Origin of the sequence: Janthinobacterium sp. LPB2021202312-11-4 (assembly GCF_037049705.1) — a bacterium.
Taxonomy (GTDB): domain Bacteria; phylum Pseudomonadota; class Gammaproteobacteria; order Pseudomonadales; family Pseudomonadaceae; genus Aquipseudomonas.
This window is the reverse complement of sequence record NZ_JBAGKV010000004.1, coordinates 57,672-112,928: the sequence shown is the minus strand read 5'-3', so window position 1 is coordinate 112,928 and position 55,257 is coordinate 57,672. Positions and strand designations below refer to the sequence as shown.

The following is a 55,257-nucleotide window of genomic DNA, read 5'->3' as shown; positions in this document are numbered from 1 at the left end:
CAGCAGAATCACGGGCAGACGGCGGGACATGAAGCACTCCAATAAACGAAAACGGCGGCCAGCTTAATCTCCCGACAGCCGTGTGCAAGCGTTAACAACAGTTAACTGGGCAGCCAATCATCGCAAAGTGTATCGTCCAGCTACTATTACTCCGAAATTAGGCCTGATTGGTGCCGATCCATGGCACTTTGGCGCAACCCCCGTGGTCATAGCCTGCGAACTTCATTCGGCACCTTTCTCTAAGGGATCTAGTCATGCTCCGTTCCTTGCGCTTCGCCGCCCTGTTTGGCGGCCTTATTTTGAGTGCGTCCGCACTGGCGGTCGACATCGACGCCGCCAGCTATGGCTACCCCTTGACCAACCCGTTCGAGGCGACGATTGCCACCACGCCACCGGAGCTGCGCCCGGAGCTGCCGGCCAACGAAGACATCAATCAGCAGGACCGCAGTGTCCGCTTGCGCCCGGAGCGGGAATTCAGCCTGCCGGACAACTTCTGGCCGGTGAAGAAACTCACCTACCGCATCGCCACCCAGGACCACGCCGCGCCGCTGATCTTCCTGATCGCCGGCACAGGCGCGCGCTATGACAGCAGCCTCAACGAATACCTGAAAAAGCTCTATTACAAGGCCGGCTATCACGTCGTGCAGTTGTCGTCGCCGACCAGCTTCGACTTCATCAGTGCCGCCTCACGCTTTGCCACGCCCGGTATCACCAAGGAAGACGCCGAAGACATGTACCGGGTGATGCAGGCCGTACGGGCGCAAAACCCGAAAACGCCGGTCACCGAGTACTACCTGACCGGTTACAGCCTCGGCGCACTGGATGCGGCGTTCGTCGCGCACCTGGACGAAACCCGCCGCAGCTTCAACTTCAAGAAAGTTTTGCTGCTCAACCCGCCGGTCAACCTCTACACCTCGATCACCAACCTGGACAAACTCGTCCAGACCGAGGTCAAAGGCATCAACAACAGCACCACGTTCTATGAACTGGTGCTGAACAAACTGACCCGCTACTTCCAGCAAAAAGGCTACATCGACCTCAACGATGCCCTGCTCTATGACTTCCAGCAGTCCAAGCAGCACCTGACCAACGAACAGATGGCCATGCTGATCGGCACCTCGTTCCGTTTCTCGGCGGCCGACATTGCCTTTACCTCGGACCTGATCAACCGTCGCGGCCTGATCACCCCGCCGAAATACCCGATCACCGAGGGCACCAGCCTCACGCCGTTCCTCAAGCGTGCGCTGCAATGTGACTTCGATTGCTACATCACCGAACAAGTCATCCCGATGTGGCGCGCCCGCACCGACGGCGGCAGCCTGCTGCAACTGATCGATCAGGTCAGCCTGTATGCGTTGAAGGATTACCTGCACGACAGCCCGAAAATCTCGGTCATGCACAACGCCGACGACCTGATCCTCGGCCCTGGCGACCTGGGTTTCCTGCGCAAGACCTTCGGTGATCGCCTGACCGTTTACCCACTGGGCGGCCATTGCGGCAACCTTAACTACCGCGTCAACAGCGACGCCATGCTGGAGTTCTTCCGTGGCTAAATATCTCCTGCTTATCGCAGCGTTACTCTGTGCAGGCGTCGCCAATGCCGACAACAGCAAAGCCAACGCACCGGTCGTGATCGACAGTGACGGCTTCAAGGAACCGCTGAGCAAACTCAAGTTCAACCCGGGGCTGGACCAGCGCGAGTTCGAACGTTCGACGCTTAATGCGCTGGCCGTCTACGACCCGCTGGAAGAGTGGAACCGCCGGGTCTACCACTTCAACTACCGCTTTGACCAATGGGTGTTCCTGCCCGTAGTGGACGGTTATCGCTACATCACCCCGAGCTTCCTGCGTACCGGCGTGAGCAATTTCTTCAATAACCTGGGTGACGTGCCGAACCTGTTTAACAGCCTGTTGCAGCTCAAGGGGCATCGTTCCCTGGAGACCACCGGGCGCCTGTTGCTCAACACCACCATCGGCATCGCCGGCCTGTGGGACCCGGCCACCGCCATGGGCCTGCCACGCCAGAGCGAAGACTTTGGCCAGACGCTGGGCTTCTATGGCGTACCGGGCGGCGCCTACTTCGTGCTGCCGATCCTCGGCCCATCCAACCTGCGTGACACCGCAGGCCTGGTGGTCGACTACACCGGCGAATCGGCGGTCAACTTCCTGAACGTTGCCCAAGTCAGCGAAAACCATCCGGAAATCTGGGTTCTGCGCGGCGTCGACAAGCGCTACCAGACCAGCTTCCGCTACGGTCAGTTGAACTCGCCGTTCGAGTACGAGAAGGTCCGGTACGTCTACACCGAGTCCCGCAAGTTGCAGATCGCCGAGTAAATCGGCGGCCACAGAAAAGGCCATTCGATGCGAGTCGAATGGCCTTTTTCATTTCCAGCCCTACCACACATCCAATATGGGGCTTGCTCGCGAAAGCGGCTTCGCATTCAACACATAGGTTGACTGACACACCGTTTTCGCGAGCAAGCCCGCTCCCACAAGGGGTTGTGGTGGGCTTCAGCCTTTGACTGAGCGCCAGATTTTGCTTGCGGTCATCACGCCTACCAACACCACCGCACCCGCGACAATCCCCGCCACCGCGTTCAGCAACGTCGGTACGATAAATCCGGCACCACCCGCACCCGCGCTGACGCTTTCAATCCAGTGATGAATCACCGGCACGCCATGGGTCAGAATCCCGCCGCCGACCAAAAACATCGCTGCCGTACCGATCACCGACAGGCTTTTCATCATGTACGGTGCCGCACGCAGGATCACCCCGCCGATGCTTTTGGCCATTTGCCCGGGTTTCCGGCTCAGCCACAGGCCGAGGTCGTCGAGTTTGACGATGCCGGCCACCAGGCCATAGACGCCGATGGTCATGACAATCGCGATGCCCGACAACACGATCACTTGCTGGGTCAACGACGCATCGGCCACGGTGCCGAGGGTAATGGCGATGATTTCTGCCGAGAGAATGAAGTCGGTGCGAATCGCACCTTTGATCTTATCCTGCTCGTACGCCACCAGATCAGTAGCCGGATCAGCCACGGCCTCGACCAGTTGTGCATGCTCGGCGTCATCTTCAGCCTTGCTGTGCAGAAACGTGTGGGCCAGTTTTTCGAACCCTTCGAAACACAGGTAGGCACCGCCGACCATCAACAATGGCGTGACCAACCACGGAATGAAGGCGCTGATGGCCAACGCCGACGGCACCAGAATCAGTTTGTTGCGAAACGAGCCCTTGGCCACGGCCCAGACCACCGGAATTTCCCGTTCGGCACGCACACCGCTGACTTGCTGGGCGTTAAGCGCCAAGTCGTCGCCAAGTACGCCGGCGGTCTTCTTCGCGGCCATTTTGGTCATCAGCGCAACGTCATCGAGTACCGCAGCGATGTCATCGATCAGCACCAGCAAACTGCTTCCTGCCATGAATCAGGTTTCCTTCGAATAATGAATGCCGCGCAGCATAGCGTGGCCGGGCGCAGCACGGTGCATTCTTGAGCGCCGCGCGAGCCCGGTGCTACCATGCGCAACCGCCAGAACAGGCAAGGAACCCCCTGGTTTATGAGCACTATCCGCGAGCGCAACAAAGAACTGATCCTGCGTGCCGCCAGTGAAGAATTTGCCGACAAGGGCTTCGCGGCGACCAAAACCAGCGATATCGCGGCCAAGGCGGGATTACCCAAGCCCAACGTCTACTATTACTTCAAATCCAAGGAAAACCTCTACCGCGAGGTCCTGGAAAGCATCATCGAGCCGATCTTGCAGGCATCGACGCCGTTCAACGCCGACGGTGTGCCGAGTGAAGTGCTGAGCGGCTACATCCGTTCCAAGATCCGCATCTCCCGCGACTTGCCCTTTGCCTCCAAGGTGTTCGCCAGCGAAATCATGCACGGCGCCCCGCACCTGAACGCCGACCTGGTGGAACGCCTCAACGGCCAGGCCAAGCACAACATCGACTGCATCCAGACCTGGATCGACCGCGGCCAGATCGCCGCCATCGACCCCAACCACCTGATGTTCAGCATCTGGGCCGCGACCCAGACCTATGCCGACTTCGACTGGCAGATTTCGGCGGTGACCGGCAAGGCGAAGCTGGATGAGGCGGATTACGAGGCGGCGGCGCAGACGATTATCCGGTTGGTGCTCAAGGGGTGTGAGCCGGACCTTTAATCTGCGGCGCGGCCATTCGCGAGCAAGCCCGCTCCCACACTGGATCTCAGGCGTTCAAAAATCCCCTGTGGGAGCGGGCTTGCTCGCGAATGGGGCAACTCGGTCCAGAGACTAAAGCCAAATGGCATCCCACAACGGATAATCGCCAAGCTTCTCAACCAGCCCCGCCCGCAATGGGTTGGCGACAACATACCGAGCAAGCTTCACCAAATCCTCCTCTCGCCGCAAAGCATGATCATGAAAACTCTGCTGCCAAAGACTGCCCGCTCTACCAGTGGCGGCATTGATTGATCGAGCACTTAACGATTGGGTCTGGCACATCAATTGACCCAGCGAGCCTTTTTGCAAGTGGATCAGCCAATGAAAATGGTCGGGCATGACGACAAAGGCCAGGGAGTCGGCAAATCCCTGATCCTGTGCTTGTTTGAATTGATGTACGACCTTCCTGCCCAAGCTGTAATCCCTGAAAACAGGCTCCCGCTTGAGGGTGTTGGCCGTCAGAAGGTAGATGCGATTTTGTTCGGCATGGCGGCCGATTCTAAGACGGTGTGAAGCTGACAGCTCGGGCATTCCTTTGCCTCTATCGTGGATGAACACATGAGAAGGCTAGGTCAGCGAACTGGAGACTGAGGGGCAAACTTTTAGCTGGATGTGTCTGGGGGATCGCCTTCGCGAGCAAGCCCGCTCCCACAGTGGACTGGCGGTACTCACACATTTTGTGTCCACCACAGGCCCTATGTGGGAGCGGGCTTGCTCGCGAAGGCGGCAGTTCAATCAACAAAAATCTTAAGCAGTCACCCCCGCATCCGCCCGCAACCCCTGCGCCTCAATCGCGCTGATCGCACACTGTTCATCCACATCCGACAGGTCACCGCTGATCCCCACCGCACCCAGCACGTTGCCGGCCTGATCCCGAATCAACACACCACCCGGTGCCGGCACGACGCTGCCCTGCCCCAGGCTGTTCAGCGCGGCGATAAACGCCGGCCGTTGTTGCGCATCCAGCGCCAGCAAACGCGAGCCTTTGCCCAGCGCTATCGCGCCCCAGGCTTTGCCGATGGCGATTTGCGGGCGTAGCAGGCTGGCGCCGTCTTCGCGTTGTAAAGAAATCAAATGGCCACCGGCATCCAGTACCGCAATGGTCAGTGGTGCTGCGGATATTGCACGCCCTGCTGCGATGGCCTGACTGGCCAGGTTGTTTGCGACTTTCAAGGTTAAAGCGCTCATGGTGCCGTCCTCATTTTGTTATAGGGAAAGCCATTGGACTGCTTCGTGGTGCCGCAGTCCGATGCAACAAATAGAACACAATAGATTATTTATTTGTATACAATAATTCTCGAAAAGCGCCACATGCGACGAAAAGCCACAGCAGAACGGGCTTCCGACGAATGAAACAGACGCTTGAGAAAATGGATTGACCTGCGCCGTCCGCCGTGAATACACTCTGCGCAAAGCCACTTGTATACAATTACAAAACGTAAGAGGCACCAAAACCATGAGCAAAATGAGAGCAATCGAAGCCGCCGTTCTGGTGATGCGCCGCGAAGGGGTTGATACCGCTTTTGGCATCCCGGGCGCCGCGATCAACCCGCTGTACTCCGCCCTGCAGAAGGTCGGTGGCATCGATCACGTCCTCGCTCGCCACGTGGAAGGCGCTTCGCACATGGCCGAGGGTTACACCCGCACCAAGGCTGGCAATATCGGCGTGTGCATCGGCACTTCCGGCCCGGCGGGCACCGACATGGTCACCGGGCTTTACAGTGCCTCGGCCGACTCGATCCCGATTCTGTGCATCACCGGCCAGGCACCACGGGCCCGTATGCATAAGGAAGACTTCCAGGCTGTCGACATCACCGCCATCGTCAAGCCAGTGACCAAGTGGTCGACCACCGTCATGGAACCGGGCCAAGTGCCGTACGCGTTCCAGAAAGCCTTCTACGAAATGCGCTCCGGCCGCCCAGGCCCGGTGCTGATCGACCTGCCGTTCGACGTGCAGATGGCGGAAATCGAATTCGACATCGACGCCTACGAACCACTGCCACTGGCCAAGCCCACCGCCAACCGCGTGCAAATCGAGAAGGCCTTGGCCATGCTCGACCAGGCTGAGCGTCCTTTGCTGGTCGCCGGTGGCGGCATCATCAACGCCGACGCCAGCGAATTGCTGGTGGAGTTCGCCGAGCTGACTGGTATTCCAGTGATTCCGACCCTGATGGGCTGGGGCACGATCCCGGACGATCACCCGTTGATGGTCGGCATGGTCGGCCTGCAAACCTCGCACCGCTACGGCAACGCGACGATGCTGAAGTCGGACGTGGTGCTGGGCGTCGGTAACCGTTGGGCCAACCGCCACACCGGTTCGATTGACGTCTACACCGAAGGCCGCAAGTTTATCCACGTTGACATCGAACCGACCCAGATCGGCCGCGTGTTCACCCCGGACCTGGGCATCGTGTCCGACGCCGCTGCCGCGCTGACCGTGTTCATCGAAGTCGCTCGCGAATGGCAAGCCGCCGGCAAGCTGAAAAACCGCAGCGCCTGGCTGCAAGACTGCCAGCAGCGCAAAGCCAGCCTGCAACGCAAGACTCACTTCGACAACGTGCCGGTCAAGCCGCAGCGCGTCTACGAAGAGATGAACCAGGTGTTCGGCAAAGACACTTGCTATGTCAGCACCATCGGGCTGTCGCAGATTGCCGGCGCGCAGTTCCTGCACGTGTACAAGCCGCGTCACTGGATCAACTGCGGCCAGGCCGGCCCGTTGGGCTGGACCATTCCGGCGGCGCTGGGCGTGGTCAAGGCTGATCCGACCCGCAAGGTTGTGGCGCTGTCGGGCGACTATGACTTCCAGTTCATGATCGAAGAGTTGGCGGTGGGCGCGCAGTTCAAACTGCCGTACATCCACGTTGTGGTGAACAACTCGTACCTGGGGCTGATCCGTCAGGCCCAGCGCGGTTTCGACATGGACTACTGCGTGCAGCTGTCCTTCGATAACCTCAACGCTCCGGAACTCAACGGTTACGGTGTTGACCACGTGGCAGTCGCCGAAGGCCTCGGTTGCAAGGCCCTGCGCGTGTTCGAACCGGGTCAGATCCAGCCGGCCCTGCGCAAGGCCCAGGAACTGATGGAAGAGTTCAAGGTGCCGGTGATCGTCGAGATTATCCTGGAGCGCGTGACCAACATTTCCATGGGCACCGAGATCAACGCCGTCAACGAATTCGAAGACCTGGCGCTGGTCGGCAACGACGCGCCGACCGCGATTTCGATGCTCGATTAACCGATTAACGCTCCCCCCCTGTAGGAGCGAGGCTTGCCCGCGAAGACGTCGTACCCTTCAACATTGATGTCGACTGATACACCGCTTTCGCGGGCAAGCCTCGCTCCTCCAGGGGGGAGCCCAAACACACACGGGAGACCACCATGCCGCGTTTCGCAGCCAACCTGTCCATGCTGTTCACCGAACAGGATTTTCTTGCCCGTTTTGAAGCGGCCGCCAAGGCCGGCTTCAGTGGTGTCGAATACCTGTTCCCTTACGACTTCAGCTCCGCCGAGATCAAGGCCAAGCTCGATGCCAACGGTCTGACCCAGGTGTTGTTCAACCTGCCGGCCGGTGACTGGGCCAAGGGCGAACGCGGTATCGCGTGCCTGCCGGATCGGGTTGAAGAGTTCCGCGCCGGGGTTGATCTGGCGATTGCCTACGCGCAAGTACTGGGCAACACCCAGGTCAACTGCCTGGCCGGGATTCGTCCACAAGGCATCGACGATGCCACCGTGGAAAAAACCTTCGTCAGCAACCTCAAGTACGCCGCCGACAAGCTGCAAGCGGTGGGCATCAAACTGGTGATGGAAGCGATCAACACCCGCGACATTCCGGGTTTTTACCTGAACAACACAGCGCAGGCCCTGTCGATTCGCGAGCAGGTCGGCAGTGCCAATCTGTTCCTGCAATACGACATCTACCACATGCAAATCATGGAAGGCGACCTGGCCCGCACCCTGCAATCGCACCTGGGCGAAATCAACCACGTGCAACTGGCGGACAACCCTGGGCGCAACGAACCGGGCACCGGCGAGATCAACTACCGCTTCCTGTTCGAACACCTGGACCGCATTGGTTATCAGGGCTGGGTCGGCTGTGAATACAAGCCGCTGACCACCACCGAAGCGGGCCTCGGCTGGCTGAAAACCCATAACGCGATCTAAACGTATATCCCCGTAGGAGCTGCCGAAGGCTGCGATCTTTTGACTTTGCCTTTAAAGATCAAGATCAAAAGATCGCAGCCTTCGGCAGCTCCTACGGGGGAACACATAAATACAAGAGAGGAATTTCTCATGGCTAAAATCGGATTTATCGGCACCGGCATCATGGGCCACCCAATGGCGTTGAACCTGCAGAAAGCCGGTCACAGCCTGTTCCTGTCGGCGCACCACGACGCCGCCCCGGCTGATCTGATTGCCGGTGGCGCTGTCGCCTTGGCGAACCCGAAAGAAGTCGCTCAGGAAGCCGAATTCATCATCATCATGGTGCCGGATACGCCGCAGGTCGAAGACGTGCTGTTCCGGGCCGACGGTATCGCTGCCGGCGTGGGCAAAGGCAAAGTCGTGATCGACATGAGCTCGATCTCGCCGACCGCCACCAAAGCCTTCGCCGCCAAGGTCAACGAAAAAGGCGCCCAGTACCTCGACGCGCCAGTGTCCGGCGGTGAAGTCGGCGCCAAAGCCGCAACCCTGAGCATCATGATCGGCGGCGATGCCGATGCCTTCGAACGCGCCCTGCCGCTGTTCCAGGCCATGGGCAAGAACATCACCCTGGTCGGCGGCAACGGCGACGGTCAAACCGCGAAAGTGGCGAACCAGATCATCGTCGCGCTGAACATCCAGGCTGTCGCCGAAGCCCTGCTGTTCGCCTCGAAAAACGGAGCTGATCCGGCCAAGGTCCGTGAAGCTCTGATGGGTGGTTTCGCTTCGTCGAAGATCCTCGAAGTGCACGGCGAGCGCATGATCAAAGGCACCTTCGACCCGGGCTTCCGCATCAGCCTGCACCAGAAGGACCTGAACCTGGCCCTGCAAGGCGCCAAGGAACTGAACATCAACCTGCCGAACACCGCCAACACCCAGCAAGTGTTCAGCACCTGCGCGGCCATCGGTGGCAGCAACTGGGACCACTCGGCGCTGATCAAGGGCCTGGAACACATGGCGAATTTCTCGATTCGCCAGTAGGAGCTGCCGAAGGCTGCGATCTTTTTATCTTTACGCCCGACCGCTCACCGCGTTATCCGCAAAAAGATCGCAGCCTGCGGCAGCTCCTACAGGAGAGGGTTCACACCGGTTAAAGGGTGAGCCTTCCCAGAGCTGGCGCAGGCTGCCTTCCTCCAATAACAAGAAATTCCGGGAGCCCGCCATGTCGGTCGATCCGCAACACCTGCTGCGCGAGCTGTTTGCCACAGCCATTGACGCGGCCCATCCGCAGCAAGTCCTCGAAGCCCACCTGCCCAACGATCGCAGCGGTCGCGTGATCGTCATCGGCGCCGGCAAAGCCGCAGCCGCCATGGCCCAAGTGGTCGAGCGCTGCTGGCAGGGTGAAGTCTCAGGTCTGGTGGTGACCCGCTACGGTCACGGCGCCCCCTGCGAAAAAATCGAAGTGGTCGAGGCCGCGCATCCAGTGCCGGATGCAGCAGGCCTGGCCGTGGCCAAACGTGTGCTGGAACTGGTCAGTAACCTGACCGAAGACGACCGTGTGATCTTCCTGCTGTCCGGTGGCGGCTCTGCCTTGCTCGCCCTGCCTGCGGCCGGCATCACCCTGGCCGACAAACAGTCGATCAATAAAGCCCTGCTCAAATCCGGCGCGACCATCGGCGAGATGAACTGCGTGCGCAAGCACCTCTCGGCGATCAAGGGCGGGCGTCTCGGCAAAGCCTGCTGGCCGGCCACTGTGTATACCTACGCGATTTCCGATGTGCCCGGCGACCTCGCGACCGTCATCGCGTCCGGCCCGACCGTGGCCGACCCGAGCACGTCCGCTGAAGCGCTGGCGATCCTCAAACGCTACAGCATCGACGTTCCGGCCTCGGTGCGTGCCTGGCTGCAAAGTCCCGAATCGGAAACCGTCAAACCCGGCGACCCGAGCCTGGCCCGCAGCCATTTCCAATTGATCGCCCGTCCGCAGCAATCCCTGGAAGCGGCGGCGGTGAAATGCCGTCAGGCCGGTTTCAGTCCGCTGATCCTCGGCGACCTGGAAGGCGAGTCCCGGGAAGTGGCCAAAGTCCATGCCGGTATCGCCCGGCAAATCGTCCTGCATGGCCAGCCATTGGCAGCGCCCTGCGTCATTCTGTCCGGCGGCGAAACTACGGTCACCGTGCGCGGCAATGGGCGCGGCGGGCGTAACGCCGAGTTCCTGCTGAGCCTGACCGACAGCCTCAAAGGCCTGCCCGGCGTCTACGCCCTGGCCGGCGACACCGATGGCATCGACGGTTCCGAAGACAACGCTGGCGCGATCATGACCCCGGACAGCTACGCCCGCGCCGCCGCCCTTGGTCTGAGCGCCAGCGACGAGTTGGATAACAACAATGGCTACGGCTATTTCGAGGCGCTGGACGCCCTGATCGTCACCGAGCCGACCCGCACCAACGTCAACGACTTCCGCGCCATCCTGATCCTCGAGAGCACAAAACATGACGCCTGATAAAAAGGTCAAAATCCTCGCCACCCTCGGCCCGGCCACCGACGGCATCGATGACATCCGCGAATTGGTGCAGGCCGGGGTCAATATCTTCCGCCTGAATTTCAGCCACGGTGATCACGCCGACCATGCCCAGCGCTATCAGTGGATTCGTGAAGTCGAGCGCCAATTGAATTACCCGCTCGGGATTCTGATGGACCTGCAAGGCCCGAAACTTCGGGTCGGCAAGTTCGCCGAAGGCAAGGTGCAACTGCATCGCGGCCAGGCCCTGCGCCTGGACCTCGACTCGACACCGGGCGACGAGCGCCGGGTCAACCTGCCCCATCCGGAAATCATCGCCGCCCTGGAGCCGGGCATGGATTTGCTGCTGGACGACAGCAAGCTGCGTCTGCGCGTAGTCACCAAATATTCCGATGCGATCGACACCACTGTGCTCAATGGCGGCGAACTGTCGGACCGCAAAGGCGTGAACGTGCCGCAAGCGGTGCTCGACCTGAGCCCGCTGACCGCCAAGGATCGCCGCGATTTGAGCTTCGGCCTGGAACTGGGCGTGGACTGGGTCGCACTGTCGTTTGTGCAGCGTCCGGAAGACATTCAAGAAGCCCGCGCACTGATCGGCGACAAAGCGTTTTTGATGGCGAAAATCGAGAAACCGTCGGCGGTCACGCAACTGCGGGAAATCGCCGAATTGAGCGACGCGATCATGGTCGCTCGCGGCGATTTGGGCGTGGAAGTCCCGGCCGAAAGCGTGCCGCAAATCCAGAAAAACATCATCACCGTGTGCCGCGAACTCGGTAAGCCGGTGGTGGTGGCGACGCAGATGCTGGAGTCGATGCGCTTCTCCCCGGCCCCGACCCGCGCCGAGGTGACGGACGTCGCCAACGCGGTGGCTGAAGGCGCGGATGCGGTGATGCTGTCGGCGGAAACCGCGTCCGGTGAGTACCCGCTGGAAGCGGTGCAGATGATGAGCAAGATTATTCGCCAGGTGGAAAACGGTCCGGACTATCAGACCCAAATCGACGTGAGCCGGCCCAAGGCCGAGGCGACGGTTTCCGATGCGATCAGTTGCGCGATCCGGCGCATCAGCAACGTGCTGCCGGTGGCGGTGCTGGTGAACTACAGCGAGTCCGGCACGTCGAGTTTGCGCGCCGCGCGGGAACGGCCGACGGTGCCGATCCTGAACCTGACGCCGAACCTGCAAACCGCTCGCCGCTTGACCGTAGCGTGGGGCGTGCACTCAGTGGTCAATGATCGGCTGCGCCAGGTGGACGAGGTGTGTTCGACGGCGCTGGAGATTGCCCAGGCCCAGGGCATGGCCAAGCGTGGCGATACGTTGTTGATTACGGCGGGCGTGCCGTTCGGGCAGCCGGGGTCGACTAACTCATTGCGCATCGAGACGTTGATTTAGCGCTTGTACCGGCCTCTTCGCGGGCAAGCCTCGCGCCTACAGGGACAGCGTATTTCTGTAGGAGCGAGGCTTGCCCGCGAAGAACGATGACGCGGTCCCTCTGACACACAGATAAAAAATGCCTGCCAACCACTTCAACACCCACTGCCCCGACTGGGCCACGGCCCTGCTCAACGGCTTCAGTCAGATCTTCCTCCAGCGCCATCCGCTGTGCGGCCTGCTGTGCCTGTTGGCGATTCTTTTTACTGCCCCGGCCCTGCTCGGTGGTGCGCTGCTGGGCGGGGTCGCCGGGTTGCTGACCGCGCAACGTCGCGGCTATACCAAGGCTGACCGTCAGGCCGGGCTATTCAGTTACAACGGCGTTTTGCTCGGGTTGCTGCTGAGCCTGTATTTCCCCTGGTCCGCGTTGTTGCCGCCGCTGATCATCGCGTGTGGCGGCCTGAGTGCGATGCTGACTCAACAATGGCTCAAACGCGCGCGGGTCAGCCACTATCTGCCCGCCTACACCACCCCCTTCGTGGGGATGAGCTGGTTGCTGCTGTGCTTCGCCACACCGTCGACCACGGCACATTTGATCGAAATCAACACGCTAAACCTGCTCGCGGCTCCCCTCAAAGGCCTCGGGCAAGTGATGTTCCTGGGACATCCAATGGCCGGCTCGATGATTGCCGCCGGTTTGCTCATCGCTGATCGCCGCGCATTCTGCTGGGCATTGTTGGCGTCCGTCGCGGGCATGGGCTGGAGCCTGTTGCACCACGATTTCTACAGCGCATTGCTGGGGCTCGGCAGTTATAACGCCGTACTCGCCGCCCTCGCCTTCAGCTCGCAGCGCCAGCCGTCGTGGCTGCCTTTGGCCGGCATTGTGGCGGCGCTGTTGCTGACCCCTGTGTTTGCCGCCATCGGTCTGCCTACCCTGACCGCGCCGTTCATCCTGGCTTGTTGGGTGATCCGGGCCGGCATTCGCGTCGTGCGCAAAGCCGCCAAAGACAGTGCGCCTTGCGCTACCGGGGAGAATCACCCTAGGCTGCGCTGATTTTCACGCTCAGGGCGATTTGAATGAACGGCAACGACACGTGGCGCAATCGCCTGTACGTGATGATTTTCCAGACCGACACGGTGGCTGGCCGACGCTTTGACAGCACGTTGCTGCTGATCATCCTCGCCAGCCTGGTGATCGTGGTCCTCGACAGCATTGACGCGGTTCATCAGAACTACGCCGATGTGCTGGCGTATATCGAGTGGGGCTTCACCGTTATTTTTCTGGGCGAGTACATCCTGCGCCTGTACTGCTCACCCAAGCCGCTTCGCTATGCGTTCAGCTTTTATGGGCTGGTGGATTTGCTGGCAATCGTGCCTGGCATCCTCGCGCTGTACTACAGCGACGCGCAGTACCTGTTGATCATCCGCATCATTCGGATGTTGCGAATCTTCCGGGTGCTCAAGCTCAGCCCCTACCTGAAACAGGCCCATTACCTGCTCGATGCCTTGCGGGGCAGCAAGCAGAAAATCCTCGTGTTCCTGCTCGGCGTCTGCACCTTGGTGACCGTATTCGGCACCCTGATGTATGTGGTCGAAGGCCCGGAACATGGTTTCACCAGCATCCCGAAAGGCATCTACTGGGCTATCGTGACATTGACCACCGTCGGCTACGGCGACATCGTGCCGAAGACGGTGCTGGGGCAAATCATCTCGTCGATGGTGATGATCACCGGTTACTCGATCATCGCCGTGCCGACCGGGATTTTCACCGCTGAACTGGCCAGTGCGATGCGCGGTGAACAACAGCAACACGACTGCCCGGTGTGCAAGAAGAGCAGCCACGAACCGAGCGCGGCGTTTTGCTCCCGGTGTGGCAATGCTCTGTTCAAGAAAATGGAATAAGCACAGTACTTTTTAATCTTTAAAGGACTATGCGCGCGCCGTTATAGTCGCTGGCAAAACGGTGGCAACGCCTCTTCAATGACTGACAAATAACCCGTAGGAGCTGCCGCAGGCTGCGATCTTTTGATCTTCGTCTTGTTCAGGCTCGCGGAAGATCAAGATCAAAAGATCGCAGCCTCCGGCAGCGCCTACCCAAAAACAAGGAATGCGCAGTGAAAAAACTCTTTGGCGCCTCACTTCTGGCCGCAGGCCTGGCACTGACCAGCGTGGCTCAGGCCGCACCGACCCTGCTGAACGTTTCCTACGACGTGATGCGCGACTTCTACAAGGACTACAACGCTGCGTTCCAGAAACACTGGCAAGCCGAGCACAACGAAAACATCACCTTGCAGATGTCGTTCGGCGGCTCCAGCAAACAGGCGCGTTCTGTGATCGACGGTCTGCCGGCTGATGTCATCACCATGAACATGGCGACCGACATCAACGCCCTGGCAGACAACGGCAAACTGGTCCCGGACAACTGGGTCACCCGTCTGCCGAACAACAGCGCACCGTTCACCTCCGCCACCGTGTTCATCGTGCGCAAAGGCAACCCGAAAGCCCTGAAAGACTGGCCCGACCTGCTCAAGGACGGCGTGCAGGTGATCGTGCCCAACCCGAAAACCTCGGGTAATGGCCGCTACACCTACCTCTCGGCCTGGGGCTATGTGCTGAAAAACGGCGGCGACGAAAACAAGGCCAAAGCCTTCGTCGGCAAGCTGTTCAAACAAGCGCCGGTGCTGGATACCGGTGGCCGTGCAGCGACCACCACCTTCATGACCAACCAGATCGGCGACGTGCTGGTGACCTTCGAAAACGAAGCGGAAATGATTGCCCGCGAGTTTGGTCGCGACCAGTTTGAAGTGATCTACCCAAGCGTTTCCGCTGAAGCCGAACCGCCAGTGTCGGTGGTCGATAAAGTCGTCGACAAGAAAGGCACCCGCGCCGCCGCTGATGAATACCTGAAATACCTGTGGTCGCCGGAAGGTCAGGAGATTGCTGCGGCAAACTACCTGCGTCCACGGGACCCGGCGGTGCTGGCCAAGTACACCGATCGTTTCCCGAAAGTGGATTTCCTCTCGGTGGAGAAGACCTTTGGCGACTGGCGCACCGTGCAGAAGACCCACTTCAACGATGGCGGGATTTTCGATCAGATTTATGCGCAGTAAGGGCTAAGGCTCAATGAAAAGGCGACCTGTAAAGGTCGCCTTTTTTGTGGGCGCTCGGCGATCTACCGTAGGAGCTGCCGAAGGCTGCGATCTTTTGATCCTGATCTTCAGCGATCCCGGGAAAGATCAGGATCAAAAGATCGCAGCCTTCGGCAGCTCCTACAGGGGGATTGGGTGCAACCGCACAATCGGTTTACATCGGCGGTGTAACGCCATCCTTGCCGGCCGAGATGGATTGCGCGGTGAGCGTGCCGTCGGCACCTTGGGTCACGAACGTTACGATCTTCACCCCGACCTTGAGCAAGCTGCGATCCCCGGGCATCAGATTGACGATCGGCACGTCCTCCGGCACCAGGATCTTCTGCTGGCCGCCCTTGTAGTTAACGGTCAAGGTGCGGCCATTGCTGACCACCAGATCACCGACGCTGCCGTTGGTCATGCTGCTGCCCTTGGCCAGGTCGAAGGGCCGATGGCCGTCGCCGCTGCCGGCCAGTTCCGGTGGGAAGACGTGGACTTCCAGGGCCTTGAGGGTGCCGTCCTCCTGGGGGATCGCGGCCGAGCCGATGTAGCTGCCGGGTTTGATGTCTTCGATATTGGCCAGGGTGACAGCGCGGACTTTGGTGTCCTTGGTCAGGGTGATGACCACGTTTTCGCCGGTCTTGCTGTGGACTTTCAAGGTGTCGTCGCTGACGCCGGTGATTTCACCGCGCACGCCGATGCGCAGGCCCGGTGCGTCTTGCGCTTGCGCCAGTCCTGCCGAGAATAAGGTGACCAGGGTAATGGCTGAAGCGCCGCGAATCAGGTGACGGAACATCGCATTCATGGAAGTGCCTTCCGGTTATGAAACGTGAAGAGAGAACATAAGCACGCTATCGAACAAGATGTAAGTGAATGTATCATCGGATCTCAATGTTTTGACGCAAGGTTCACCGACGGACATCACACCTGTCCGTCAATCATTCCGCAAAGGAATGATTACTATCACTCCAATCCCTCTTCCGCCGTTTTGGTCAGCGCCTTAGCCTTCGCGCATTCCTCCGTTTAGCGAGACACGTTATGAAACCAGCGACTCAGGCGTCCCACAGCGCCGTGACAATGACCAAGGGCATGGTGATGCTGTTCGCCTTCTGCTGCGGCGCCATCGTTGCCAACATCTATTACGCCCAACCGATCATTGGTTTGATCGCGCCGGACATCGGCCTGACCAGCACCATGGCCAGCTTCATCGTGTCGCTGACCCAGATTGGCTATGCGCTGGGTCTGTTTTTCCTGGTGCCGCTGGGCGATCTGCTGGAAAACCGCAAGCTGATGATCATCACCACGCTGGTGGCGATTGCCAGCCTGTTGGGCGCGGCGTTTACCGATCAGCCGAATGTGTTTCTGTTGATCTCGTTGCTGGTGGGCTTCAGTTCGGTGTCGGTGCAAATCCTGATTCCGCTGGCCGCGCACCTGGCGCCGGAAGAATCTCGCGGCCGCGTGGTCGGCGGGATCATGGGCGGTTTGCTGCTGGGTATTTTGCTGGCGCGGCCCGTGTCCAGCGTGGTGGCGGACCACTTTGGCTGGCGGGCGATGTTCATGATTGCGGCGGCGTTGATGGCGGCGATCAGCATTGTGCTGGCCCTGACCATTCCCAAGCGCCAGCCGGATCACAGCGCGTCTTATGGTCAGTTGCTCGGCTCGCTGTGGACCTTGCTGCGGCAGCAACCGGTCTTGCGCCAACGGGCGTTTTACCAGGGTTGCATGTTCGCCACGTTCAGCCTGTTCTGGACCGCCGTACCGCTGGAACTGGCGCGTAACCATGGCCTGAGCCAGACCCAGATCGCGATCTTCGCCCTGGTCGGCGCCATCGGTGCCATCGCCGCGCCGATTGCCGGTCGCCTCGCCGATGCCGGGCACACCCGCAAAGCGTCGCTGCTGGCCCTGGTGTTCGCCAGCCTGAGCTTCCTGCCGGCGTTTATTCATCCGCTCTACAGCGTCATCGGCCTGGCCGTGACCGGCGTGGTGCTCGACTTCTGCGTACAGATGAACATGGTCCTCGGCCAACGCGCGGTCTACGCCCTCGACGCCAAAAGCCGCAGCCGTTTGAACGCGCTATACATGACCAGCATCTTCATCGGCGGCGCGTTCGGCTCGTCCGTGGCCAGCGTGGTGTACGAGCATGGCGGCTGGTTGTGGATCGTGATTGTCGGCAGTGCGTTCCCGTTGGTGGCGCTGTTGCGGTTTTTGAGTGTTTCAAAAGCGCCTTCCCTGGCAACGGCATAAATTGCTAAACGCTTCGCGGGCAAGCCTTGCTCCTACAGGAGTCAGGCTTGCCCGGGAATGCGTTGCAAAATCACTTTTTCAGTGCCGAACCAGCTTCTCCATCGCCGCATCCGCCAGAAAGGAGGAGCGGCTTTTTACGTTGTGCTCGCGTACGTAACGATCAATACGTTGAATCACGTAGCCCGGCAACGTCACGTTAACTTTCTCGGTCTTTCCCATGTACGGAGAGATGTCCAGCTCCAGCATTCCCCAACCCATGTCGGCAAATTCTGGATTTCCACGATGTGTGGCGGCTGAGCTCGGCATCGGAATCGGCTCCCCATCAGCCGCAATCTCCTGCAGCATGATGTGAGCAACCTCGATCGCCGCGTTATAGGCGTCTTCAAATGTATCCCCGGCAGTGACTGCGCCGGGGATATCGGGGATCTGAATACCGATGGCGGTGTTCTCGTCGCCCCACTCGATACAGATGGGATATTGCATTATGGGTCTCCTGTGTAACTGGCTGGCGGGCAATACAACCCGGCGCGCCTCCTGATGCTTTTAACCGTCCCTATCGGTAAATCCTTTTTCGGATGCGGAACGGGAATCGTGTACGGGTTGTAACGATGAGTGAAGATGTGATGACTGTCGGTGACCCGGTCCAGTGTCCAGCCCGCCTCCTCAAGTTCCTTGATCAATAACCTGCTCTGCACCACCAGCCTCCTTGCTCCGGCCCAAACAAAAGTAACTCTAGAGTTATCTTTACTCAAGCACAAAAATCGAAAGTATGACGTTCGGTTGTTTTGCAGAGTGTGATCGGGGACGGGACATTCCCCCCAAGAATGAATCCTATGCCCCCCACCCACGTTCCGCTCTGCGCCCCCCCAAGGTCACCATCGATCCCAGCCAACCGGCTTCTTCCCCAAGGATTACGATCATGACCCTGCAAGCACAACTCGATGCCTTTAAAGCCGATTTCAAGGCCGGTAAGCCGCCCTACAACGCTCCAGCCGAAATCCACCCGGTCATGGAGCGCGCCACCGCAGAATTGATCGCGTCCGACGCGGCGAGCAAAGCCCTGAAGGTCGGTGACAAGGCCCCGCTGTTCACCCTCAAGGACCCCGACGGCAACCCCGTATCCTCCGCCGACTTGTTAGCCAAGGGTCCATTAGTGCTGACCTTTTACCGTGGCGTCTGGTGCCCATACTGCAACATGGAGTTACAAGCCCTTCAGGCGTTCCTGCCGACGTTGCAGGAAGCCGGGGCGAACCTTGTAGCGATCTCGCCACAAATCGCCGCCAACAGCCGTAAATCGGTGCGCACCAATGGCTTGGCGTTTGCGATCCTGAGTGACACCCACAACGATGTGGCGGGCGCTTTCGGCCTGCGCTTCGCGTTGCCGGACTACCTGATCGAACTGTACAAAAACCTGCGCAACGACCTGCCGACGTTTAACGATGATCCATCCTGGACCCTGCCGATGCCGGCGCGTTATGTGATCGGTCAGGATGGCGTGATCCGTTACGCCGAGGTCAACCCGGATTACACTCAGCGACCTGAGCCTGAAGCGATGCTGGCTGCGATTCGCGGCTGATCTGCCCCACAGAAAAAGGACACCCGATGGACCGTCTGGCCGCAATGGAAACCTTCGTCTACGTCGTGGAAACCGGTTCGTTTTCCGCGGCGGCCAGGCGCCTGAATATCGGCCAGCCCGCCGTGTCGAAAACTATCGCGCAACTGGAGGCCCGACTCGCCGTGCGCCTGCTGTTGCGCTCGACCCGCGGGCTGACCCCCACCGAGGCTGGGCTGGCCTTTTTCGACCGGGCCAAGCGCGCCATCGAAGAAGCCAACGAAGCCGACAACGCTGCCCGTGGCGCCGCCAGTGGCCTTACGGGCAACCTGCGAATCTGCGCCGCTGTGACCTTTGGTCGACAGCACATCGTGCCGTACCTGGGGCCGTTTCTCGATCAGAACCCGGATCTGAACATCGACCTGATGCTCGACGACCGCAACATCAACCTGGTCGAAGAAGGCGTCGATATCGCCCTGCGCATGGGCGTCCTGAGCGACTCGGGCCTTACCGCCCGCAAGATCGCCGAATGCCGGCGCGTGGTGCTGGGCACACCGCAGTACTTCGAAAAACACGGTGAGCCGGCCTGCCCCGCCGACCTGACCAAACACCAGGCCGTCGTTTACACCCTCGGCGGTGGCGCCCATTGGCCATTCAAGAAAGCCGACGACGAACAACCGGTCATCATCAGCGGACGCATCCGCGCCAATGCCGCCGAAGGGTTGCGTGAAGCCGTGCTGGCCCATCTGGGGCTGACCATGGCGTCTGAATGGATGTTTTCCCAGGAGCTGGCCAGTGGGGTGGTCAAGGAAGTCATGAGCGACTGGGCGCTGCCAAATCAGGACCTGTGGGCGGTGTTTCCAACGGGCAGAATGGCGAGTGCGAAGGCGCGGGCGTTTGTCGATTATGTTCAGGGGTTGATGGCTGCGCAGAGGTGACTAATCACTCAATCAAGATCAAAAGATCGCAGCCTTCGGCAGCTCCTACGGGACCGAGTGCGACGATGATCAGCCGGTGTACTCGGCCTTTGTAGGAGCTGCCGAAGGCTGCGATCTTTTCGAATGCCACACAGCAAAACGGCGATCCGAAGATCGCCGTTTCCAGTTACTGCCCGAACTGCCTGCCCAACCCGCCCGGCACACCATGGATGTCGGTGTCTTCCCACGGTCCGTTCGGGCTGATGGAGCGGCTCCAGCCGTTGTTCCAGCGGTAGTAGGTGCGCTGGCGGTAGAACGTGTTGGGTTGGTCGTCGAGGACGTAGACGCCCATCTTCGCATCCCAATGGCTGTTGCCCCCCGGTGGCGGAGCGAAACTGGCGGAGGTGCGCGGCAGCGGCTTCGCGGGTTTGGCCGGGATGCCCGGTTTGCCTGGTGCCGGCGTCGGTGATGGCGTCGGGCTGGGTTGCGACGGCGGGATCGGTGGCAGTGTCGTTTCAGGAGGCCGATGGACCGCACAAGCGCTTAACCCCAGGACGAGACTGAGCAGGGTAATTCGAGCGATGGCGGTCATGTGGGCGCTTCCTGTTATTTATCCGGGCTGTCGATGGTCAGTTGTTGCTGCGCCGTGGTGCTGCTGGCCAGAGGCTGGCTGCGACCGACCCATTCGCCGGCAGTCGGTTGGCCGGCGCGAGAGATGCGCGCAACCAGTTGGACTTCAGGGAAGTTCGACAGTTTCAACTGCGGCATCATCGCGTCGGCATCGCCCAGTTCGACGGTGGCTGGCAGGTCCGCCACGGTCAGGCGCTTGGCCGCCAGCGGGGCCGGAGGGCCGGAGGTGGCGCGAGCAAAGATGAACACGCTGTCGCCCGGCTGGACCTTGGCTTTCAGGTCGGCCGCGAGATCGACACGCACCTTGAGCAACGCGCCTTTGGTGACCGGAGCCTCGGCAACTTTACCGCCACCAGCCTCAAGCTTCTCGGTCGCGCGGGCGATCCCGCCTTGCAGGGCGGCACGGGAATTGTCGTCCGGTGGCAGTTGCGCCAACAGGCGATTCCAGTAGTCGATGGCGTCCTGATAACGCTCGCCTTCAAACGCGGCGATACCGAGCAAACCGAGGCTGGTGACTTCTTTCGGATCGGCTTTCAGGGCTTCGTCGGTCAGGGCCTGGATCTTGTCCGACCACTTTTTGCCGTCGGCGAAGTACTGGGCCTGGGCCCATTGGCCGAGCAGTTCCGGCTGACGCCCGGCCAGGCTTACGGTGCGTTCGAAAATTTTCGCCGCATCGCCCGGACGATCCTGAGCCATGTAGGTACGGCCGAGGAAGTACAAGCCTTCCGCCGAATCCGGCTGAGCCGCCACCGCACGCTCCAGGCGACGGGTCATTTCTTCCATCGACTGCGGTGCCTGGGCGAATTCCCGGGTCAGTTCGACCTTGTCGCTGGCGCCGAAATGCAGATACAGGCCAAGGCCCAGCACCGGGACGAGAATCGCCGCCAGCAAGGGCAGCAACTTGCCCAGGCTCGAGACCCGTGGCGCCGCAACGCCTTCGGTGTCGGCCAGCAACTCGCGAGCCGCTTCGGCGCGACCGCTGTCCATTTGCGCGGCATCGAGTACACCTTCTTGCTGCTGAGTCTGCAACTCAGCCACGCGCTCTTGGTACAACGCGACGTTCAGGGCAGTACGATCCTCTTCGAGCTGAGCGCGACGGACACGCAAAACCGGGATCAACAGAAAACTCAGGGCAACCAGAAGTAGCAGACCTGCAGCGAGCCAGAAATCAATCATTCTTGGTTTTTATCCAACAGGTGGTCGAGGCGCTCACGCTCATCAAGAGAAAGCGCGTCCGGGGTTTCAGCGCGTTGCACGCGACGACGGCGGACGATCACGGCGATGATCACCAAGCCGCCCAGCAACAGGCCGGCGGGGCCGAACCAGAGCAAGGCAGTCTTGGCGTTCAGGGCGGGTTTGTAGCGGACGAAATCACCGTAGCGATCGACCATGAAATCGATGATCTGCTGGTTGTCCTTGCCTTCGCCCAGCATGCGGAAAATCTCTTTGCGCAGGTCGGCGGCAATCGGTGCGTTGGAATCGGCAATGTCCTGATTCTGGCACTTGGGGCAACGCAGTTCTTTGGTCAACTCACGGAAACGCTCACGGTCGCCTTCTTTGGCGAACTCGTAGGTGTCGATGGCCGCGTGCGCCACGCCCGCCATGCTCAAACCCAATACAACGGCGGCTATCCAGCGCTTCATGGCTTGGCCTCATCGACCAGCGCCTGATACTTGGCCGCCAGTTTTTCGCGCCAGACCTGCTCGTCGATCACCCCGACGTACTTGTCGCGGATGATGCCCTTGGCGTCGATGAAGAAGGTTTCCGGAGCGCCATACACACCGAGGTTCAGGCCCAGGGTGCCTTCGTCGTCGCGGATGTTCAGTTGATACGGGTTATGGAATTCCACCAGCCACTTCAAAGCGTCGGCGTTGACGTCCTTGTAGTTGATGCCATAAATCAGCACGCCCTTCTCGGCCAGTTTATTCAACACCGGGTGCTCGACCCGGCACGAAATGCACCAGGTGCCCCAGACGTTGACCAGTGCCGGTTTACCGAGGATGTCAGCCTTGGTCAGGGTCTTGCCGTCCTGCACCGCTGGCAGGGAAAACTCCGGGAACGGCTTGTCGATCATCGCCGAAGGTAACTCGGCCGGGTCCAGGTACAGACCGCGATAAAGGAAAACAGCCACCACCAAAAAAATCGCCAGTGGCAACAGCATCAACCAACGTCTCATGCAGTGGCTCCCGTCATGCCCAGTGCTTCGCGCACACGGCTTTTCACCTTAACCCGATAACGGCGATCCAGCGCCGCCAGCAACCCGCCGAACCCCGTCAGCAAGCCGCCAAACCAGATCCAGCGCACGAACGGTTTGACGTGCACGCGCACGGCCCAAGCGCCATCGCCCAGCGGTTCGCCGAGGGCGACGTAGAGGTCACGGGTGAAACCGGCGTCGATCCCGGCTTCGGTCATCATCGAGTTCTGCACGGTGTACAGGCGTTTTTCCGGATGCAACACGCTGACTTCCTTGCCATCGCGGATCACGCGGATGGTGCCCTTGTCGGAGGTGAAGTTCGGCCCTTCGAAGTGCTTGGCGCCTTCGAAGATGAAGTGATAACCGGCCAGGTCCATGGACTCGCCCGGCGCCAGGCGCAAATCGCGCTCGGCACTGTTCTGGCTCGACAACACCACGCCGAGGGCGCACACGGCGATGCCCAAATGCGCGATCTGCATGCCCCAATAACTGCGGGTCAGGGTTGGCAGGCCTTTGATCAGGCCTTTGTGGCGAGTCTTGTCGAAGATGTCCCGCACACCGGCCAGCAACACCCATGCCGCGAGCATGAAAGTGGCAATCACCGCCCAGTTGAAATCGCCGTAAGCGACGCCCGCCACCACGGCCAGTGCCGCGCTGCCGAGCAATACCGGGGTCAACATGCCCACCAGCCATTTGACCGGGGTGTCTTTCCAGCGCACCAGCATGCCGACCGCCATCACCACCATCAGCAACGCCATCAAGGGAATGAACAACGCGTTGAAGTACGGCGGGCCAACGGACAACTTGGCGCCGGTCATCGCATCGAGGATCAGCGGATACAACGTCCCCAGCAGAATCATCGACGCGGCGACCACCAGCACCAGGTTGTTACCCAGCAGCAGGGTTTCCCGGGACCAGAGGTTGAAGCCCACATGGCTCTTGACCACCGGCGCACGCAAGGCAAACAACGTCAGCGAACCACCAACCACAAACAACAGGAAGATCAGGATGAACACGCCGCGCTCAGGGTCGGACGCAAAGGCGTGAACCGAAGTCAGGACGCCGGAACGCACCAGGAAGGTCCCGAGCAGGCTCAACGAGAATGCGGCGATGGCCAGCAACACGGTCCAGCTCTTGAACACGCCACGTTTTTCCGTGACCGCCAACGAGTGAATCAGCGCCGTACCGACCAGCCAAGGCATGAACGAGGCGTTTTCCACCGGGTCCCAGAACCACCAGCCGCCCCAGCCAAGTTCGTAGTACGCCCACCACGAACCGAGGGTGATGCCGATCCCGAGGAAAGCCCACGCGACGATGGTCCACGGACGGGACCAGCGCGCCCACGCGGCATCAAGACGACCGCCGAGCAGCGCGGCGATGGCAAACGCGAAGGCCACGGAGAAACCGACATAACCCATGTACAGCATCGGCGGGTGAACGATCAGGCCGATGTCTTGCAGCAACGGGTTGAGGTCGCGACCGTCCGCCGGAATCTGCGGCAGAATCCGCGCGAACGGGTTGGACGTGAGGATCAGGAACATCAGGAAACCGGTGCTGATCATGCCCATCACCGCCAGTACGCGGGCGAGCATGACTTGCGGCAACTGCCGGGAGAACACCGATACGGCGAAGGTCCAGCCGCCGAGGATCAAGGCCCACAACAACAACGACCCTTCGTGGGCGCCCCACACCGCGCTGAATTTGTAGTACCACGGCAACGCGCTGTTGGAATTGCTCGCCACATAGGCGACGGAGAAGTCATCGGTCATGAACGCGTAGGTCAGGCTGCCGAAGGCGAACACCAGAAACGCGAACTGCCCCCAGGCGGCGGGTTGCGCCAGGCTCATCCACAAGCGGTCGCCACGCCAGGCGCCGAGCAACGGCACGACGGCCTGAACCAGCGCGAAGCACAGCGCCAGGATCATCGCCAACTGGCCCAACTCCGGGATAAAGATTGCAGACGTCATCAAATCAACCCTCTTTGGCTTGGGTAGGCGCCGATTGGCCGCTGTCTTTCAGGGCCTTGGTCACTTCGGGCGGCATGTACTTCTCGTCGTGCTTGGCCAGCACTTCGTCGGCCACCACCACGCCATCAGCGTTGAGTTTGCCCAGGGCGACGATACCCTGCCCTTCGCGGAACAGGTCCGGGAGGATGCCGCGATAAGTGATGGTCACGGATTTGTTGAAGTCGGTGACGATGAATTTCACGTCCAGGGAATCGCCGGAACGTTGCAGCGAACCTTTTTCGACCATGCCACCGGCGCGGATGCGCGTGTCTTGCGGGGCTTCGCCGTTGGCGATCTGGGTCGGGGTGTAAAACAGATTGATGTTCTCTTTCAGCGCGCTCAGTGCCAGGCCGACGGCAGCGCCGACCCCGACCAGGATCGCGAGAATGATGATAAGACGCTTTTTGCGCAGCGGATTCACTTGCCGTTCTCCCGGCGCAAACGACGCGCCTCTTGTTGCAGATACCGCTTGCGGGCCAGGATCGGCACCGCCACGTTGAGGATCAGCACCGCCAGGCAGATGCCGTAGGCCGACCAGACATACAGGGCATGATGGCCCATGGCGAGGAAGTCGCCGAATGAAGCAAAACTCATCAAGCAGCCTCCAGACTGTTCTGTATTTCGGCCTTGACCCAACTCGCCCGGGCTTCGCGCTTGAGCACTTCAAGGCGCATGCGCAGCAACAGCACCGCGCCGAAGAAACAGTAGAAACCCAGCACCGTCAGCAGCAGTGGCAGCCACATTTCGGCGGGCATCGCCGGTTTTTCGGTGAGGGTGAACGTCGAGCCTTGGTGCAGGGTGTTCCACCACTCCACCGAGTACTTGATGATCGGGATGTTGATCACACCGACAATCGCCAGCACCGCGCAGGCCTTGGCCGCGCTGTCACGATTACTGATGGCGTTGCCCAGCGCAATGAGACCGAAGTACAGGAACAGCAGAATAAGCATGGACGTCAGTCGCGCATCCCAGACCCACCACGAGCCCCAGGTCGGTTTGCCCCAGATCGCCCCGGTGACCAACGCCACGGCAGTCATCCAGGCACCGATCGGTGCGGCGCATTGCAGGGCGACGTCGGCCAGCTTCATCTTCCAGACCAGCCCGACCACGCCGCAGACCGCCAGCATCACGTAGCAGGACTGGGCCAGCATGGCGGCCGGAACATGGATATAGATGATGCGAAAGCTGTTGCCTTGCTGGTAGTCCGGCGGCGCGAAGGCCAGGCCCCAGACCACGCCGACGCTAATCAGCAGCAACGCCGCGACGCTCAGCCACGGCAGCAGCTTGCCGCTGATGCCGTAAAACCATTTGGGTGAGCCGAGCTTATGAAACCAGGTCCAGTTCATTACTGTTTCCATCACGGTTGCTCTTCGCTATGAAGAGCCAAGGGTCTTTACTGGTCAAAAACTGACCAGACCTCATTATTCGCCGACGCTGATCTTCAGGCCAGCGGCTATTGCAAAAGGTGTCAGGGTTATCGCCAGGGCGGTCAGGCTACCAAGCCACAGGAGATAACCGGTCGCCGGCATGCCTTGAAGGGCAGCCTGCAAGGCGCCACTGCCAAGAATCAACACCGGGATGTACAGCGGCAGAATCAGCAGCGCCAGCAACAGGCCACCACGCTTCAATCCGACCGTCAGGGCCGCGCCCACCGCACCGAGCAGGCTCAGCACCGGTGTACCCAGCAATAACGCAAGCAGCAACACCGGCAGACAGGCGGCAGGCAAACCGAGCATCAACGCCAGCAGTGGAGCGAGCAAAACCAGTGCCAGGCCAGAGAAGGCCCAGTGTGCCAGTACCTTGGCCAAAACCAGAAGAGCCAGGGGGTGCGGCGAAAGGACCCACTGCTCGAGCGAACCGTCCTCGAAATCACTGCGGAAGAGCCCGTCCAGCGAGAGCAGGACCGATAAAAGCGCTGCCACCCAGACCAGTCCCGGAGACAAGGTTTGCAACAATTGAGACTCGGGGCCGACCGCCAGCGGGAACATCGACACCACGATGGCGAAGAATACCAACGGATTGGCCAGCTCCGCCGGACGGCGGAACAGCAAGCGAGCCTCACGGGCGACCAGCAGGCCGAAAACACTCATACGGCCCAGTTCCCCAGATCAATGTCGCGATAGCCGGCCGGCATCCGGGTCAGCGTGTGGTGAGTGGTCAACACCACCATGCCGCCCCGTTCGCAGTGGCTGGCCAGGTGTTCTTCGAGTTGCGCCACGCCCTGTTTGTCGAGCGCGGTGAAGGGTTCGTCGAGAATCCACAGCGGCGGGCTCTCGAGGTAAAGCCGCGCCAGCGCCACGCGCCGTTGCTGGCCGGCAGACAAGGTGTGGCACGGCACATCCTCGAAACCGCGCAACCCGACCGCCGTCAGTGCTTGCCGGATCGCCTCATGGCTGGCCGGTTGGTGCAATGCGCAGAGCCAGCTAAGGTTTTCCTCAGGCGTCAGCAAATCCTTGATTCCGGCGGCGTGGCCGATCCACAGCAGGTTGCGCGCCAGTTCGCTGCGTTGCTCGTTCAACGGTTGACCGTTGAGCAACACTTGACCGGCGGTCGGCTGCATCAGCCCGGACAACAAGCGCAACAAACTGGTCTTGCCGCTGCCGTTGGGGCCGCTGATTTGCACCATTTCGCCACTGGACAGTCTCAATTCGAGATTTTCGAAGAGCAGCCGAAGGTCTCGCTCACAGGCGAGGTCAACGGTTTGCAGGAGTGGACTGTTCAAGAGATCACGGGCCTTTTTGTTTCAAATCGGCGTTTCAAATCGACGGTTCAAGTCGGCAGTGGCGCGGCCGCTAAAGAGATGCAGCATAGATGCATTGGCGGCCGGTTTTAGAGAGCTGCGTCAAAACAATTGCAATGTTTTTACCGCTCCCTGAACGACGGGCGGCATTATACATGCCATGCCTTACTCTAAAGAGCGCATTTTCCGAAGGTTGTGACCGCGTATGACAGGCGAAATGAACATCCTCCCGCTGCCCCAGACTGCGCCGGCGGCCACTCGCCCGCTGGTGGTCAGCGGTGACGTGCTCAAGCTGCTGACGCCGATGGAAGGCCTGATCACGCCCGGCCAGACCGCCAGCGCTGAAGTGCTGTCGCTCAAGCAGGCGGATCAGACCTTTCAATTGCTGCTCAAAGTCACCCTCGACAGCGGCCGCCAGACCACGGTCCAGGCCACCAGCCTGCAACCGCTGCCCACCGGCACCAACCTGGCAATCACCCAGCCGTCCGCCAGCAACCTCGCGATCACGGTGCAACAAGCGATTGCCTCCAATGTCGCCGCCCTCACCCGCCTCGACACCGCGCAACTGCCGGCCGGCACCTTGCTGCAAGGCAAAGTGCTGACATCTCAGGTGCTGCCGCAGACGCCGGGCCAACCCACGGTTTTTCGCTCACTGGTGAGTTTGCTCAACACGGCATTAAGCGGCAGCACCCTGACCATCGACAGCCCGCAACCGCTGCGTATCGGTACGTTGCTCAGCGCACTGGTGCAGGACTCGCAGACCTTGAAATTCCTGCCGCTGAGCAATCGCCAGGATCAGTTGGCGGTCACTCAGCAATTGAACACCCAGCAGAGCCGCCAGGGTTCGCTGGACGGCCTGCTCAGCGCCTTGCAAAACCTGCCGCAGTCCGACGAGACCTCCGCCGACCTGCAAGCCGCCGTGAACAAACTGCTCGCCGGTCTGCCCGACGTCCAGCAACTCAGCACCCCTAAGGGCCTCGCCCTGGCGTTGGCCAATAGTGGTCTGTTTCTCGAAACGAAATTGCTGACCGGCCAGACCCCGAGCCTGGCCCCGGACATGAAAGCCGACCTGCTCAAGCTCATCGCGCAACTGACCCCGGCCAACACCAACCTCACCGCGATCATCGCCGCCAACACCCTGGCCCAGGCGATGCCGAGTTTTGTGCGCAGCGCATTGGGCATGCTCGGCCAGGTCAGCGCCAAACCGCTGCCGACCAGTTTCCCGCTGCCCGCCCGGTTGTTGCAGAGCCAGGACGGCGAAGGCGATCTTGAGCACTTGCTGCGCCTGGCCGCTGCGGCGGTTTCGCGCCTGCAAAGCCATCAGTTGTCGAGTCTGGAACAAACCGGTGTCACCGATGATGGCCGCTTGCTGAGCACCTGGCAGCTGGAAATCCCGATGCGCAATATGCAAGACATCGTGCCGTTGCAGGTCAAGTTCCAGCGCGAAGAGGCACCGGAAAAAGAAGCGCAAAACGAACGCCGCGAAGAACGCGAACCGAAACAACAACTGTGGCGGGTAGAACTGGCGTTCGACATGGAACCCCTGGGCCCGTTGCAGGTTCAGGCGCAGTTGATCCAGGGCAGCCTGTCCAGTCAACTCTGGGCCGAACGGCCATACACCGCGAGCCTGATCGAAAGCAATCTGGCGGCCCTGCGCGAGCGACTGCTGGCGTCCGGCCTGAACGTCGGCGATCTGGATTGCCACCTCGGCACACCGCCCCAAGGCGCGCAAACCCGCCTCGAACAACGCTGGGTCGACGAAACCGCATGAGAAACCCCAACACCCCACGCCAGGCCATCGCCCTCAAGTACGACGGCAGCCACGCCCCAACCCTCACCGCCAAGGGCGACGAAGAACTGGCCGAAGCCATTCTGAAAATCGCCCGGGAATGCGAAGTGCCAATCTACGAAAACCCGGAGCTGGTGAGGCTGCTGGCGAAGATGGAATTGGGGGACAGTATTCCGGAGGAGCTGTATCGCACGATTGCGGAGATTATTGCGTTTGCGTGGAACCTGAAGGGCAAGTTCCCGGCAGGACAGGACCCGAATGCGCCGATGGTCGAGAAGGATGTCACCGATCGTGGGGAGGATTATTGATGTGTGTTGAATGCAAAAGATCGCAGCCTCGTTTCACTCGACAGCTCCTACATTGGGATTGCATACACCCTGTAGGAGCTGTCGAGTGAAACGAGGCTGCGATCTTTTGATCTATCTCAGTTCTTGTGCAGCTTACGCATCAACTCCGCCTCAGCCTGGGTCAAACCGCAAGACTGAGTCAGCTCATCAACGGTGGCGCCCATCCCGACCAATCGCGCCGCTTGGGCAAACGACAGGCTCGACGGGTCGCGCTGTTCCAGTTGGGCGAGTTTGTCCGGCAACGGCCCGACTACCGCGCGCAATTCGTGCAGGTCTTCGCCCATGCGCACGTTGCCGCTCTGGTAGTTGTCGACGCGCTTGCCCAGGTCCTTGATGCGCTGATCGCGCAGCGCATCGCCCTCGGCCTGTTGCGCGGCGATCAGCCGCTGGCCACGGATGTACGCCAGAAACATCGCCAGCGTGCCTGCCCAAAACAGGAACAGGACAATGACTGCAACCTCAAGAATCAATCAGATGTTCTCCAGATCCGACCATTCTTCTTCGCTCATCATCTTGTCCAGTTCGACCAGGATGAGGAGTTCGTTGTTCTTGTTGCACACGCCCTGAATGAACTTGGCCGATTCTTCGTTACCGACGTTCGGCGCGGTCTCGATTTCCGACTGACGCAGGTAAACCACTTCGGCGACGCTGTCGACCATGATCCCGACCACTTGCTTGTCGGCTTCGATGATGACGATACGGGTGTTGTCGCTGATCTCGGCGTTCATCAGGCCGAAGCGCTGACGGGTGTCGATCACGGTGACCACGTTACCGCGCAGGTTGATGATGCCCAGCACGTAGCTCGGGGCACCCGGGACCGGGGCGATTTCGGTGTAACGCAGGACTTCCTGAACGCGCATCACGTTGATGCCGTAGGTTTCGTTGTCCAGTTTGAAGGTCACCCATTGCAGGATCGGATCTTCAGAACCCTTTGCATTCGTCGCGTGATTACTCATACCTGACCCCTCGAAAAACCGCTTCTGGCGGTGTGTGTTCTGTTGGCGGCATTCAACAATGCCGTCGCGTACTTGTTATGTCGGCTGCTATGTCGATTTGTGTAGCGGCTTACTGCCGCCCATGTGCTTTGCCCCGCCGCTGGCGATCAACTCGGCCAGCGCGGCAACGTCCAGCAAGGCGCACATGTGCTCAATCACCGTGCCGGCGAGCCATGGCCGCTGACCTCGGTGACTTCTCCATTTGATTTCGTTCGGGTCCAGGCGCAACGAGCGGCTGACCTGATGCACCGCCAGCCCCCACTCGTAGCCCTGCACCGAAATCACGTATTGCAGGCCCTGGCGGAAATCATCGCGATAGCGGTCAGGCATGACCCAGCGTGCGGTATCCAGCACTTTGAGGTTGCCGGCCTGGCTCGGCAGAATCCCGAGGAACCATTCCGGCTGACCGAACAGCGGCGTCAGCTCATGGCCGGCCAGGGAATAAATCGAGCCTAGGCACACCAGCGGCACGGCCAGGGTCAGCCCGGCGACGTCGAACAGCAGGCATTCGAACGGCTCGGCAGCCCAGGACGGACGGCCATCGGTTTCCACCGGTGGCGGCGTGTTGCTCGGCGGCAGATGAACTTCCACCACCGGCGGCACCAGGGCTTGCAGCAATGGTGCGATGGTCGAGACCGGTGCCAGGATAGGTGCCGGGGCCTCGATCAACGCGACAGGCGTTTTTGTAACGACAGGCGCAACAACCGGCGCAATCGCTGGCGCGGCAACCGCTGGACGCGCGTCACGGGCCTGCTCTTCGAGCACCGCCGCTTGAAACTCATCCAGTGCCGCTTCGACTCGGACCGTTTCAACCACCGCGACGACATCAGCAACCGCCTCGACTTCCAGCGGCAACTCTTCCGTCGCCTCCATCAGCAAGTTGTCCAGATAAGACTGGAGCGCGAGTTGTGGGCGCGAAGTAACCTTCACCGGCCTGTTCATGCGCGCACCTGCGTAGGAGCTGCCGAAGGCTGCGATCTTTTGGCTGTTTCAAGGACGCCACAAAGCAAGATCAAAAGATCGCAGCCTGCGGGAGCTCCTACGGGGATTGGGTTCATCAGGCCACCGCCGGGACAAGTTGTGCGGCCAGCAGGTGCTTGAGCAGCGCGCGATAGGCGAGTACGCCACGGCTCTTGCCGTCGAACTGCGAAGGCGTCACGCCGGCCCGACTCGCATCGCGCATACGGGTGTCTACCGGGATGTAGCCTTGCCAGATTTCTTCCGGGTACTTGTCGCGCAGCACCCGCAGGGTTCCGAGGGAGGCCTGGGTCCGGCGGTCGAACAGGGTCGGCACGATGCAGAACGGCAACGCCTGCTTACGCGAACGGTTGATCATCGCCAACGTGTTGACCATGCGTTCCAGGCCTTTGACGGCCAGGTGCTCGGTCTGCACCGGGATCACCAATTGCTGGCTCGCGGCCAAGGCGTTGACCATCAGCACACCGAGCAAGGGCGGGCTGTCGATCACTGCGTAATCGAAGTCTTGCCACAACTGCGCCAGACTCTTGGCGATCACCAGGCCCAGGCCACTTTGCCCTGGCGACTGACGCTCAAGGGTCGCCAGCGCGGTGCTCGACGGCAGCAGGGAAATGTTTTCGTGACTGGTAGGCATCAACAACTGACCGGGCAAGCCTTGCGGCACGCTGCCCTTGTGCAGGAACAGGTCGTAGCTGCTGTGTTCCAGGGTGTCGGGGTCATAACCGAAATAGCTGGTCATCGAGCCGTGCGGGTCGAGATCGACAATGACCACGCGCTTGCCCGCCTCGGCCAGCAACCCGGCTAAAGCGATAGAGGAAGTGGTTTTACCAACACCACCCTTTTGATTGGCAACTGCCCAGACTCTCATTCGGATTGTTCCTCCCGGTCGATAAGGCCGACCGAGAAATAGCTCAACGTATTAATGCGGGTGACAGAGAATTGACGGCGCTCTCTCGTACCGGCGACTTGACCGGGGTCGGTGCAGTTTGTGTGCCAGCACGCTTCAACGCAGCGTCCGGTTTCGCATTGGCGGTTCCGGTGCCCGTGAGGCTGCGACGTACATCGAGATTTCGTGAAACCACCAACACCACCCGACGGTTGCGCGCCCGGCCTTCGGCGGTGGCGTTGTTGGCCACCGGCTGGAACTCACCGTAACCCACTGACGCCAGGCGCCCGGGGTTCACACCCTGCATCGCCAACATGCGCACGATGCTCGCCGAGCGGGCCGAGGACAGCTCCCAGTTGGTCGGGTACTGCGCCGTGCGGATCGGTTGATCGTCGGTAAAGCCTTCGACGTGGATCGGGTTGTCGAACGGTTTCAGAATCGCCGCAACTTTATCGATGATGCTGAACGCCATGTCGCTGGGCATGGCATCGCCGCTGCCGAACAACAGGCTGGAATTGAGCTCGATCTCGACCCACAACTCATTGCCGCGCACGGTCATCTGGTTGGAGCTGATCAAATCGCCGAACGCGGCGCTGATGTCATCGGCGATGCTTTTGAGCGGGTCACTGGCCCCGGCGATGCCGGCGTCAACCTGCTCGGCGTCCTTGACCAGCGGCTTGGCCGGGGTCACCGTCATCGGCCGCTCTTCACCGACGGGGATCGGCTTGACGGCGCGATCCGAGTCGGTGAACACCCCAATCAACGCTTCCGAAATGACCTTGTACTTGCCTTCGTTGATCGAAGAGATCGAGTACATGACCACGAAGAACGCAAACAGCAAGGTGATGAAGTCGGCGTAGGAAACCAGCCAGCGTTCATGGTTTACATGCTCTTCAGGTTGCCGGCGACGAGCCATATTCCATTACCCCCATCAATCCATGAAGCCCTGAAGCTTCAACTCAATAGAGCGAGGGTTTTCACCTTCGGCGATCGACAGAATCCCTTCCAACAACATTTCGCGATAACGCGACTGACGCAACGCGATGGACTTGAGCTTGGCCGCGACCGGCAGCAGCACCAGGTTGGCACTGGCCACACCGTAGATGGTCGCGACGAAAGCGACGGCAATGCCGTTACCCAGTTGCGACGGATCACCCAGGTTGCCCATGACGTGAATCAGGCCCATCACCGCACCGATGATGCCGATGGTCGGCGCATAACCGCCCATGCTTTCGAAGACTCTGGCGGCTTCGAGGTCGCGGCTTTCCTGGGTGTAGAAATCCACTTCCAGGATGCTGCGAATCGCTTCCGGCTCGGCGCCGTCCACCAGCAATTGCAGGCCTTTGCGCGAGTAGTTGTCCGGTTCGGCGTCCGCCACCCCTTCCAACCCGAGCAGACCTTCCTTGCGAGCGGTCAGGCTCCAGTTCACCACGCGATCAACGCCACCGGCCAGATCCACGCGAGGTGGAAACAGAATCCAGGCAAGGATCTGCATGGCGCGCTTGAAAGCGCTCATCGGCGATTGCAACAGCGCCGCACCGATGGTGCCACCGAGCACGATCAACGCGGCCGGGCCGTTGGCCAGTGCGCCGAGGTGACCGCCTTCAAGGTAGTTGCCGCCAATGATGGCGACGAACGCCATGATGATCCCGATAAGGCTGAGTACATCCATCAGATACAGGCCTCAACCAAGTGCTTGCCGATGTCGTCCAGGCTGTAAATCGCGTCGGCGAGGTCGGCTTTGACGATGGCCATCGGCATGCCGTAGATCACGCAACTGGCTTCATCCTGGGCCCAGATCGCACTGCCGCCCTGTTTGAGCAGGCGCGCGCCTTCACGACCGTCGGCGCCCATGCCGGTCAGTACGACCGCCAGAACTTTGTCGCCGTAGGACTTGGCTGCCGAACCGAACGTGATGTCCACGCACGGCTTGTAGTTCAGACGCTCGTCGCCCGGCAGGATTTTCACCGCGCCACGGCCATCGATCATCATTTGCTTGCCGCCCGGTGCCAACAGCGCCAGGCCAGGACGCAGGATGTCGCCATCCTCGGCTTCCTTGACGCTGATGCGGCACAGCTTGTCCAGACGCTCGGCGAAGGCCTTGGTGAAGGCCGCCGGCATGTGCTGGATCAACACGATCGGCGCCGGGAAGTTGGCCGGCAACTGGGTCAAGACCCGTTGCAGGGCAACCGGGCCGCCGGTGGATGTACCGATGGCGACCAGTTTGTAGGCTTTGCGTTTTGGCGCCGGCGACGACGGGCCCGAAGACACCGGCGCACGGCTCGGCATTGGCGCCGGTGCCGGACGCGCAGGTGCGCTGCTGCCGTAACTGCTGACGCTCGAAGGCGCAGGCGTCGGGGCTGGAGCGGCGATCGGGGCCGGAGCGCTGTAGGTGTTGGCGCGACGGTTACTGCGCGAAATACTCAGAATCTTCTCGCACAGCAGTTGCTTGACCTTCTCCGGGTTGCGGGAGATGTCTTCGAAATTCTTCGGCAGGAAGTCCACCGCACCGGCGTCCAGCGCATCCAGGGTGACCCGGGCGCCTTCGTGCGTCAGCGAGGAGAACATCAAGACCGGAGTCGGGCAGCGCTGCATGATATGCCGCACGGCCGTGATGCCATCCATCATCGGCATCTCGTAGTCCATGGTGATCACGTCTGGCTTGAGGGCCAGCGCCTGATCGATCGCCTCTTTTCCGTTGGTCGCCGTACCGACAACCTGGATATTCGAATCCGCTGAAAGAATTTCCGAGACGCGGCGGCGGAAAAACCCCGAATCGTCCACCACCAGGACTTTGACTACCATAAACACTCCGTTAGACGCCGCGGGGCGTTGTCGCCCCGCTGCGGCAGAATCAAATACGCCGTGCGGCGTAACGCTTGAGCATGCTCGGGACATCGAGAATCAGCGCGATGCGGCCGTCACCCGTGATGGTGGCGCCGGACATGCCCGGGGTTCCCTGGAGCATTTTGCCCAATGGCTTGATGACCACTTCTTCCTGGCCCACCAGTTGATCGACGACAAAGCCGATCCGCTGAGTGCCCACCGACAGGATCACCACATGGCCCTCGCGCTGCTCTTCGTGAGCGGCAGAACTGACCAGCCAGCGTTTGAGGTAGAACAAGGGCAGTGCCTTGTCCCGCACGATCACCACTTCCTGGCCGTCCACCACGTTGGTGCGCGACAGGTCGAGGTGGAAGATCTCGTTGACGTTCACCAGCGGGAACGCAAACGCCTGGTTGCCGAGCATGACCATCAGCGTCGGCATGATCGCCAAGGTCAGAGGCACCTTGATGACGATCTTCGAGCCCTTGCCCTTGGTCGAGTAGATGTTGATGGTGCCGTTGAGCTGGGCGATTTTGGTTTTCACCACGTCCATGCCCACGCCACGACCCGACACGTCGGAGATCTCGGTTTTGGTCGAGAAGCCCGGTGCGAAGATCAGGTTGAAGCAATCCGTCTCGCTGAGACGATCCGCCGCATCCTTGTCCATCAGGCCTTTCTTGACCGCGATACCGCGCAGGACATCCGCGTCCATGCCCTTGCCGTCATCGGAGATGGACAGCAGGATGTGGTCGCCTTCCTGTTCGGCGGACAGAATCACCTTGCCGCTGCGCGGCTTGCCCATCGCTTCGCGTTCGGCCGGCTCTTCGATACCGTGGTCGACCGAGTTGCGCACCAAGTGGACCAGCGGGTCGGCCAAGGCCTCGACGAGGTTCTTGTCGAGGTCGGTTTCTTCGCCGACCAGCTCCAGGTTGATCTCTTTCTTGAGCTGACGAGCCAGGTCGCGAACCAGACGCGGGAAGCGCCCGAAGACCTTCTTGATCGGTTGCATCCGGGTCTTCATGACCGCGGTTTGCAGGTCGGCGGTGACCACGTCGAGGTTCGACACAGCCTTGGACATGGCTTCGTCGCCGCTGTTGAGACCCAGACGGACCAAGCGGTTACGCACCAGTACCAGTTCGCCGACCATGTTCATGATTTCGTCGAGACGCGCGGTATCGACCCGCACGGTGGTCTCGGCTTCGCTGGCCGGTTTTTCCGCTGGCGGAGCCGATGGCGCGGCGCGAGCCGGTGCCGCTGCCGGTTTTGGCGCTTCGGCTTTCGGCTCGGGCGCTTTGGCCACAGGCTTGGGTGCCGCGGCCGGGGCCTTGGCGACAGGCGCAGAAACCACTGCGCCGGTGCCGACTTCGGTGAACTTGCCTTTGCCGTGCAATTCGTCGAGCAGCGATTCGAATTCGTGATCGGAGATCAGATCACCGCCAGCCGCTTTAGCGGTCGGCGCCGCAGGAACCGGTGCCGAAGCAATGGCCGATTCCAGCGCGTCCACGGCAAAGTTGCCCTTGCCATGCAATTGATCCAGCAGTGCTTCGAATTCGTCGTCAGTGATGTCCGAGCTGTCGCCGGCGGCTTTCGGGGCGGCCGGTGCAGCAGGTGCTGCCACCGCATCCACCGCGAACTGGCCTTTGCCGTGCAGTTGATCGAGCAACGACTCGAACTCGGCATCGGTGATTTCGTCGCTGGCGGCCGCATCGCCGGTCGCAGCGGCAGGAGCAGCCACCGGGGCCTCGGCCTGAGCCTTGACGGCGTTCAGCGAGTCCAGCAGTTGTTCGAATTCGTTATCGGTAATGTCGCCCGATTCGCTTTCAGCGACCGGTTCTTCCACCACTTCGGCAACCGGGGCTGCTTCATCGGCCCCTTTCGGCTCGGCCAGACGGGCCAAGGCTGCAAGCAATTCCGGAGTGGCAGCCGTGATCGGGCTGCGTTCGCGGACTTCGGTGAACATGCCGTTCACCGCATCCAGCGCTTCGAGAACCACGTCCATCAGTTCCGAGTCGACGCGTCGTTCACCCTTGCGCAGGATGTCGAACACGTTCTCGGCGATGTGACAGCACTCCACCAGCTCATTGAGCTGGAGGAAGCCGGCGCCCCCTTTTACAGTGTGAAAACCGCGAAAAATTGCATTGAGCAAATCCGCATCATCCGGTCGGCTTTCCAGCTCGACCAGTTGTTCGGACAGTTGCTCTAGAATCTCGCCGGCCTCAACCAGGAAATCCTGAAGGATCTCTTCATCGGCGCCGAAGCTCATTAAGGGGGTGCTCCTAAGGTCTAAAAACCTAAAAAACCTGAAGTTCTAAAACTCTAAAATCCCAGGCTGGATAACAAATCGTCCACATCGTCCTGACCGGACACAACATCTTCTCTTTTATCGGCATGAATCTGCGGACCTTCACCCTGCGAGAGATGTTTTTGCGGATCTTTTTCAGCCAGCATCGCTTCACGGTCATGTTCGATACCCGCAAAGCGGTCTACCTGACTGGCCATGAGCACGAGCTTGAGCAGGTTGCTTTCAACTTCGGTGACCAATTGGGTCACACGCTTGATCACTTGACCGGTGAGGTCCTGGTAATCCTGAGCCAGCAGAATGTCGTTGAGGTTGGCCGACACCACGCGATTGTCATCGCTGCTGCGTGTCAGGAAACCGTCGACCCGCCGGGCCAGTTCGCGGAACTCTTCAGCCCCGACTTCGCGACGCATGAACCGACCCCAGTCGGTGCTCAATGCCTGGGCTTCGACGCTCAGGGCATTGACCAGCGGCGTGGCGTTTTCCACCAGGTCCATGGTGCGGTTGGCTGCGGCCTCGGTCAGCTTGACCACATAACCCAGACGCTCGGTGGCGTCCGTGATTTGCGAGACTTCCTCGGCTTGCGGCATGTGCGGGTCAATCTGAAAATTGACGATCGCGCTATGCAGCTCGCGAGTGAGCTTGCCCACTTCCTGGTACAGGCCGCGGTCACGGGTCTGATTGAGCTCATGGATCAGTTGCACAGCGTCGCCAAACCTGCCTTTTTCAAGGCTTTCGACCAGTTCGACCGCGTGTTTTTTCAGGGTCGACTCAAAATCGCCCTGTGAAGATTCTTTATGCTCCATAGCTCCCCCGTGGCTCAGTTGCTCAACCGATGCGTTCGAAAATCTTCTCGATTTTTTCTTTCAACGCCTGGGCCGTGAAGGGTTTGACCACATAGCCGTTCACGCCGGCCTGGGCTGCTTCGATGATCTGTTCGCGCTTGGCTTCAGCAGTCACCATCAACACTGGCAAATGCTTGAGTTTTTCATCGGCGCGCACGTGGCGCAGCAGATCGATACCGGTCATGCCCGGCATGTTCCAGTCCGTTACCAGAAAGTCGATGCTGCCGCTGTTGAGGACCGGAATGGCAGTGGTGCCATCGTCAGCCTCGACCGTGTTGGTGAACCCAAGGTCACGCAACAGGTTTTTAATGATCCGCCGCATCGTTGAGAAGTCATCAACGATGAGGATTTTCATGTTCTTGTCCAATTCGACCTCCAAGCAGTCTTAAACGCGCCCAGCACCTGGACGCGCCATTTCAATCAATCCGGCAAAGCACTCAAATGACTGTCTGGAGCACAACAGATCGAGACCGCTGCAGTTCAACACCACACCAGCCTCGTTCGCAGTGTCCCCACACTGCCTTCAGCGCGCTCGCCACTCCCCCAAACGCCCCCGCAAACGGGCCGCGCACTGGCTGTGTAACTGGCTGACCCGCGATTCGCTGACACCAAGGACTTCACCGATTTCCTTGAGGTTCAGCTCTTCGTCGTAGTACAGCGCCAACACCAGTCGCTCACGCTCCGGCAAATTGGCAATCGCGTCCGCCAATGCGGCCTGGAAACGTTCATCTTCCAGATCGCGTGACGGCTCAAGATGAGCACTGGCGCCATCCTCGTGCAGCCCTTCGTGTTCGCCGTCCTGCAAAAGGTCGTCGAAACTGAACAGGCGGCTGCCCAAGGTATCGTTCAAAATCCCGTAATAATCGTCGAGACTCAATTGGAGTTCGGCCGCAACCTCGTGATCTTTAGCATCACGGCCGGTTTTAGCTTCAATCGAGCGAATTGCGTCGCTAACCATGCGGGTATTGCGGTGGACCGAACGTGGCGCCCAGTCCCCCTTGCGTACTTCATCGAGCATCGCGCCGCGGATTCGAATGCCCGCATACGTTTCGAAACTCGCGCCTTTGCTGGCGTCGTATTTGGTCGACACTTCAAGCAGGCCAATCATCCCGGCCTGGATCAGGTCTTCCACCTGGACACTGGCCGGCAAACGCGCCAGTAAGTGGTAAGCAATGCGTTTGACCAGTGGCGCGTAACGCTCGATCAGCTCGTACTGCGCGTCACGTGCCGACTTCTTGTAGAGGTTGTAGCCACTGGCTGTCATAGGACGGGCCCTGCGGTCTGTTGCACGAGGCGCTCGACGAAAAACTCAAGGTGCCCACGCGGGTTGGCCGGCAGCGGCCAGGTATCGACCTTTTGTGCAATCGCCTTGAACGCCAGTGCGCACTTGGAGCGCGGGAAGGCTTCGTAGACGGCACGCTGCTTCTGCACGGCCTTGCGCACGCTTTCGTCGTAAGGCACCGCACCGACGTATTGTAAGGCGACGTCGAGGAAGCGGTCCGTGACCTTGGTCAACTTGGCGAACAGGTTGCGCCCTTCTTGCGGGCTCTGGGCCATGTTGGCCAGGACGCGGAAGCGGTTCATGCCGTAATCGCGATTCAGCAGTTTGATCAGGGCGTAGGCGTCGGTAATCGAGGTCGGCTCGTCGCAGACCACCAGCAACACTTCCTGGGCGGCGCGGACAAAACTGACTACCGAGTCACCAATACCCGCAGCGGTGTCGATCACCAGCACGTCGAGGTTGTCGCCGATATCGCTGAACGCCTGGATCAGACCGGCATGCTGCGCCGGGCTCAGATGAACCATGCTCTGGGTGCCGGACGCGGCCGGCACGATGCGGATACCGCCCGGGCCCTGCAACAGAACGTCGCGCAGCTCGCAGCGGCCTTCGATCACGTCGGCCAGGGTACGTTTGGGCGTCAGCCCCAGCAAAACGTCGACGTTCGCCAGCCCCAGATCGGCGTCCAGCAGCATGACGCGCCGGCCAAGCTCTGCTAGAGCCAGGGACAAGTTCACTGACACGTTAGTCTTCCCGACGCCACCTTTGCCGCCGGTCACCGCGATCACCTGTACGGGATGCATGCTGCCCATGTTATTTCTTTACCTTGTCTTGCATAGACGGAGGCCACATTACTGGCTGCGCGTTCATCAAATGAACAATGCATGGCAGACCATCGATGTAGGTACAAAAACTGTTCATTAATACCTCAGCCAACCTGCTTGGTCGGGCTGTGGTAAATATCAGCGAACATGTCAGCCATGGCTTCTTCGCTGGGTTCTTCCTGCATTTGCACGCTGACCGCGCGGCTGACCAACTGGTGACGCCGCGGCAGATGCAGATCATCTGGAATACGCGGGCCATCGGTGAGGTAAGCCACCGGTAATTCATGACTGATCGCGAGGCTCAACACCTCGCCCAGACTTGCCGTTTCATCCAGTTTAGTCAGGATGCAGCCAGCGAGCCCGCAGCGCTTGTAACTGTGATAAGCGGCGGTTAGAACCTGTTTCTGGCTGGTGGTTGCCAGGACCAGATAATTTTTTGACTTGATACCACGGCCGGCCAGGCTTTCGAGCTGCATGCGCAGCGCCGGATCGCTGGCTTGCAGGCCGGCGGTATCGATCAGCACCACGCGTTTGCGCAGCAACGGGTCCAGCGCCTGCACCAGGGACTGGCCCGGATCGACATGGGTCACCGACACATTGAGAATCCGGCCCAACGTCTTGAGTTGTTCCTGGGCACCGATGCGGTAGCTGTCCATGCTCACCAGCGCAATGTTTTGCGCGCCGTACTTGAGCACGTAACGGGCCGCGAGCTTGGCCAGGGTGGTGGTCTTGCCCATGCCGGCAGGGCCGACCATGGCAATCACGCCGCCCTCTTCCAGTGGCTCGATTTCCGGTGTGGCGATCATCCGCGCCAGGTGCGCCAGCAACATGCGCCAGGCCTGACGAGGTTCTTCAATATCGGTAATCATCGCCAGCAGGTCGCGGGACAACGGACCGGACAAGCCGATGCGTTGCAGGCGACGCCACAGGTTCGCCTGGGCCGGACGGCTGCCTTGCAGCTGATTCCAGGCCAGGGAGCCGAGTTGCACTTCCATCAGTTCGCGCAGGCTGTTGAGCTCGAAACGCATCGAATCGAAAGCGCGCGGGTCAACACCGCCAGCGGCTGGCGCAGGGGCCGGCGCGGCGCGGCGCGGTTGTTCGTAAGTTGGCTCGATCAGCGGCTCGGCAGCGGTCAACGGCAGGCCGGCGAACAACTGACGATTGGTGGTCTTGTCACCTTCGGTCTCGCCATCGCCCCGCAGGCTCAGTTCGGCCTGGGCAGTGACGATACGCGACTGAGTCTTGCGCAGCTCATCCTCGAGTTCCATGTTCGGAACACGCGGGGCCAGCGCCGACAATTTGTAATCCAGGGCAGCCGTCAGCTCGACACCGCCGGCGATCCGGCGGTTGCCAATAATGGCGGCATCAGCGCCCAGCTCATCACGAACCAGTTTCATGGCCTGACGCATATCGGCGGCGAAAAAACGCTTAACTTGCATAAACCACTACCTCAGCCGTTGGGCCCTACTGTCGCAACGATGGTCACTTGCTTGTTGTCAGGGATTTCCTGATAAGCCAACACATGCAAACCCGGGACTGCCAGCCTGCCGAAGCGCGACAACATGGCGCGAACCGGACCGGCTACCAGCAGAATCACCGGTTGACCTTGCATCTCTTGACGCTGCGCCGCTTCGATCAACGAACGTTGCAGCTTCTCTGCCATGCTTGGCTCCAGCAGAACGCCCTCTTCCGAGCCTTGTCCTGCCTTCTGAAGACTATTGAGCAATATTTGTTCCAACCTTGGTTCCAAGGTGATAACTGGCAGCTCCGACTCAGTCCCTACAATGCTTTGGACGATTGCACGGCTTACGCCGACGCGCACGGCGGCCACCAGCGCGGCAGTATCTTGACTCTTGGCGGCATTGTTGGCGATGGCCTCGGCGATGCTGCGAATGTCCCGAACCGGCACTTGTTCGGCGAGCAGCGCCTGCAACACCTTGAGCAATTGCGACAGCGACACCACGCCCGGCACCAGCTCTTCCGCCAGTTTTGGCGAGCTTTTGGCCAGCAATTGCATGAGTTGCTGCACTTCTTCGTGACCAATCAGCTCACTGGAGTGCTTGTACAGAATCTGGTTCAAGTGGGTTGCCACTACCGTACTGGCATCGACCACGGTGTAGCCGAGGGACTGGGCCTGGGCACGCTGGCTGATTTCGATCCAGACCGCCTCCAGACCAAAAGCCGGATCTTTGGCGGTAATGCCATTGAGCGTGCCGTAGACCTGCCCCGGGTTGATCGCCAGCTCGCGATCCGGGTAAATCTCGGCCTCGGCCAGGATCACGCCCATCAAGGTCAAACGGTAAGCGCTGGGCGCCAGGTCAAGGTTGTCACGAATGTGCACAGTCGGCATCAGGAAGCCCAGGTCCTGGGACAGCTTCTTGCGCACACCCTTGATCCGCGCCAGCAACTGACCACCCTGGTTGCGGTCCACCAGCGGAATCAGGCGATAGCCCACTTCCAGGCCGATCATGTCGATCGGGGTCACGTCATCCCAGCCCAATTCCTTGGTTTCCTGGGCGCGGGCCGGGGATGGCAGCAGCTCTTGCTGACGCTTGACCTCTTGCAGGGCCTGGACCTTGACCACGTTCTGCTTCTTCCAGAACAGGTAAGCGCCGCCGCCTGCCAGGGCCGCCATGCTGAGAAAGGAGAAGTGCGGCATGCCGGGCACCAGGCCCATCACCGCCATCAAACCTGCCGCGACGGCCAGCGCTTTGGGCGAGGCGAACATCTGGCGGCCGATTTGTTTGCCCATGTCTTCCGAACCGGAAGCACGGGTCACCATGATCGCCGCTGCTGTGGATAACAACAGTGATGGCAATTGCGCCACCAAACCGTCACCGATGGTCAGCAGCGCATAAACCTTGCCGGCGTCACCGAAGCTCATGCCGTGCTGGAAGATACCGACCGCCATGCCGCCGATCAGGTTGATAAACAGAATCAGCAGGCCGGCGATGGCGTCACCGCGCACGAATTTGCTGGCACCGTCCATGGAACCGTAGAACTCGGCTTCCTGGGCGACTTCCATGCGGCGCAGTTTGGCCTGGTTTTGATCGATCAGGCCGGCGTTGAGGTCGGCGTCGATGGCCATTTGCTTGCCGGGCATGGCGTCGAGGGTGAAGCGCGCGCTCACCTCGGAAATCCGCCCGGCACCCTTGGTCACGACGACGAAGTTGATGATCATCAAAATCGCGAACACCACGATACCGACCACGTAGTTACCGCCGATCACCACCTCACCGAAGGCCTGGATCACCTTACCGGCAGCAGCGTGGCCTTCCTGACCGTGGAGCATCACCACCCGCGTGGACGCCACGTTCAGCGCCAGGCGCATCAGCGTCGCCACCAGCAAAATCGTCGGGAACACCGCGAAATCCAGCGGTCGCAAGGCGTAGACGCAGACCAGCAACACGACGATCGACAAGGCGATGTTGAACGTGAAGAACACGTCCAGCAGGAACGGCGGCACCGGCAACATCATCATGGCCAGCATGACCAGCAGCAACAGCGGCACACCCAGATTGCCCCGACTCAAGTCGGCGACGTTAGCGCGGGCACTGTTGATTAACTGAGAGCGATCCACCGGTTTTCCCCGTTCCTTTAAAGCAAACTTTTGACGCCTGAAGCAGACGCAGAGCGGCTACTGCAAGAAGCCTTCCAACTTTTGCCGGGACGGGGAATAGAGGGTTATGCAGGTTGAATAAAGATCAAAAGATCGCAGCCTTCGGCAGCTCCTACAGGGATCGGGTGTTATCCGCGATGCCGCGGTGTAAACCCAACCTGTAGGAGCTGCCGAAGGCTGCGATCTTTTGATTTTAAACAGGCATGTTCAAGCGACATCTCCAGACACTCTCTCACCCTGCCCATTCTTGAGCCGCAGATCCGCAGGGCTTGAATCCCCCCACAGGTTCAAGCCGACACAGTCACTGCGCCGTCAGAATCTGCCCCGGCGAAATTTCGCCGAAACCGAGCTCGCTGCCTTTCATATACCGCGTCCCCCTGAACATTTGCAGCCCTTCAACCTCGACAAAATCCTCATGGGCATACATCAGCACCACTTTGGTTTCCGGCGCGATCAAGTCGGGTAATTGCACTCCACCTTGCAGAAGATTGAGGGCCCACTGAAAGCGAATCACCGGCAAATCACTGATTTCAATCTGCCGTGAACCACCCGTCAAGCGAAAGTCCATGTGGGCCTTGATTCTCAACTTCTGACCGACCACTTCAAATAGCGGCTTGCTGTAACGCTGCTCCAACTCGCCGTTCGACCACTCATCCATGTAGTAACCGGGGCGGGTGAAAATATCGAACAGTGCTTTATTGCCGCCAATACTGCCGGCCGCATCAAAGAGGTAGTTGTAGGCGTAGTGATAGGCCAACCCATCCAGTTCAGGCCGAATGGCATTTACCGCGCTGTTCAGATAGCCCGGAATATAAACATTCGCCATTTGCACAAAGTGAGTGAAGTCCAGGGTCATGTCGAACGTGACCGTATAACCGATGGACCGCCCACCAGGATTGTCCTCGAGCCTTCCCGAGACGAACTCCAGTGCCATGCCCTGAAGTTTTCTGTATTCACGCTCTGCCATGATCATGCCCTCCCAACCTGAATGAATGTCCATCCATGACACCGCTTGAGGGGGCAGCCGTCTACTGTCAGAACTAACAGGTCAGGGCAGTTTTCGGACAGATGGCCCGCCGATCTTTTGATTTTAAACGGGCATGTTTAAGCGACATCTCCAGACACTCTCTCGCCCTACACATTCTTGCGTAGCGGCCTACGGCTGCGCCAGAATCCGCCGGCTTGTGCGCTTGAGGGCCGGGTTTTATCGTTTCCGGGTCGCTGAAAAACAGCGATCGGGTTTGGTAGCCCGGTTATTTTGACTTGCGTGCATAGCGCGCCTGATGCGTGGCTTTTTGGCCTGCGTTTATGGTGGCCATGCGCAGGGCGTCTTCGGGCGCGCCGGTTTTCAAGTCACCGGTCTACCAACCTTCGTATGGCCACCACCTCTTCGTTTGGTAGCGAGGGTGATGGCTCCATTTTTCTGACTTGGAATTTCGCCCATGTTCAAACCAACACCGAACCCACCCGATACCGACGACACCTCAATCGACCGGCAAAAACTCCAGGAAGCCGCCGACCGCGCCCTCGAGGACTACATCAACCTGTCCGCCCGCCTGAACGCCAGCGAGCGAAAACCCAGCACGATGTTTATGATCGCCCCCGACAACAAAACCGAAAACCTGCTGGCCCATGCCTGTGAATCGCTGACCTCGGCCAGCGTCATGGCCAGTGATTTCGCCACAGGCCTGAAAGGCCCGCAGCGCAGCACGATGCTGGCGCTCCAGCAAATCATCATGCTTGGGCAATTGGCGGCGAATCAGGCATTGGACAACCTGGACCCGCAGGGCTAGGTAACCCACACAGTCAAAAGATCGCAGCCTTCGGCAGCTCCTACAGGGACCACATTCCAATGTAGGAGCTGCCGAAGGCTGCGATCTTTTGCTTTTGACCCATCAGGAATCGCGACGCAAATCCGGCGGGATCGGCAGGTCGTCCTTGAGCGGGTCCGGGCGTTTGCCCTTGCCGGCGCGGTGCTGGCGGATCTGGTAGACGTAGGCCAGGACCTGGGCCACCGCCAGGTACAAACCGCCCGGAATTTCCTGGTCGAGCTCCGTGGAGTAGTAGATCGAACGCGCCAGCGCCGGGGACTCCATCAGCAGCACTTCGTTGGCCACGGCAATTTCACGAATTTTCAAGGCCAGGAAGTCGCTGCCCTTGGCAATCAACATCGGCGCCCCGCCCTTCTCCGGATCGTACTTGAGGGCCACGGCGTAGTGCGTCGGGTTGGTAATAACCACGTCGGCATCGGGGATGGCCGCCATCATCCGGCGCTGGGACATTTCGCGCTGCAACTGACGAATCCGCTGTTTGACCTCCGGCCGCCCTTCCTGATCCTTGTGCTCGTCGCGCACTTCCTGCTTGGTCATCAGCAGTTTTTTGTGGCTTTCCCATAGCTGCACCGGCACATCGACCGCCGCGATGATGATCAGCCCGCACGCCATCCACAACGTGCTCCAGCCCACCACTTGCAGGCTGTGAATGATCGCCAGTTCCAAGGGTTCGTGGGCAATGCGCTGCAAGTCGGAAATGTCCGAAGACAACACCGCCAACGCTACAAACAGGACGATGGTGAACTTGGCAAACGCCTTGAGCAGTTCCACCAGCGCTTTGGTGGAAAACATTCGCTTGAGGCCGCTGAGGGGGTTCATCCGACTGAATTTCGGCGCCAGGGAGCCGAAGGCAAAGAGCCAGCCCCCAAGGGAAATCGGACCGATAATCGCCGCCAGCACCAGGGAGATCATGATCGGCTGGATCGCCCACAAGCCGATTTGCCCCGAGTGCAGCAAATAATTGGCCATGGATTTCTGGTCCATGATCACTTCTCGCGGCAGCGAGAAGTTGATGCGCATCAGCTCCATCATGTCCTGGGCCAGGGCACCGCCGAAAATCAGCAGGGCACTGGCCCCCACCAGCATGATCGCCAGGGTGTTGAGCTCCTTGGATCGCGCCACCTCGCCTTTATCGCGGGAGTCTTTCTTGCGCTTGTCCGTGGGGTCTTCTGTTTTGTCCTGACCGCTTTCGCTCTCAGCCATGACTCAGCGCGCCTGTGCCAGTTCGCGTAAAAACTGCAAGGCCTCGACGGCCATGGGTTGATACTGGTTGAGAATATCCCCCAGGCTGACCCAGAGAATGAACATCCCGAGCACCAGGGTCAGCGGAAAACCGATGGAAAAGATGTTCAGTTGCGGCGCCGCCCGGGTCATCACGCCAAACGCGATGTTGACCACCAGCAACGCGGTGATCGCCGGCAACACCAGCACCAGCGCCGCGCCAAGAACCCAGCCCAGCTTGCCGGCCAGTTCCCAGAAATGATTGACCATGAACCCGCTGCCGACCGGCAGCGTGGTGAAGCTTTCGGTGAGCACTTCGAAGACCACCAGGTGGCCGTTCATCGCCAGGAACAGCAACGTCACCAACATGGTGAAGAACTGCCCGATCACCGCCACCGACACGCCGTTGGTAGGGTCGACCATGGACGCGAAGCCCATGCCCATCTGGATCGCGACAATCTGCCCGGCAATGACGAATGCCTGGAAAAACAACTGCAGCGAGAAGCCCAGCACGGCACCGATGATGATCTGCTCGCCGATCAGCAGCAGCCCGCTGAGATCCAGCGGATTGACCGGCGGCATGGGCGGCAGCGCCGGGGTGATGACCACCGTGATCGCCAGGGCCAGATACGCCCGCACGCGGCGGGGCACCAGGGTCGTGCCGAAGATCGGCATGACCATCAGCAACGTGCCGACGCGGAACAGAGGCAACATGAACGTTGCCACCCAGGTACTGATCTGGGTATCGGTCAGCTGCAACAGCGACATGGTTTAGCCAATGACCATTGGAATATTGCCGTACAAGCGCAGGATATATTCCATGAAGGTCTGTACCAGCCACGGGCCGGCGACGATCAGCGTCACCAGCATCACCAACAGGCGCGGCAGGAAGCTCAAAGTCTGTTCGTTGATCTGGGTCGCGGCCTGGAACATCGCGACCAACAGGCCCACCAGCAGACTCGGAATCACCAGCACCGCGACCATCATGGTGGTCAACCACAGCGCATCCCGAAAGATGTCTACGGCGACTTCTGGCGTCATGGCGAAACACCTCCGAAGCTACTGGCCAACGTGCCGATGATCAACGCCCAGCCATCCACCAGCACGAACAGCATGATCTTGAATGGCAGGGAAATGATCAGCGGCGACAGCATCATCATCCCCATCGCCATCAGCACACTGGCCACGACCAGGTCGATGATCAGGAACGGAATGAAGATCATGAAACCGATCTGAAATGCGGTTTTAAGCTCGGAGGTCACGAACGCCGGCACCAGAATGGTCAATGGCGCCTGATCCGGCGTGGCAATGTCGGTGCGCTTGGACAGGCGCATGAACAGCTCCAGATCGCTGGTGCGAGTCTGGGCCAGCATGAAGTCCTTGATCGGCACCTGTGCCTTGAGCACGGCGTCCTGGGCGGTCATTTTTTCCGCCAGGTACGGCTGCAAGGCATCGTTGTTCACCCGGTCGAACACCGGGGCCATGATGAACATGGTCAGGAACAGCGCCATGCCGGTGAGGATCTGGTTCGACGGCGTCTGCTGCAAGCCCAGGGCCTGACGCAGGATCGAGAACACAATGATGATCCGGGTGAAACTGGTCATCAGCATGACAAACGCCGGAATGAAGCTCAGCGCAGTCATGATCAGCAGGATTTGCAGGCTGACCGAGTATTCCTGGGCGCCGTTGGCGTTGGTGCCCAAGGTGATTGCCGGGATCGACAACGGATCGGCGGCCAGCGCCAGCGGCGCCGCCAGCATCAGGGCCAGCGTCAAGACGATGCGTAGCGCACCCATTACTTCTTATCCTTCTGATCCTTGCCCAGCAGTTCCATCAGGCGCTGGGCAAACTCCGGGGTCGTTTTTTCAGTCGCGCTCGGCACGTGCACGGGCTCTTTGAGCACATGCAACGCCGTGATGGTGCCGGGGCTCAGGCCGAGCAGAATCTGCTCGTTACCGACTTGTACCAGCATCAACCGGTCACGGGGACCCAGCGCACGGGAACCGATGATGTCGATCACCTGGCCCTTGCCCGCCGGCCCTGCCTGCTGGACCCGACGCAGCAACCAGGCGAGGAAGAAGATCAACCCCAGCACCAGCAGCAAGCCGAACACCAGTTGCGTCAGTTGCCCGGCCACGCCGCTGGTAACCGCCGGCGCAGCAGCGACCGCTGCCGTGGCCACCGGTTCGGCAGCCAAAGCGCTGAACGGCAGCGCCAGCAACAACCCCAGTACCTTGTTCACTTAGCGCAGCTTCTTGATGCGTTCGCTTGGGCTGATCACGTCCGTCAGGCGAATGCCGAACTTCTCGTTGACCACAACCACTTCGCCGTGGGCGATGAGTGTGCCGTTGACCAGCACGTCCAGCGGCTCGCCGGCCAGACGATCAAGCTCGATCACCGAACCCTGGTTGAGTTGCAGCAGGTTGCGGATGTTGATGTCGGTGCTGCCCACTTCCATGGAAATCGACACCGGAATATCGAGGATCACATCCAGGTTCGGACCGTCCAGCGTCACCGGCTCGTGGTTCTTCGGCACGCTGCCGAACTCTTCCATCGGCAGACGGTTGGAGGCCGAGCTGCCAGTGTCGGCGGCCAGCAGCGCATCGATATCGTCCTGGCCGGCATCACCGGTTTCTTCCAGGGCGGCAGCCCATTCATCAGCCAGTGCCTGGTCGTCCTGGGCGTTCATATCGTCGTTCATCGTGTGTCCTCGGCGGGCAACTCTTCAAACAGAAGCAGTCATGTGGCAAATAGGGGTTGGAGCGCCGGTCAACGGCGCTCGATCGGCTCAATCACTTGCAACGCGAGGTTGCCTTTGTGCGAGCCCATCTTGACCTTGAACGCAGGCACGCCGTTGGCGCGCATGATCATTTCGTCCGGCATCTCGACCGGGATGATGTCCCCCGGCTGCATGTGCAGGATGTCCCGCAGGCGCAATTGACGACGGGCGACGGTCGCACCAATCGGCACGTCCACATCGAGCACGTCCTGGCGCAGGGCATTGACCCAGCGCTCGTCCTGGTCGTCGAGGTCCGACTGGAAACCGGCGTCGAGCATTTCGCGCACCGGCTCAATCATCGAGTACGGCATCGTCACGTGCAGGTCGCCGCCACCGCCATCGAGTTCGATGTGGAACGTGGACACCACGATCGCTTCGCTCGGGCCGACGATGTTGGCCATGGCCGGGTTCACTTCCGAGTTGATGTACTCGAAGTTCACTTCCATGATCGCCTGCCAGGCTTCTTTCAAATCGACGAACGCCTGCTCCAGCACCATGCGCACCACACGCAGCTCGGTGGGGGTGAATTCACGCCCCTCGATCTTCGCGTGACGGCCATCGCCGCCGAAGAAGTTGTCCACCAGCTTGAACACCAGTTTGGCGTCGAGGATGAAAAGCGCGGTACCGCGCAACGGCTTGATCTTGACCAGGTTGAGGCTGGTCGGCACGTACAGCGAGTGCACGTATTCGCCGAACTTCATCACCTGCACGCCACCGACCGCAACGTCTGCCGAGCGGCGCAGCATGTTGAACATGCTGATGCGGGTGTAACGGGCGAAACGCTCGTTGATCATTTCCAGGGTCGGCATGCGTCCACGGACGATCCGATCCTGGCTGGTCAGGTCGTAACTTTTGACGCTGCCGGGTTCGGAAGCGGTATCGGTCTGTACCAGACCATCGTCGACGCCATGCAACAGCGCATCGATCTCATCTTGGGACAGCAGGTCCTGCACGGCCATGTCGTGTTCCTACTGCAGTACGAAATTAGTGAAAAGCAACTGTTCGATCACCACTTTGCCGAGCTCTTTCTGCGCCACTTCCTGGACGCTCGCGGTGGCCTTCTGGCGCAACATCTCCTGGCCGACCGGGGTCGCGAGGGTGGCGAAGTCCTGACCGGAGAACAGCATGACCAGGTTATTGCGGATGACCGGCATGTGCACTTTGAGCGCATCCAGATCAGCCTGGTTGCGGCCCTGCATCGTGATGCTCACCTGCATGTAGCGCTGGCGGCCGTTCTGGTTGTAGTTGGCGACGAAAGCCGGCGCCATGGGCTCGAAAACCGCCGCTTGCTTGCCGGCCGGAGCAGCTTCCGCCACGACGGCGGGTTTGCTTGAGGCGCTGTGCATGAAGTACCACGTGGCCCCCACGGACAAGCCGATCGCCAGCAGCACCGCCACCACGATCACAATGATCAGCTTGAGTTTGCCTTTGGTTGCAGGGTCTTTAACCACTGCTGCTGCTTCGCTCTTCGCCATGCCAATAATCCGTCACTATTCAGGTTTTCACAGTCGCACGGCAAGGCAAGAGCAAGTGTTATGCCAGAAGCTTAAAAAGCAAAAGATCGCAGCCTTCGGCAGCTCCTACATGGCTGGGGTACACCCTGTAGGAGCTGCCGAAGGCTGCGATCTTTTTAGGGTCGCAGAATTTATCAGGCGTAATAGTCGACAGCGCTGGAGCCAATCACACTGGTAGCCGTCGCCGCCACGTCAGCGACCGTCGGCACAATTTCATCATCCATGGCATCCACCCGCCCGCCACTGGCGCTGGTGCGACCACTCTGCCCCTGCTGCGCCTGTTGATCCTGCCCCTGCCCCTGCCAGCCGCGAGACTGGTCGGACACGTTGACATCGACCTGGCCCATGCCCTGTTGCGCGAACATGTCGCGCAGGCGATGCATTTGCCCGTCCAGCGCTTCGCGAACGCTTGGGTGCGCGCTCATGAACGTCACTTGGGTCTGCTGGTCCGGCACCATGTTCACCCGAATATCCAGACGCCCCAATTCCGCAGGCTGCAACTGGATATCGGCGGCTTTCAGGTTGGCGCTGGACAGGTACATGACCCGGTTCACCACCTCTTCGGTCCAGCCACTTTGATGCATGGCGATCGGCTGATTGGCCGGCAGCGCATTGGCGGTTTTCGGCGTGGCAGCCTGGGTCAGCGCCGCCAGACGACTGGCGAAATCATCGACCCGGGTATCGCTGCTGGCGGACTTCAAGTCCTTCAACCCGTCGGTAATCAAGCCACTGAACGCTTTGTCACCGCCCTGCTCGGTGCTGTCCTTGTCGGATTGCACATCCAGCATGCTCGCCATGCCAGCGGCAAAGGTCTGCGCCGACGTCAGCTCGCCATCGGCGGAGGCCTGGGCCGGTGTGGCTTTGGCCGGAGTCTGGCTGGAAGCGGACACATGACCACTTTGCTCCATGGCCATGCGCAACGCTGGCAAGGCATCGAGCGGGTCGGCTTCCGGATCGAAATCAGTGTCGGTGGTAGCGGGCGCGGGCGCCGGGGTAACAGCGGCGGCCACCGCTGCTTCGACTTGCGGCGGCGCGGTCGTCACCACCGGCGCGGCCTCCGGCGACGGTGCCGGTACAACCGGTTGCGCCGCTTGCAGCATGGCAGGGTCCAGTGTCGGATCTACCGGCGGGGCATCCGCGACGACGGGCGTATCGCTGCTGTCGGAATCTTTATCGCTGGCGCTCTGGTCGTCGGTCGAGGACGCCACTGGTTTGTCGTCGGGCAAGGATTTGCCGCTATCGGCAACAGTCGTGTCCGGGGCGGCAGATTTGCTGTCGCTGACGTCTTTTTTTCCTGGGCTGTCCGGGGTCTTGTCCCGCGCCGGCTTGACCGGTGTGTCAGCCAATACGGCAGGCTTGTTCGGGGCCTGATTGGCGAAGACCTTGGCGAAGCTGGACGCCTTGTCCCCAGGCTCGGCAGCGACCGGCGAGGGATTGGCGGCGGCGACTTGAGGCTTGACCTTGGCGGCAGCCTGAAGAAGCGAATTGGGGGTAACGGGCATAACGCGGTCTCCGCTGCACTGGGATCGTGGGTACAGTTGATCGAGGTAGTTGCAAGGGGCGAGCCAGGTTTGCCGAAGCGGGACCAAAAACGCCGGAAGGTCGTGTTACTCCGCCAGGGAACGTTGCCGCTCGGCTTCGTACAGAGGACGGACAATGGCGAATTCGCCGTCAATTTCACCCACGAGTTTTTCAATGCCGACCGGGCTTTTTTCTTTGGCGCGCTGCTCCAGCTCATCGCAGAGTTCGGCCAGGCGAACCGCGCCCATGTTGCTGCTGCTGCCCTTGAAACTGTGGGCGGCGCTCATGAGCTGGGTGGCGTCTTCAGCTTTGCGCAGCACACGCAAACGCTCTTCGGAGTCGGCGATAAAGGTATCCAGCAACACCGGATACTCGTCCTCCATCACTTCCTGCAACGCGCTCAGCACGTCGCGATCCAGATGTGTGTCAGCCACTTGTTCACTCCTTGATCAAGAATTCGCGGGATTATGCCAGAGCCTCCCAGTAAAACTCCACGCACGCACTACGACCATCGTCGGACCAGCGGGCCTCGCGGCTCAACTGGCGAATCAAACTCACGCCGCGCCCCGACAGGCGCACGCCGTCCAGAGGCCTGTCCATCACCTGCGCCACGTCGAAGCCCTTGCCGCTGTCCTCGACCTGAATCGTCAGACTGCCGCCCTCGCCCTGGGGCGAAACCTGCAAGTTCACGCGCACATAGCCGTCCTGCAACGCGTCCAGCCGTGCATTGCGCTCCTGATAATAGCGCGCAAAACCCGAGGCATCGCGCTTGAGGCTCGAATCCAGGCCCAGCACGCCGTGCTCCAGGGCATTGGAATACAACTCGGCCAACACGCTATACAACGCGCCGCTCTGCGCCCGCAAGCCGTGGACCTCCAGCAGCAATTGCAGCAGGTACGGCAACGGATTGAAGCGTTTGAGGGTCGCGGCGCGGAATTCGAAACTTACTGACCAGTCCAGTGGGCAGGACTGACCGCTGTCGGAATAAACCGGCGCCGGGGGGCTGAGTTGCGCCGCCTCCACCAGGCTGATCTCGACCATGCTGACATCGTCCCGGGCCTCGCCACGGAAGTCGCGCAGGGCCTGCTCGATCTCTTCGAACAACGCGTCAGGCTGTTGATTGGCCGCAAACACGCGTTCCAGCCGCTCGATGCCAAACAACTGATCATTGGCATCGCAGGTATCGATCACCCCGTCGGACAACAGAAACACCCGGTCACCGACCGCCATCGGAAACACCTGGGTGCGGTCGTCGAAGGTCTGCGGGCTCAACACCCCCAGCGGCAAGTGCCGCGCGGTCAGCGGTGTGCGCGTGCCGCTGGCGATGCTGTGCAGATAACCGTCCGGCATCCCGCCATTCCAGACCTCCACCGAACGGCGCTGGAAGCTCAGACACAGCAACGTCGCGCAGCAGAACATGTCCACCGGCAGGATGCGCTTGAGCTTGGAATTCATCTCGCGCAGGGTCTCGGACAAGCCGTAGCCCTTGGCGGTCATGCCGTAGAACACTTCGGCCAGGGGCATCGCGCCGACGGCCGCCGGCAAACCATGCCCGGTGAAATCGCCGAGCAGCACATGCATGTCGCCGGCCGGGGTAAACGCGGCCAGCAGCAGATCGCCGTTAAACAGCGCGTAGGGCGATTGCAGGTAGCGGATATTCGGCGCGCTCAGGCAACCGGAGTGGGCGACCTTGTCGAACACAGCCTTGGCCACCCGCTGCTCGTTGAGCAAATAGTCGTGGTGCCGGGCGATCTGGTCCCGCTGCTCCAGCACCGTGGCTTGCAACCGTCGCAAGCGGTCCATCGCCTTGATCTTGGCGGCGAGGATCACCTGGTTGTAGGGCTTCGCCAGAAAGTCGTCGCCCCCGGCCTCCAGACAACGGGCCAGGGCTTCGCTTTCGGTCAGCGACGTCAGGAAGATGATCGGCACCAGGGTTTCCCCGGCCAGCGCCTTGATCTGCCGCGCCGCCTCGAAACCGTCCATCACCGGCATCATCGCGTCCATCAACACCAGTTGCGGGCGTTGTTGCTCAAACGCCTGGACAGCCTCGGCACCGTTGGCC

General features: G+C 60.4%; 60 protein-coding genes (2 of these 60 running past the window's edge). 17 read left to right on the top strand and 43 right to left on the bottom strand.

Translation table 11 applies throughout. The annotated features are described in order from the left end of the window. Positions 1-30 carry the 5' end (the start) of a hypothetical protein gene (locus tag V5E99_RS05995; RefSeq protein ID WP_499801606.1) on the bottom strand. The gene continues 339 nt to the left of window position 1, outside the view, so only the first 30 of its 369 coding nucleotides appear in the window; the start codon lies at positions 28-30; its stop codon lies off the left edge, out of view. Positions 31-254: 224 nt separating this feature from the next. Here V5E99_RS05995 and V5E99_RS05990 point away from each other — a divergent pair, with 224 nt between their 5' ends. Further along, positions 255-1,553 carry a hypothetical protein gene (locus V5E99_RS05990; RefSeq protein ID WP_499801605.1) on the top strand — a complete coding sequence of 433 codons (1,299 nt, stop codon included), beginning with the start codon at positions 255-257 and terminating at the stop codon, positions 1,551-1,553. Further along, positions 1,546-2,334, top strand: a complete 789-nt coding sequence (locus V5E99_RS05985) for an MlaA family lipoprotein (protein ID WP_499801604.1) — start codon at positions 1,546-1,548, stop codon at positions 2,332-2,334. The genes V5E99_RS05990 and V5E99_RS05985 overlap by 8 nt, the downstream gene beginning before the upstream one ends. Positions 2,335-2,511: 177 nt before the next feature. Here the strand turns inward: V5E99_RS05985 and V5E99_RS05980 are convergent, their stop codons facing one another. Continuing rightward, positions 2,512-3,426: a DUF808 domain-containing protein gene (locus V5E99_RS05980; protein WP_499801603.1), complete on the bottom strand. Its 915-nt coding sequence runs from the start codon at positions 3,424-3,426 to the stop codon at positions 2,512-2,514. Positions 3,427-3,561: 135 nt separating this feature from the next. Here V5E99_RS05980 and V5E99_RS05975 point away from each other — a divergent pair, with 135 nt between their 5' ends. Beyond that, positions 3,562-4,170, top strand: coding sequence for a TetR/AcrR family transcriptional regulator (locus V5E99_RS05975; RefSeq protein ID WP_499801602.1), 609 nt, complete (start codon positions 3,562-3,564; stop codon positions 4,168-4,170). 111 nt (positions 4,171-4,281) lie between these two features. Here V5E99_RS05975 and V5E99_RS05970 read toward each other — a convergent pair whose 3' ends face one another. Both V5E99_RS05970 and V5E99_RS05965 read right to left on the bottom strand, forming a co-directional pair. Then, positions 4,282-4,740 (bottom strand): REP-associated tyrosine transposase, encoded by a 459-nt coding sequence (locus V5E99_RS05970; protein ID WP_499801601.1) that lies wholly within the window; start codon positions 4,738-4,740, stop codon positions 4,282-4,284. Between the two features lie 216 nt (positions 4,741-4,956). Further along, complete coding sequence (locus tag V5E99_RS05965; RefSeq protein WP_499801600.1) at positions 4,957-5,397, bottom strand: GlcG/HbpS family heme-binding protein; 441 nt, start codon at positions 5,395-5,397, stop codon at positions 4,957-4,959. A 268-nt stretch (positions 5,398-5,665) separates the two neighbouring features. Between V5E99_RS05965 and gcl the strand changes: the two genes are divergently transcribed. The 8 genes from gcl to V5E99_RS05925 all read left to right on the top strand — a co-directional run bounded on the left by gcl (position 5,666) and on the right by V5E99_RS05925 (position 15,340). Next, positions 5,666-7,441, top strand: a complete 1,776-nt coding sequence (gene gcl / locus V5E99_RS05960) for a glyoxylate carboligase (protein ID WP_499801599.1) — start codon at positions 5,666-5,668, stop codon at positions 7,439-7,441. A gap of 143 nt (positions 7,442-7,584) precedes the next feature. Continuing rightward, positions 7,585-8,367 carry a hydroxypyruvate isomerase gene (gene hyi, locus V5E99_RS05955; protein WP_499801598.1) on the top strand — a complete coding sequence of 261 codons (783 nt, stop codon included), beginning with the start codon at positions 7,585-7,587 and terminating at the stop codon, positions 8,365-8,367. Positions 8,368-8,496: 129 nt separating this feature from the next. Continuing rightward, entirely contained in the window at positions 8,497-9,384 is an 888-nt protein-coding gene (locus V5E99_RS05950) for a 2-hydroxy-3-oxopropionate reductase (protein WP_499801597.1), read from the top strand. A gap of 181 nt (positions 9,385-9,565) precedes the next feature. Continuing rightward, the gene (locus V5E99_RS05945) at positions 9,566-10,846 is read left to right on the top strand and encodes a glycerate kinase type-2 family protein (RefSeq protein WP_499801596.1); all 1,281 of its coding nucleotides are present in this window, start codon (positions 9,566-9,568) and stop codon (positions 10,844-10,846) included. Beyond that, positions 10,836-12,251, top strand: coding sequence for a pyruvate kinase (pyk, locus tag V5E99_RS05940; protein WP_499801595.1), 1,416 nt, complete (start codon positions 10,836-10,838; stop codon positions 12,249-12,251). The genes V5E99_RS05945 and pyk overlap by 11 nt, the downstream gene beginning before the upstream one ends. Positions 12,252-12,369: 118 nt before the next feature. Next, on the top strand, positions 12,370-13,284 hold the full coding sequence (locus tag V5E99_RS05935) for an urea transporter (RefSeq protein ID WP_499801594.1): 915 nt from the start codon (positions 12,370-12,372) through the stop codon (positions 13,282-13,284). Positions 13,285-13,307: 23 nt separating this feature from the next. Beyond that, the gene (locus V5E99_RS05930) at positions 13,308-14,132 is read left to right on the top strand and encodes an ion transporter (RefSeq protein ID WP_499801593.1); all 825 of its coding nucleotides are present in this window, start codon (positions 13,308-13,310) and stop codon (positions 14,130-14,132) included. 212 nt (positions 14,133-14,344) lie between these two features. Next, the gene (locus V5E99_RS05925; protein WP_499801592.1) at positions 14,345-15,340 is read left to right on the top strand and encodes a sulfate ABC transporter substrate-binding protein; all 996 of its coding nucleotides are present in this window, start codon (positions 14,345-14,347) and stop codon (positions 15,338-15,340) included. Between the two features lie 193 nt (positions 15,341-15,533). Here the strand turns inward: V5E99_RS05925 and V5E99_RS05920 are convergent, their stop codons facing one another. After that, positions 15,534-16,163 carry a hypothetical protein gene (locus V5E99_RS05920; protein WP_499801591.1) on the bottom strand — a complete coding sequence of 210 codons (630 nt, stop codon included), beginning with the start codon at positions 16,161-16,163 and terminating at the stop codon, positions 15,534-15,536. 233 nt (positions 16,164-16,396) lie between these two features. Here V5E99_RS05920 and V5E99_RS05915 point away from each other — a divergent pair, with 233 nt between their 5' ends. Next, positions 16,397-17,602, top strand: coding sequence for an MFS transporter (locus V5E99_RS05915; protein ID WP_499801590.1), 1,206 nt, complete (start codon positions 16,397-16,399; stop codon positions 17,600-17,602). Positions 17,603-17,680: 78 nt separating this feature from the next. Here the strand turns inward: V5E99_RS05915 and V5E99_RS05910 are convergent, their stop codons facing one another. Continuing rightward, a complete protein-coding gene (locus tag V5E99_RS05910; protein WP_499801589.1) occupies positions 17,681-18,085 on the bottom strand; it encodes a type II toxin-antitoxin system HicB family antitoxin in 405 nt (134 codons plus the stop codon). Next, positions 18,085-18,297, bottom strand: coding sequence for a type II toxin-antitoxin system HicA family toxin (locus V5E99_RS05905; RefSeq protein WP_499801588.1), 213 nt, complete (start codon positions 18,295-18,297; stop codon positions 18,085-18,087). The genes V5E99_RS05910 and V5E99_RS05905 overlap by 1 nt, the downstream gene beginning before the upstream one ends. A 224-nt stretch (positions 18,298-18,521) precedes the next feature. On the opposite strand from V5E99_RS05905, the gene V5E99_RS05900 reads away from it, so the two are divergent. Further along, positions 18,522-19,178, top strand: coding sequence for a peroxiredoxin-like family protein (locus V5E99_RS05900; RefSeq protein ID WP_499801587.1), 657 nt, complete (start codon positions 18,522-18,524; stop codon positions 19,176-19,178). Positions 19,179-19,204: 26 nt separating this feature from the next. Next, the gene (locus V5E99_RS05895) at positions 19,205-20,092 is read left to right on the top strand and encodes a LysR family transcriptional regulator (protein WP_499801586.1); all 888 of its coding nucleotides are present in this window, start codon (positions 19,205-19,207) and stop codon (positions 20,090-20,092) included. A gap of 166 nt (positions 20,093-20,258) precedes the next feature. Here V5E99_RS05895 and V5E99_RS05890 read toward each other — a convergent pair whose 3' ends face one another. The 10 genes from V5E99_RS05890 to ccmA all read right to left on the bottom strand — a co-directional run bounded on the left by V5E99_RS05890 (position 20,259) and on the right by ccmA (position 27,623). Then, complete coding sequence (locus V5E99_RS05890; RefSeq protein ID WP_499801585.1) at positions 20,259-20,663, bottom strand: hypothetical protein; 405 nt, start codon at positions 20,661-20,663, stop codon at positions 20,259-20,261. Positions 20,664-20,677: 14 nt separating this feature from the next. Beyond that, a complete protein-coding gene (gene ccmI / locus V5E99_RS05885) occupies positions 20,678-21,877 on the bottom strand; it encodes a c-type cytochrome biogenesis protein CcmI (RefSeq protein WP_499801584.1) in 1,200 nt (399 codons plus the stop codon). Next, on the bottom strand, positions 21,874-22,344 hold the full coding sequence (locus V5E99_RS05880; protein ID WP_499801583.1) for a cytochrome c-type biogenesis protein: 471 nt from the start codon (positions 22,342-22,344) through the stop codon (positions 21,874-21,876). Before V5E99_RS05880 ends, ccmI begins: the two co-directional genes overlap by 4 nt. Beyond that, complete coding sequence (locus tag V5E99_RS05875; RefSeq protein WP_499801582.1) at positions 22,341-22,877, bottom strand: DsbE family thiol:disulfide interchange protein; 537 nt, start codon at positions 22,875-22,877, stop codon at positions 22,341-22,343. The genes V5E99_RS05880 and V5E99_RS05875 overlap by 4 nt, the downstream gene beginning before the upstream one ends. Further along, positions 22,874-24,862 carry a heme lyase CcmF/NrfE family subunit gene (locus tag V5E99_RS05870; protein ID WP_499801581.1) on the bottom strand — a complete coding sequence of 663 codons (1,989 nt, stop codon included), beginning with the start codon at positions 24,860-24,862 and terminating at the stop codon, positions 22,874-22,876. The genes V5E99_RS05875 and V5E99_RS05870 overlap by 4 nt, the downstream gene beginning before the upstream one ends. A gap of 4 nt (positions 24,863-24,866) precedes the next feature. Then, positions 24,867-25,322 carry a cytochrome c maturation protein CcmE gene (gene ccmE, locus V5E99_RS05865; RefSeq protein WP_499801580.1) on the bottom strand — a complete coding sequence of 152 codons (456 nt, stop codon included), beginning with the start codon at positions 25,320-25,322 and terminating at the stop codon, positions 24,867-24,869. Next, on the bottom strand, positions 25,319-25,495 hold the full coding sequence (gene ccmD / locus V5E99_RS05860; RefSeq protein WP_499801579.1) for a heme exporter protein CcmD: 177 nt from the start codon (positions 25,493-25,495) through the stop codon (positions 25,319-25,321). Before ccmD ends, ccmE begins: the two co-directional genes overlap by 4 nt. After that, positions 25,495-26,247, bottom strand: a complete 753-nt coding sequence (locus tag V5E99_RS05855; protein WP_499801578.1) for a heme ABC transporter permease — start codon at positions 26,245-26,247, stop codon at positions 25,495-25,497. The genes ccmD and V5E99_RS05855 overlap by 1 nt, the downstream gene beginning before the upstream one ends. A 75-nt stretch (positions 26,248-26,322) precedes the next feature. Further along, positions 26,323-26,991 (bottom strand): heme exporter protein CcmB, encoded by a 669-nt coding sequence (gene ccmB, locus V5E99_RS05850; RefSeq protein ID WP_499801577.1) that lies wholly within the window; start codon positions 26,989-26,991, stop codon positions 26,323-26,325. Then, positions 26,988-27,623: a cytochrome c biogenesis heme-transporting ATPase CcmA gene (ccmA, locus tag V5E99_RS05845; RefSeq protein ID WP_499801576.1), complete on the bottom strand. Its 636-nt coding sequence runs from the start codon at positions 27,621-27,623 to the stop codon at positions 26,988-26,990. The genes ccmB and ccmA overlap by 4 nt, the downstream gene beginning before the upstream one ends. A 235-nt stretch (positions 27,624-27,858) precedes the next feature. Here ccmA and fliK point away from each other — a divergent pair, with 235 nt between their 5' ends. Together fliK and V5E99_RS05835 are read left to right on the top strand one after the other, a co-directional pair. Beyond that, on the top strand, positions 27,859-29,412 hold the full coding sequence (gene fliK / locus V5E99_RS05840) for a flagellar hook-length control protein FliK (RefSeq protein WP_499801575.1): 1,554 nt from the start codon (positions 27,859-27,861) through the stop codon (positions 29,410-29,412). Continuing rightward, positions 29,409-29,738, top strand: coding sequence for an EscU/YscU/HrcU family type III secretion system export apparatus switch protein (locus V5E99_RS05835; RefSeq protein ID WP_499801574.1), 330 nt, complete (start codon positions 29,409-29,411; stop codon positions 29,736-29,738). Before fliK ends, V5E99_RS05835 begins: the two co-directional genes overlap by 4 nt. A 116-nt stretch (positions 29,739-29,854) precedes the next feature. On the opposite strand, the gene V5E99_RS05830 is transcribed toward V5E99_RS05835, so the two are convergent. The 15 genes from V5E99_RS05830 to V5E99_RS05760 all read right to left on the bottom strand — a co-directional run bounded on the left by V5E99_RS05830 (position 29,855) and on the right by V5E99_RS05760 (position 45,328). Further along, positions 29,855-30,247, bottom strand: a complete 393-nt coding sequence (locus V5E99_RS05830) for a DUF2802 domain-containing protein (protein ID WP_499801573.1) — start codon at positions 30,245-30,247, stop codon at positions 29,855-29,857. Then, positions 30,248-30,733 carry a chemotaxis protein CheW gene (locus V5E99_RS05825; protein ID WP_059407544.1) on the bottom strand — a complete coding sequence of 162 codons (486 nt, stop codon included), beginning with the start codon at positions 30,731-30,733 and terminating at the stop codon, positions 30,248-30,250. A gap of 87 nt (positions 30,734-30,820) precedes the next feature. Further along, on the bottom strand, positions 30,821-31,714 hold the full coding sequence (locus V5E99_RS05820; protein ID WP_499801572.1) for a CheW domain-containing protein: 894 nt from the start codon (positions 31,712-31,714) through the stop codon (positions 30,821-30,823). Positions 31,715-31,829: 115 nt separating this feature from the next. Then, entirely contained in the window at positions 31,830-32,618 is a 789-nt protein-coding gene (locus V5E99_RS05815; RefSeq protein WP_499801571.1) for a ParA family protein, read from the bottom strand. A 43-nt stretch (positions 32,619-32,661) separates the two neighbouring features. Further along, on the bottom strand, positions 32,662-33,552 hold the full coding sequence (motD, locus tag V5E99_RS05810) for a flagellar motor protein MotD (protein WP_499801570.1): 891 nt from the start codon (positions 33,550-33,552) through the stop codon (positions 32,662-32,664). Between the two features lie 15 nt (positions 33,553-33,567). After that, positions 33,568-34,308 (bottom strand): flagellar motor protein, encoded by a 741-nt coding sequence (locus tag V5E99_RS05805; protein ID WP_499801569.1) that lies wholly within the window; start codon positions 34,306-34,308, stop codon positions 33,568-33,570. Next, a complete protein-coding gene (locus V5E99_RS05800; RefSeq protein ID WP_499801568.1) occupies positions 34,308-35,441 on the bottom strand; it encodes a protein-glutamate methylesterase/protein-glutamine glutaminase in 1,134 nt (377 codons plus the stop codon). Before V5E99_RS05800 ends, V5E99_RS05805 begins: the two co-directional genes overlap by 1 nt. Before the next feature lie 49 nt (positions 35,442-35,490). Then, positions 35,491-37,725: a chemotaxis protein CheA gene (locus tag V5E99_RS05795; RefSeq protein WP_499801567.1), complete on the bottom strand. Its 2,235-nt coding sequence runs from the start codon at positions 37,723-37,725 to the stop codon at positions 35,491-35,493. 53 nt (positions 37,726-37,778) lie between these two features. Then, a complete protein-coding gene (locus V5E99_RS05790; protein WP_499801566.1) occupies positions 37,779-38,567 on the bottom strand; it encodes a protein phosphatase CheZ in 789 nt (262 codons plus the stop codon). 22 nt (positions 38,568-38,589) lie between these two features. Next, positions 38,590-38,961 (bottom strand): chemotaxis response regulator CheY, encoded by a 372-nt coding sequence (locus V5E99_RS05785; protein ID WP_003183998.1) that lies wholly within the window; start codon positions 38,959-38,961, stop codon positions 38,590-38,592. Positions 38,962-39,129: 168 nt separating this feature from the next. Beyond that, complete coding sequence (fliA, locus tag V5E99_RS05780; RefSeq protein WP_007894214.1) at positions 39,130-39,870, bottom strand: RNA polymerase sigma factor FliA; 741 nt, start codon at positions 39,868-39,870, stop codon at positions 39,130-39,132. After that, positions 39,867-40,697: a flagellar synthesis regulator FleN gene (gene fleN / locus V5E99_RS05775; protein ID WP_003222917.1), complete on the bottom strand. Its 831-nt coding sequence runs from the start codon at positions 40,695-40,697 to the stop codon at positions 39,867-39,869. The genes fliA and fleN overlap by 4 nt, the downstream gene beginning before the upstream one ends. Before the next feature lie 116 nt (positions 40,698-40,813). Beyond that, positions 40,814-42,148, bottom strand: a complete 1,335-nt coding sequence (gene flhF / locus V5E99_RS05770) for a flagellar biosynthesis GTPase FlhF (RefSeq protein WP_499801565.1) — start codon at positions 42,146-42,148, stop codon at positions 40,814-40,816. Positions 42,149-42,159: 11 nt separating this feature from the next. Beyond that, positions 42,160-44,289, bottom strand: a complete 2,130-nt coding sequence (gene flhA / locus V5E99_RS05765) for a flagellar biosynthesis protein FlhA (protein WP_499801564.1) — start codon at positions 44,287-44,289, stop codon at positions 42,160-42,162. A 340-nt stretch (positions 44,290-44,629) separates the two neighbouring features. Further along, positions 44,630-45,328 carry a hypothetical protein gene (locus V5E99_RS05760; protein WP_499801563.1) on the bottom strand — a complete coding sequence of 233 codons (699 nt, stop codon included), beginning with the start codon at positions 45,326-45,328 and terminating at the stop codon, positions 44,630-44,632. Between the two features lie 442 nt (positions 45,329-45,770). Between V5E99_RS05760 and V5E99_RS05755 the strand changes: the two genes are divergently transcribed. After that, positions 45,771-46,121 carry a DUF6124 family protein gene (locus V5E99_RS05755; RefSeq protein WP_499801562.1) on the top strand — a complete coding sequence of 117 codons (351 nt, stop codon included), beginning with the start codon at positions 45,771-45,773 and terminating at the stop codon, positions 46,119-46,121. Positions 46,122-46,223: 102 nt separating this feature from the next. Here V5E99_RS05755 and flhB read toward each other — a convergent pair whose 3' ends face one another. The 11 genes from flhB to V5E99_RS05700 all read right to left on the bottom strand — a co-directional run. Beyond that, positions 46,224-47,363, bottom strand: a complete 1,140-nt coding sequence (gene flhB / locus V5E99_RS05750) for a flagellar biosynthesis protein FlhB (RefSeq protein ID WP_499801561.1) — start codon at positions 47,361-47,363, stop codon at positions 46,224-46,226. A gap of 3 nt (positions 47,364-47,366) precedes the next feature. After that, positions 47,367-48,149, bottom strand: coding sequence for a flagellar biosynthetic protein FliR (gene fliR, locus V5E99_RS05745; RefSeq protein WP_499801560.1), 783 nt, complete (start codon positions 48,147-48,149; stop codon positions 47,367-47,369). Between the two features lie 3 nt (positions 48,150-48,152). Continuing rightward, entirely contained in the window at positions 48,153-48,422 is a 270-nt protein-coding gene (gene fliQ / locus V5E99_RS05740) for a flagellar biosynthesis protein FliQ (protein ID WP_123409175.1), read from the bottom strand. Then, the gene (gene fliP / locus V5E99_RS05735; RefSeq protein WP_201195000.1) at positions 48,419-49,177 is read right to left on the bottom strand and encodes a flagellar type III secretion system pore protein FliP; all 759 of its coding nucleotides are present in this window, start codon (positions 49,175-49,177) and stop codon (positions 48,419-48,421) included. Before fliP ends, fliQ begins: the two co-directional genes overlap by 4 nt. Continuing rightward, positions 49,177-49,623 (bottom strand): flagellar biosynthetic protein FliO, encoded by a 447-nt coding sequence (gene fliO, locus V5E99_RS05730; protein WP_499801559.1) that lies wholly within the window; start codon positions 49,621-49,623, stop codon positions 49,177-49,179. The genes fliP and fliO overlap by 1 nt, the downstream gene beginning before the upstream one ends. Beyond that, positions 49,624-50,082: a flagellar motor switch protein FliN gene (fliN, locus tag V5E99_RS05725; protein WP_499801558.1), complete on the bottom strand. Its 459-nt coding sequence runs from the start codon at positions 50,080-50,082 to the stop codon at positions 49,624-49,626. A gap of 68 nt (positions 50,083-50,150) precedes the next feature. Next, positions 50,151-51,119, bottom strand: coding sequence for a flagellar motor switch protein FliM (gene fliM / locus V5E99_RS05720; protein ID WP_499801557.1), 969 nt, complete (start codon positions 51,117-51,119; stop codon positions 50,151-50,153). 9 nt (positions 51,120-51,128) lie between these two features. Continuing rightward, positions 51,129-51,635: a flagellar basal body-associated protein FliL gene (gene fliL, locus V5E99_RS05715; protein ID WP_499801556.1), complete on the bottom strand. Its 507-nt coding sequence runs from the start codon at positions 51,633-51,635 to the stop codon at positions 51,129-51,131. A 173-nt stretch (positions 51,636-51,808) separates the two neighbouring features. Then, on the bottom strand, positions 51,809-53,176 hold the full coding sequence (locus V5E99_RS05710; protein WP_499801555.1) for a flagellar hook-length control protein FliK: 1,368 nt from the start codon (positions 53,174-53,176) through the stop codon (positions 51,809-51,811). 105 nt (positions 53,177-53,281) lie between these two features. After that, the gene (locus V5E99_RS05705; protein ID WP_499801554.1) at positions 53,282-53,629 is read right to left on the bottom strand and encodes an Hpt domain-containing protein; all 348 of its coding nucleotides are present in this window, start codon (positions 53,627-53,629) and stop codon (positions 53,282-53,284) included. 31 nt (positions 53,630-53,660) lie between these two features. Then, a protein-coding gene (locus V5E99_RS05700; protein ID WP_499801553.1) for an ATP-binding SpoIIE family protein phosphatase crosses the window boundary here: on the bottom strand, positions 53,661-55,257 show its 3' portion. It continues 110 nt past the right edge of the window; only the last 1,597 of its 1,707 coding nucleotides appear in the window; the start codon falls outside the window, past its right edge — the gene reads right to left on this strand; the stop codon is at positions 53,661-53,663.

What these genes read in the sequence shown, in the direction of transcription:
- fliR (WP_499801560.1), bottom strand. Translation starts at nt 48,149, where the DNA reads ATGTCGCTGTTGCAGCTGACCGATACCCAGATCAGTACCTGGGTGGCA.
- V5E99_RS05945 (WP_499801596.1), top strand. Translation starts at nt 9,566, where the DNA reads ATGTCGGTCGATCCGCAACACCTGCTGCGCGAGCTGTTTGCCACAGCC.
- fleN (WP_003222917.1), bottom strand. Translation starts at nt 40,697, where the DNA reads ATGGGCAGCATGCATCCCGTACAGGTGATCGCGGTGACCGGCGGCAAA.
- V5E99_RS05950 (WP_499801597.1), top strand. Translation starts at nt 8,497, where the DNA reads ATGGCTAAAATCGGATTTATCGGCACCGGCATCATGGGCCACCCAATG.
- V5E99_RS05815 (WP_499801571.1), bottom strand. Translation starts at nt 32,618, where the DNA reads ATGAGAGTCTGGGCAGTTGCCAATCAAAAGGGTGGTGTTGGTAAAACC.
- V5E99_RS05855 (WP_499801578.1), bottom strand. Translation starts at nt 26,247, where the DNA reads ATGAACTGGACCTGGTTTCATAAGCTCGGCTCACCCAAATGGTTTTAC.
- V5E99_RS05900 (WP_499801587.1), top strand. Translation starts at nt 18,522, where the DNA reads ATGACCCTGCAAGCACAACTCGATGCCTTTAAAGCCGATTTCAAGGCC.
- V5E99_RS05890 (WP_499801585.1), bottom strand. Translation starts at nt 20,663, where the DNA reads ATGACCGCCATCGCTCGAATTACCCTGCTCAGTCTCGTCCTGGGGTTA.
- V5E99_RS05710 (WP_499801555.1), bottom strand. Translation starts at nt 53,176, where the DNA reads ATGCCCGTTACCCCCAATTCGCTTCTTCAGGCTGCCGCCAAGGTCAAG.
- V5E99_RS05975 (WP_499801602.1), top strand. Translation starts at nt 3,562, where the DNA reads ATGAGCACTATCCGCGAGCGCAACAAAGAACTGATCCTGCGTGCCGCC.
- V5E99_RS05935 (WP_499801594.1), top strand. Translation starts at nt 12,370, where the DNA reads ATGCCTGCCAACCACTTCAACACCCACTGCCCCGACTGGGCCACGGCC.
- V5E99_RS05990 (WP_499801605.1), top strand. Translation starts at nt 255, where the DNA reads ATGCTCCGTTCCTTGCGCTTCGCCGCCCTGTTTGGCGGCCTTATTTTG.
- V5E99_RS05980 (WP_499801603.1), bottom strand. Translation starts at nt 3,426, where the DNA reads ATGGCAGGAAGCAGTTTGCTGGTGCTGATCGATGACATCGCTGCGGTA.
- ccmD (WP_499801579.1), bottom strand. Translation starts at nt 25,495, where the DNA reads ATGAGTTTTGCTTCATTCGGCGACTTCCTCGCCATGGGCCATCATGCC.
- V5E99_RS05835 (WP_499801574.1), top strand. Translation starts at nt 29,409, where the DNA reads ATGAGAAACCCCAACACCCCACGCCAGGCCATCGCCCTCAAGTACGAC.
- flhF (WP_499801565.1), bottom strand. Translation starts at nt 42,148, where the DNA reads ATGCAAGTTAAGCGTTTTTTCGCCGCCGATATGCGTCAGGCCATGAAA.
- fliL (WP_499801556.1), bottom strand. Translation starts at nt 51,635, where the DNA reads ATGGCGAAGAGCGAAGCAGCAGCAGTGGTTAAAGACCCTGCAACCAAA.
- ccmI (WP_499801584.1), bottom strand. Translation starts at nt 21,877, where the DNA reads ATGATTGATTTCTGGCTCGCTGCAGGTCTGCTACTTCTGGTTGCCCTG.
- V5E99_RS05795 (WP_499801567.1), bottom strand. Translation starts at nt 37,725, where the DNA reads ATGAGCTTCGGCGCCGATGAAGAGATCCTTCAGGATTTCCTGGTTGAG.
- fliA (WP_007894214.1), bottom strand. Translation starts at nt 39,870, where the DNA reads ATGACAGCCAGTGGCTACAACCTCTACAAGAAGTCGGCACGTGACGCG.
- V5E99_RS05870 (WP_499801581.1), bottom strand. Translation starts at nt 24,862, where the DNA reads ATGACGTCTGCAATCTTTATCCCGGAGTTGGGCCAGTTGGCGATGATC.
- V5E99_RS05920 (WP_499801591.1), bottom strand. Translation starts at nt 16,163, where the DNA reads ATGAATGCGATGTTCCGTCACCTGATTCGCGGCGCTTCAGCCATTACC.
- fliN (WP_499801558.1), bottom strand. Translation starts at nt 50,082, where the DNA reads ATGAACGACGATATGAACGCCCAGGACGACCAGGCACTGGCTGATGAA.
- V5E99_RS05805 (WP_499801569.1), bottom strand. Translation starts at nt 34,308, where the DNA reads ATGGATGTACTCAGCCTTATCGGGATCATCATGGCGTTCGTCGCCATC.
- V5E99_RS05910 (WP_499801589.1), bottom strand. Translation starts at nt 18,085, where the DNA reads ATGCAATATCCCATCTGTATCGAGTGGGGCGACGAGAACACCGCCATC.
- V5E99_RS05970 (WP_499801601.1), bottom strand. Translation starts at nt 4,740, where the DNA reads ATGCCCGAGCTGTCAGCTTCACACCGTCTTAGAATCGGCCGCCATGCC.
- flhB (WP_499801561.1), bottom strand. Translation starts at nt 47,363, where the DNA reads ATGGCTGAGAGCGAAAGCGGTCAGGACAAAACAGAAGACCCCACGGAC.
- V5E99_RS05800 (WP_499801568.1), bottom strand. Translation starts at nt 35,441, where the DNA reads ATGGTAGTCAAAGTCCTGGTGGTGGACGATTCGGGGTTTTTCCGCCGC.
- V5E99_RS05965 (WP_499801600.1), bottom strand. Translation starts at nt 5,397, where the DNA reads ATGAGCGCTTTAACCTTGAAAGTCGCAAACAACCTGGCCAGTCAGGCC.
- V5E99_RS05820 (WP_499801572.1), bottom strand. Translation starts at nt 31,714, where the DNA reads ATGAACAGGCCGGTGAAGGTTACTTCGCGCCCACAACTCGCGCTCCAG.
- fliK (WP_499801575.1), top strand. Translation starts at nt 27,859, where the DNA reads ATGAACATCCTCCCGCTGCCCCAGACTGCGCCGGCGGCCACTCGCCCG.
- V5E99_RS05785 (WP_003183998.1), bottom strand. Translation starts at nt 38,961, where the DNA reads ATGAAAATCCTCATCGTTGATGACTTCTCAACGATGCGGCGGATCATT.
- ccmB (WP_499801577.1), bottom strand. Translation starts at nt 26,991, where the DNA reads ATGAGTGTTTTCGGCCTGCTGGTCGCCCGTGAGGCTCGCTTGCTGTTC.
- V5E99_RS05875 (WP_499801582.1), bottom strand. Translation starts at nt 22,877, where the DNA reads ATGAGACGTTGGTTGATGCTGTTGCCACTGGCGATTTTTTTGGTGGTG.
- V5E99_RS05895 (WP_499801586.1), top strand. Translation starts at nt 19,205, where the DNA reads ATGGACCGTCTGGCCGCAATGGAAACCTTCGTCTACGTCGTGGAAACC.
- V5E99_RS05915 (WP_499801590.1), top strand. Translation starts at nt 16,397, where the DNA reads ATGAAACCAGCGACTCAGGCGTCCCACAGCGCCGTGACAATGACCAAG.
- V5E99_RS05930 (WP_499801593.1), top strand. Translation starts at nt 13,308, where the DNA reads ATGAACGGCAACGACACGTGGCGCAATCGCCTGTACGTGATGATTTTC.
- V5E99_RS05825 (WP_059407544.1), bottom strand. Translation starts at nt 30,733, where the DNA reads ATGAGTAATCACGCGACGAATGCAAAGGGTTCTGAAGATCCGATCCTG.
- V5E99_RS05790 (WP_499801566.1), bottom strand. Translation starts at nt 38,567, where the DNA reads ATGGAGCATAAAGAATCTTCACAGGGCGATTTTGAGTCGACCCTGAAA.
- fliQ (WP_123409175.1), bottom strand. Translation starts at nt 48,422, where the DNA reads ATGACGCCAGAAGTCGCCGTAGACATCTTTCGGGATGCGCTGTGGTTG.
- V5E99_RS05880 (WP_499801583.1), bottom strand. Translation starts at nt 22,344, where the DNA reads ATGAAGCGCTGGATAGCCGCCGTTGTATTGGGTTTGAGCATGGCGGGC.
- fliM (WP_499801557.1), bottom strand. Translation starts at nt 51,119, where the DNA reads ATGGCCGTGCAGGACCTGCTGTCCCAAGATGAGATCGATGCGCTGTTG.
- fliP (WP_201195000.1), bottom strand. Translation starts at nt 49,177, where the DNA reads ATGGGTGCGCTACGCATCGTCTTGACGCTGGCCCTGATGCTGGCGGCG.
- motD (WP_499801570.1), bottom strand. Translation starts at nt 33,552, where the DNA reads ATGGCTCGTCGCCGGCAACCTGAAGAGCATGTAAACCATGAACGCTGG.
- V5E99_RS05760 (WP_499801563.1), bottom strand. Translation starts at nt 45,328, where the DNA reads ATGGACATTCATTCAGGTTGGGAGGGCATGATCATGGCAGAGCGTGAA.
- hyi (WP_499801598.1), top strand. Translation starts at nt 7,585, where the DNA reads ATGCCGCGTTTCGCAGCCAACCTGTCCATGCTGTTCACCGAACAGGAT.
- pyk (WP_499801595.1), top strand. Translation starts at nt 10,836, where the DNA reads ATGACGCCTGATAAAAAGGTCAAAATCCTCGCCACCCTCGGCCCGGCC.
- V5E99_RS05755 (WP_499801562.1), top strand. Translation starts at nt 45,771, where the DNA reads ATGTTCAAACCAACACCGAACCCACCCGATACCGACGACACCTCAATC.
- gcl (WP_499801599.1), top strand. Translation starts at nt 5,666, where the DNA reads ATGAGCAAAATGAGAGCAATCGAAGCCGCCGTTCTGGTGATGCGCCGC.